Here is a 57,671-nt window from a genome sequence, read left to right on the forward strand (position 1 = left end):
ATTTTGAAATTTTGAACAATTTTTAGAATTTTATATTTAAAGAGGGTATTTGTTTTTTTATGAACATGTTTCAATATAGCCTAATTATATTTATATATAATAATGAATAAAAAATATTAATGTTTAATTTATTTTATATTCCAATCGAGGACTATAAGATTTTTTAGATGAACAGAAGAGAAAATATTCAAACTAACATCATGAAAAATATAGTTCACTGTTGAATATAAAATTTGTATTAAAACTTATGGGTTGAGTATATGGCAAAACAAGATAAAAAAGTTGCAAGACAACGTTTTGATGAGATTATGGGTGTTGCAAAAAGACACCACTTGGCAAAATTATTAAAAGACAATGAAGATGATGAGGATTTTGAAGTCTCAGATTTAAGATATGCAATGGAAGAATTGGGTCCAGCATTCATTAAATTAGGTCAATTGTTAGCTACAAGGCCGGATATGGTCGGTAATGAAATAGCTGATGACTTAAAATTGCTTAGGGATAACACCCCAGTAACTCCTTTTGATGAAATAAGACAAGTCATTGAAGGCGAACTCGGACAGCCATTAGAAGAAGTATATTCAGAATTTAATGAAGAGCCGCTCGGGTCAGCATCAATCGGCCAAGTTTATAAAGCAACACTAAAGGAAAACGGCATGGATGTTGCAGTTAAAGTTCAAAAACCTGGAATTCGTGAGGTTATCGAACCTGATGTAGTAGTATTGAATAAAGTGGCCGCAACCGTTGACAAACACATTTCAGGATCAAGGGTATATAACCTGCCTGCAATGGCCAAAGAATTCGAAAGGTCAATCTTTAAAGAATTGAACTACATGGAAGAAGTAAAAAACATTAATAAAATAACAAATAACTTCAAAGATGTAGAATATATTAAGATACCTGAAGTTTATCCGGAATATTGTTCTTCCAAACTCATAAATATGGAACTTATTGACGGATATGAATTGCCTGATTTATATGACACTGAAGTTGAAGGCATCAACAATGCAGAAATCGCACAATATGGATGCCAATCATATTTAAAACAAGTATTGATTGACGGATTTTTCCACGCAGACCCTCACCCAGGAAACCTATTCGTAACCCATGACAACAGGCTCTGCTACATTGACTTCGGAATGATGGGAGTAGTCAACGACACATTCCGCTCAAACTTCGCTCAATTAGTCTTGCTTCTGTTGGATGGAAATTCACACCATTTAATCAATCAATTGCTTTACATGAAACTCATCACTCCAGAACAGAACACTGAAGAGTTCAGGGAAGACGTTGATGACCTATTGAACTCCTACATTGGCGTTGACATGGATCAAATGGACGGTATATTCGATGATTTGATGAATGTAATGATTAACCACAATATTGTTCTTCCAAGAGAGTTTGTAATGATTGGAAGGGGATTAATACTTATTGAAGAAGCTGGAGACAAATTAGACCCACACTTCAATCTCACAGCCGAACTTGAAAAATTCGCTAAAGACATGATTAAAACAAAATTCGAACCAGGAAACCTTGTCGGAGGTGGATTTAACTATATCGTGGAAATCGAACATTTATTAAAAGATTTGCCTGACAGACTTAACAGCACCCTTGATAAGGTTGAAAGAGGCGAACTTGAATTAAATATGAACCATACCGGTTTGGATGATTTGAAAAATCAGTTATCCATATCCCTGATTGTAGCTGCATTGCTCATAGGTTCATCTATCGCAATCTTGGCAGATAAAGGTCCAAAAGTCTGGGACATTTCTGCAATCGGATTTATAGGATTCGTATTGAGTGCAGTTATCGGAGTATATCTGATTTATAAATATATGAGGGATTAAATATCCCATTTCCAATCTTTTAGGATATTAAAAGAAAACATTTCATGTTATACAGAGAATATATATTAGATTTATTATTAATTATTAAAAAACGGAGGAAAAAAAATGAAAATTAATAAAAGTTTATTTTTAGTTTTTATGGTTTTAATTTCATTGTGTCTCGTTAGTGCAGTAAGTGCTGTAGATAATGTATCAGATGTAATTGAAGTTTCAGATGCAAATGAAGTTCAAGCTATTGATAATGTTGATGAAAATATTGCTGTTGAAAATGATGCTGTCTTAGAAAGTGCTGTTGTTGAAAATGATGCTGTCTTAGAAAATGCTGGTGAGGCAGATGAGCCAACTTTGTCTGTTGATAACAGTGCTGCAGATTCTAGTTTAAGTTCTGGATCTACCTTTGGTGGTAAAGGAGGAAATGGCACTAAGTTTGATTTTTCAAACATTACATTTGATTTAGGTAACGGTACCAAAATTGATTTAGGAAGCTTATTGAACGGCACCACTATAAACATTAATGGTACAAGCTTCAATATAACTCAATTATTGAACAGTAACATGACCTTTGGTAACGGAACAAGTTTCAATTTAACCCAGATAATGAACATGACTGGTAATGGAACCGGTTCTTTTGACATATCTTCAATTTTAAGTATGCTTGGGGGAACAACTTCAAAAATTACTTTTAACGCCACTGATATAACTCAGGTTTATTCTGGAAATACTGTCTTTAAAATAAAAGTTCTTGATGGTGATAAACCCGTAGCGCAACAAACTGTCATATTTACAGTAGATAATAAAGATTATGTTGGAAGGACTGATGAAAACGGTGTTGCAACCCTTTCACTGAATTTAGCAGCGGGGACACATTACGTTTATACTGAATACAATAATGTGATTGGAAAAAATAAAATTGTCATCACAAAAGCAGCTTCCAAAATAACCGCTAATAAGAAAACTTTCAAATCCAAAACCAAAGTTAAAAAATATGCTATTACCTTAAAAAATAACAAAGGCAAAGCTATTAAAAATGTTAAAGTTACCTTAAAAATAAAAGGCAAAACTTTCACTGCTAAAACCAATTCTAACGGTAAAGCTATCTTTAAAATTACAAAATTAACTAAAAAAGGTAAACATTCTGCAAAAATCACATTTGCAGGGAACGGTTATTACAAAGCATCCAGTGCAAGTAAAACAATTACCATTAAATAATTAGTTAATTTTTGGGAGGATTATAAAACTCCCAACATCTTATTTTTTTTAGATTATTACTAGCGTATTTTTTGATATCTTGATATCCTTATTCAATTTTTAAAATTCTATTTTTTAAATTATGGATAATATAAATCAAAACATTTTTTATATTAAAAATTAAAAATTAAAGTATGAAAGGGATTTTTGAATTCATCGAGAAATATTTTTTTATAGTAATATTGGTGGCAGTGGCTATTTCTTTAGCTTATCCAAATTCATTTAAATGGGTTTTAAGTGAATATAATGGCATCAACGTTATCAATTTACTTTTAAGCATTGTTCTATTTACAATGGGGACCACATTGAAAGTGGATGACTTCATTAATGTGTTCAAAAATCCTAAGGAAATTACAGTTGGAATTTCAGCACAATATGTCATAATGCCCCTTATGGCATTTACTCTTGCAAGCGCATTTTCTCTTGATACTGCTTTGACAGCTGGACTTATTCTTGTTGGAACCGTTCCTGGAGGAACTGCATCTGATGTCATTACTTTTCTTGCAAAGGGAGATGTGGCATTGTCCGTTTCTTTGACTGCAGTTTCTACTGTGATTTCACCCATATTAACTCCGATAATCACGTTATTGTTAATAGGAAATCAAATTCAATTCAATCCGGTTGACATGTTCATTTCAATTATTGAAATAGTGATTGTCCCAATTATTTTGGGTTTAATCCTGAATTACAAATTCCCTAATTTTTGTGAAAAATTAAAAGTGTATCTGCCTACAGCATCTTCTATTGTAATTTGTTTAATCGTTGCAGGAGTTATTGGAGCTAATAAACAAGCTATTTTAACTTCATCCGGTATAATACTCATTGTCATTGTCCTACAATATTTCCTTGCAATGTTAATTGGATTTGGAATTGGCTACCTTGCAGGAATGGGCAGAAAACAGATAATTACAGTAGCTATCGAATTGGCATTTCAAAATTCAGGTTTGTCAACCAGCCTTGCAAAAACCCATTTTCCAAACTTATCTCAGGCAACAGTTCCGGGAGCGCTTTATTCTGTTTTGCAGAATTTTGCAGGTTCAATTCTTGCCTATGCATTCAGGAAATATCAATCTTCACGGTAAGGCTACATATATTCTTCACGTCAATGAAAATCAAAATGTTGACAACACTTTTATCAGTTGGCGAAAGAATGCGTTACTTTCCATAGATCTAAAATATATTCCTTAAAAATTAAGCATAATGGATTTTGCACGTATACTATACAAAATATTTACTACTTTTTGCTCTCAAATTATAATATAAAACTAAACATAATATAAATTTTTAATCAAACATATCCAACACATTCTGTCAATCTTATCTATTATTGGAAAACATAACCTCTTTTAACATAACGTTGGTTAAGTTATTGAGAAATGTAACTGTAATAACTAGTTATATATATTTAAAAAAGTAAACTATTATTAATTAAAATAATTGAGGTTATTATATGAAAGGAGATGTATATTACGGAAAAGGTATAAGAGAGTTAGAAGGGGAATATCCTGATTTATATGAGTTAGTTTCCGATATCAACAGTACTGTTTGGAATGCTAAAGTATTAGATTATAAAACTCAAAAATTAATTGCTATTGGAATTGCCGCTTCTCGTGCTGATGCAAGAGCTACCAAAAAACAAATCAGAAGCGCTATTGAAGTATTGGGCATTACAAAAGATGAAATCGTGGATGTTTTAAGAGTAGTTCTTTTAACTTCAGGTATGCCTGCATTTTCCAAATCACTTCAAATTTTAAATAGTGTTGTTGAAGCTATTGAAGAAGAAAGAGAAGATAAAGCTTAATTCTAAAGAGGACATATACTGCTCCTCTTTAACCCATTATCTGATAAATCATTTCACCTATGAAAAATAACATGAATAAGACCATTCCATAATTTAACAGTGCGGTTCTTATAGGATTTTCCAATGTTATTTCTGTTTTTTTACCATCTAATTTAGCTTTTTTAAATGTAATCAATCCGTAGAAACCTACCGCTATGAAAATGAATAATAATGTAATGTAGACCACTAGAATTGTTGCATCAGTTGGATTGAATCCTGATTGAAGGGATGTAGCTGCATTTGCAACCATTATACTCATGACAGATCCCATAAAGTTCACGATGGCATGTAAAATAATAGTGTAGGTTATTTTCCCGGTTTTTATGTATACATACGCGAAGAATCCTCCCATCAGGAATGCATAGAAGAATTGATTCAGATTTCCGTGGAAGAATGCGAATATTAGTGCGGAAAGGACTATGGATACTTTTGCACCGTATCTGATTGTTCTGTCAATCAACATCTTTCTGAAAATTATTTCTTCACAGATTGGAGCTATGATACTAATGACCAGTAAGTTGAACCATATGTCGGCGCTGTTGATTAATTGCTGGACGGGATTTGAAATATCGGTTTGAATCGCACCGCTAAGAAGCATTGTTACGGCCAATCCTATAATGTTTCCTATCCACATCAAGGTCAATGTAATTGAAATGTAAATGAAGAATGTTTTCAAATCAACACCATTTTTTTCTATTTCCACTTTCTTTAACTTCTTCATTAGCCAATAGAAAACTGGAAATGGAATTACGTAATTACAAAATGATGCCAATCCGCTTAATATATTTATGTCAGCCACATATTCCGGATGAGTTGCATTTAATATATTGATAAGGATTATTTGACATATTAATGCAATCGCTCCAAGTATCAAGTAATTGGTCCCTATTTTTGAGAAAAACTTTTTGTGTATGTTCAATTTTTCACCGGTATCATCTTTCTTTACATTTTTAATTTATTCTTATTAAAATATATATGTTAATATTTAGGATGGCCAAAATTTTTTTTAAAGTTTTTATATTATTAAAACCTAATTAATTATATATAAAAAAATTTTTATTAAGTGATGTAATGTTTGAAAATTATAGAAGTAAGTTTATTCCATTGATTTTACCAGTTTGTATAATTATTTTTTGGTATTTAATCACTGAAGGATTGGGTATTGTTAATCCATATATCCTGCCTGGGCCGATTACAGTTTGCAATTCTGCTTGGGAGTTAATATTAAATGGTAAGCTTCTTGCAAACACATTAGATACATTATATAAAGTATTTGGAGGTTTGATTTTAGCATCTGTTGTAGCAATTCCTTTAGGAATTCTGCTTGGAAGCTATAAAATTTTAGAAGATATTGCTACATTAGTTATAAGTATCCTAAGGCCAATTCCTCCTGTTGCATGGATTCCATTTTCTATTTTATGGTTTGGAATCGGTATGGTTCCGGCTGTATTTATTATTTTTATGGGTTGTGTATTCCCTATTTTAGTTTACACAATTGATGGAGTTAAAAGAACTGATAAAGTTTTAATTGAATCAGCTCAAACATTAGGTGCAAGTGATTGGAACGTTTTAAAAAGAGTAATATTGCCGTCTACAATTCCTTATATTGTGTCAGGTTTAAAAGTGGGTATTGGTATTGCTTTAATGTGTACAATTTCAGCCGAAATGGTTGGTTCAAGTAGTGGTTTAGGTTATATGATTTTAACAGCAACAAGTTTGTTTGATCCGGGAACCACTGTTGTTGGTATGTTGGATATTGGGTTAATTGGTATTATCTTTGATTATATATTTACTAAGGCTCAAGACAAGATATTCTGGTAGGTGTTAATATGGCAATTGAAGTGAAAAATATTAATAAATCCTTTATAAGTAAAAAAACTGACCAATTATCAGTATTGAAAGACATTAATCTGACTATTGATGATGGGGAGTTAGTTTGTCTTTTGGGTCCGTCAGGATGTGGAAAGACCACACTTTTAAGGTTGATTGCAGGTCTTGACCAGCCTACCTCCGGGGAAATCATTGCAAATGGGGAAAAGGTTACAAAACCGTCAGGAGACAGAGCAGTAATTTTCCAGCAATATTCACTATTTCCATGGTTAACAGTTCTTCAGAATGTAACCTTCGGTTTGGAGATGACCAATCAGGGTTCAAAGGAAGAAAACATTGAAACCGCAGAAAGATATCTCACAAGAGTAGGTTTAATTGACTTTAAAGATAGCTATCCTCATGAACTTTCAGGAGGTATGAAGCAAAGGGTCGCAATTATTAGATCTTTGCTTAATCATTCACCAATCCTACTTATGGATGAGCCATTTTCTGCATTGGATATGCAAAATAGACACAAGCTTCAAGAACAGCTAATTGGAGTTTGGAAAAGATTTGAAAATACAATTGTTTTTGTAACTCACGATGTCGATGAAGCAGTTTATCTGGCAGACAAGATTGTTATAATGGGGAAAAATCCTGGAAGGATAGATCAAATCATCGAAGTAGACATCGAAAGACCAAGAAAAAGAGATTCCAAAGAGTTCATTGCACTTCAGGAATCTATTGTCGATAAGTTAGATATGGGTGAATAGTTATATTTTAGCTATTAATGTCCCATAATTTCCATTTTTTATTCCTTCATATACATAATCTAAGGATTTTAGGATTGAAGTGCTTAAATCATTGCTTTTTGCAAGATATGCAGTAATTGCTGCAGATAAATTACAGCCTGTGCCATGAAGATTATCTGTTTTGATTAATTCTTGTTTGACGATAGAAATTTCGCCATCAATGTTAATGGTATTTATTCCATCCAAATGGCCGCCAGTAATAATGTTATTGCATTTAATCAATTCGGATGCTTTGATTGCATCTTCTTTATTTGTAATCTTTAAATCAGTTAATTTTTCAGCCTCAGAGATGTTTGGTGTTGTCAAAACCGCCTGCGGAAGCAAATATTTATTCATTGCTTTTGCCAAGTCTTCTTTGGTTAAGTCACCACCGGAAGTTGCAACCATAACCGGGTCAACCACAGCTTTTAGATTGTACTCATTAACTTTTTTAGCCACTAATTTAATAATTTCCGGTGAATAAAGCATTCCTGTTTTAATAAATTCAACTTCATAGGCATCCAAAACACTATCAATCTGTTCTTCAATGTATTTCGGTGAAACCGGGGATGTTGAAAAGAATCTATATGGATTTTGAGCGGTTAATGCGGTGACAATTCCTGTTCCATAAACTCCGATGGCTTGAAATGTTTTTAAATCAGCAAAAACGCCTGCGCCGCCTGATGGATCAACACCTGCAATTGACATTACAATCATCTAATCATCTCTTGTAACTTTCAAGCGTTCGCTTCCACGGAAAGACTCAACATTCACTTTCAATTCCTTTAAATATTGTCTTGTGTGAGTTTTTTCGCCGTGAATCATGATTTCACCTAAATCTTCTGTAGTGTTGACATCTAATGCCATGAAAAATGAATCATGAACTTGAGGATTTAATTTTTTCTTCTCGGCAACCTGGACATGTTCTTTATAGCTGAATCCTTCAAATCTTGTGCGGATGGCCATAGGCTTCATGATAATCATATTGGTTCCGCCGCCTTTTGATGGAACGATAATGAAATCTAGGTTTTTGGATGCGTCAATTAACATTTGAACATTGGTTTTACCGATTAGGGGAATGTCACTGGGAACAATTATTATTTTTTTGGTTTTCCCTTTGCAGAGTTTCATTGCTTGGGTTAAAGCCTTATTCAAATTTGAATTTTCATTTTCCAAAATTGTATTCACGTTTAGACTTTCAGCATAACTCAATACTTCCTTGTCACGGCTGATAATGAATATCTTATCCACATATTTTTTTAAGGTATCGGTTACATCCTGAAGCATTACCTTTAGGAGATTTTCCCGCTCTTCCTCTGTGAGAAATGGAGAAAGTCTAGTTTTAGCATTCTTGAATGTAGTAACAGGAATTATTGCATAAATATTATCCATTTAAATCACTTAATATGTTTTAGCAATTAAAGCCATGTATTTAGCATCATTATCGCTGGCTATGCATTTTCCTTCTGCGATTTCTTCTTGAATGCCTAATATATCATAGCCGGTTTTTTCTTCAATGTCTTTTCCAATTGCTTCGTCCCCACACCATCTAAAGCGAACAACATAACCCGCTTCGACAAGTTCTGAAATCTCGTTGATGTCTTCTGTGAATTTAACATGCTCTTCTTGGAATTTCCAAGCGGCTGCAGAGAGATTTTCACTAGATTTATTTAATAAATCAATAACATTGTCGGCTAATGAGTCATCAAGGGCAATTTCTATTTTTTCTCCTTCATCTCGCCTCATTGCTACAGTGATATTGTTTTCCAAATCTCTTGGTCCAAGTTCAAGCTTAACAGGAGTTCCTTTTAATTCCCAATCATTGAATTTTTTACCCGGTCTAATGTCTCTGTCATCGATATTGACTCTGAGACCTGCAGTTTCTAATTGTTCTTTGATTTCTGCACATTTTGCTAAAACTTCTTCTTTTCCTTTCTTAAATAAGATTGGAATTATGGTTACTTGATTCGGTGATACTTTTGGTGGTAATCGTAATCCTTTTTCATCTCCATGAATTCCAATGACAGATGCGATAACCCTATCAGATACTCCAGCGCAGGTTTGATAAACATATTTGTGCTCCCCGTCTTTATCCTCAAAGGTAATGTCAAAGGTTTTTGCAAATGTCTGGCCTAAATTGTGGATTGTTCCAATCTGTAAGGTTTTACCGTTCGGCATAATCACATCAAAGGCCATAGTGTAGTCTGCACCAGGGAACTTGTCCCATTCAGGTCTTTTAGAAATCAAATATGGAATTTGCAAATCATCAAAGAATTCTTTATAAATTCCAATAAAGTCTTGAATTTGTTCATCAGACTCTTCTTTTGTTGCATGAGCGGTATGCGCCTCTTTAAATGTGGTAATTTCCCTTACACGTATTAAAGGTCGGGTATGTTTAGTTTCATATCTGAATGTATTCACGATTTGATAAAGCTTGATTGGAAGGTCAATGTGGGTTCTTATCCATAATGAATACATCGGGTAGATTGCGGTTTCACTGGTTGGTCTTAAGGCCAAATGTTCATTTAAGTCTCTTGAACCTCCTTTGGTTACCCAGTACACTTCATCTTCAAATCCTTTAACATGTATTCCTTCTTTTGCAAGTTCGCTTTCAGGAACTAGCATTGGGAAAAGTACTTCATCATGGTCTTTATCTAATAATCTTTTAATAATGTTCATTGTGTGTTTTCTAATCTGAAAACCGTATGGCATCCAAACTGCCATTCCCTTAATAGGATACCTTGAATCTGTTATATCTGCATTCTCTAAAATATCATGAAACCATTCATCAAAATTTTCCACCATATCACCTAGTAATTTCTTTATAATATTAAATTATTTGTCCTTAATTACTATTAAATTTAATTAAGAAAGTTATTTATAATTATTTTGCACATATATATTAATGTATAATTTAATTTAGGAGATATTATGAGTAATAGGAAAATACAAATGCCTCGTGAAGTTTACATCGATCCGGGCATTATTAAACTTACCGGAGAGATTTGCAAATCATTGCATTTAGATAATAAGATTTTAATCGTTACCGGTTCACATACATATGATGTAGGTGCAAAACCTGTAATTGAAAGCCTTGAAAAGGAAGATATTGAATGTGATGTAATTAAAGTTGATAATGCATCTGCCGAATCAATATCTGAAGTTGAAGAATGCATCACTCCCGATACAACAGTTTTGGGTGTAGGTGGAGGAAAAGTTATTGACGTAGCTAAATTATCTTCATACAACAAAGGAGTCTATTTTGTTTCAATGCCAACAACTGCTTCACATGACGGTATCGTATCTCCTATGGCATCAATAAAAAATCCTAATACTTCAATATCAGTTAATGCACACTCTCCAATTGCAGTCATTGCAGATTCAGAGGTTATTGCACAATCTCCATTCCGATTACTAGCTGCAGGCTGTGCAGATTTGATTGCAAACTTCACAGCCATTAAAGATTGGGAATTGGCACATCGTTTGAAAAACGAATCATTTTCCGAGTCAGCGGCGGCATTGTCAATAATGTCCGCTCACTTGATTACCGACAACATTGCTAACATTAAACCTAATCTTGAACCTAGTGCGCGCATAGTTATGAAATCGTTGTTCAGCGGAGGAATGGCTATCAGCATTGCTGGCTCATCACGCCCTGCAAGCGGATCTGAGCATCTGTTCTCCCATGCACTTGATAAAATCCTTGACAAACCTGCATTACACGGCGAACAATGTGGTTTGGGTACAATAATGATGATGTACTTGCATGGTGGGGATTGGAAGGCAATAAAAAGTTCCCTAGAAGCTGTACAGGCCCCAACATCTGCTGCGGAAATTGGAATTGCTGATGAAGATATTATTGAAGCATTGATGATGGCTCATAACATCAGGCCTGAAAGATATACTATTTTAGGAGATAATGGAATTTCAAAAGAAGCAGCTTACGAATTAGCGTATAAAACCGAGGTGATTTAGATGATTACTTTAATAGGCATTGATCTAGCAAAAGAAGGCCAGGAATTTATTTTTTTAGGTCCCGCTAAGGAGTGTGAAGATTGTCGATTTAAATCATCATGTGTTGGAAACTTGGAATTGAATAGGAAATATGTCGTTACTGCAGTAAAGGAAAATGAACAGAACTGTTCAGTACATGCAGGGGGCAAGGTTATTCCTGTTGAAGTTGAAAGGGCTGAAATAGACGTACTGACAACTTCAAAAAATATTTTTGAAGGGTCAACATTTACATATAATGCTCCTGAATGTGATGAGGCATGTGATTTTCATGATTTATGTTTCCCGGACGGCCTTGTGGAAAACGATAAATGCATCGTTTTGGAAAATAACGGAAAACATAAGGAAAAATGTAAAAAAGGCTTAGACCTTAATAAATTAACATTAGGATTCGTGATTTAAATGAAAGATACTAGTAGTAATAGTTCTAGTAAAATGAATGCAGGATACAAAGCTGCCGAATATGTTAAAGATGGAATGGTTTTAGGACTAGGAACAGGTTCAACAACACATTTCTTCATTGAAAAAGTGGGAATGAGAATCCGTGATGAAGGAATAAATGTAATGGGAATTCCAACATCATTCCAGTCATTATTAAAAGCCAAAGAATGGAACATTCCAATAACTACCTTGGAAGAACATGACATTGACTTATCAGTTGATGGGGCAGATGAAGTAGACCTTGACTTTAATCTAATTAAAGGTGGAGGAGCAGCTCACACAAAGGAAAAAATCGTGGATTATGCCGCAGAAACATTCATTGTCATTGTTGATGAATCCAAAGTTGTTGAAGAATTAGGTAATTTCCCGGTTCCTGTTGAAGTGCTTCCAGATGCATCAAGAATGGTTATAAAGGAACTGGAAGATATGGGAGCAACCTGCGAGATTAGAATGGCCCAAAGAAAAGATGGTCCTGTCATAACTGACAATGGAAACTTTGTTATTGACGCCAAATTCGATAAAATTGAATCTCCATCACATTTGGAAATAGATTTAAACACAATTCCTGGTGTTGTTGAAAACGGAATCTTTTCACAAATGGTAGATAAGGTAATTATCGGTACTGATGAAGGTACAAAAGAATTATAGTGATAGAATGCCAATGTTTGATATTCCCGATGTTAGGGATTTGACTTATAAGATTGCTATTGTTTTCGGCATTATAATAGTAATCTATGGTGTTTTATGGTTATTGGTTAATCTTGGATTGATTCCAGCCATTGTTGCAGCGGTATTTCCACAGATAGTAATGATAATCATTGGATTATTTATCATCTATACGGCTGTCGACCGCAGAAACAAATATTACTGATTTTTTTTTAAAAAAAGAAAATTTAAGAAGAGAATTAATCTCTTCTATTTTTTAAATGTTAATTTCACAGTTGCACTGGATTTAATAAAGTATTTGTCCCCTGCAAAGCTTATTTTAGCTTTTGGTTTACCTTTTTTAGTTAATTTTTTAATTTTAAAGGTAGCTTTACCTTTTGAATTGGTAGTTGCTGTGAATTTTTTGTTTTTGATTTTGAGGGTTACTTTAGCATTGCTAATTGCTTTACCTGATTTGGTTTTTAGGGTAACTGCATATTTTTTAACTTTTTTGTTAGCTTTGAAAGTTTTCTTTTTAGCAGTTAATTTGGATGCTTCTTTGGTGATTTTCACAGTAGTAGTTTTACTTGCTGCATTGTAAGTATTATCACCCGCAAATTTAATTTCAGCTTTAAGAGATCCCGCTTTTGTTGCTTTAAGGGTAACTGTAGCAATACCTTGTGCATTTGTGTTTGCTTTGTAATCAACACCATTGAAGTTAACAACAATTTGTTTGCCAGCTATTGCTTTTCCACTAGCATCTTTAAGGGTAACTTGATATTTAAGTCCTTTAGCAATTGCTTGTACGTAAACTGTAGGGTTTGCTGCAGTTAATTCAGTGTTAACTTTTTTTGCAGTTATTGTACTATTAACTTTTGCAGGTTTATAATTATCATTTCCTGCGAAGCTAATTTCTGCAGGGTATGTTCCTTCAGGTAAATTGAGAGGTATAGTTGCAATACCATTTGCATCAGTTGTTGCAGTGTAGTTTCCATTATTGACTGTTACACTTATTGTTTTTCCAGCCATTGCTTTATTGTTTTGATCGATTAAGGTAATTGTTAGGATACCTTCCTCATTAACATCAAAAGTAATGTCCGGAGCGGAGATGGTAACAATCTCTTTATCGGAATATGTTCTCATTACTGCACTTGCATCATTGTATTGATTTTCAGATTTAACAAGAGTAAATGCAAATGTAGGTGGGAATGGCAATACATCACCTGTGAAATAATTTTTACCGATAGTTACATTATAGTATGAAGTACCTGCTGATCCACCAAGTAAAATTGCTACTCTGCTTTTGGTGAAAGTGTTGTTGAATATATATTCGTCATGTGATCCGTAACAGGTTATTGAACTGATTTTTGAGTTTAATATAGTGTTGTTGTAAACATAATGTCCGTATGAATGTAAAAGGTAAATTCCTTCTTTTGAGCCAGAAATAGTGTTATTGAAGATTTTTGCTCCAAATCCTGCAGGGAATCTTACATCAATTCCGTGGTTAACCGCATTGGTTACTGTATTGTTTGCAATTATGGAGTTTGGAGATGCAAAGTTCATAATACCTGTTGTGTATTGATTTTTGATAATGTTATTTGTGATTGTTGCATTTTGACAACCATATTTATAGTCTCCGTCAGGCCTTCCACCTAAGAAAATACCCCAGGAAGCACCAGTAATGCTACATCCGGTGATTGTTAACTTTTTACTTAATCCACCATAAATTCCAGTAGAATAATATGCACGATAATTATCGTTATCTCCTGCCTGACAAGGCATGGTGTATTTAGGATAATTAGCTACAATATTTAAGTTGCTGATAACTGCACCGGTTGTATTTAATACATATAGGACTGCGATATTTGGAATTGCATATCCTCCTTGTGTAGTTTTGTTTGTAACGATTTCAGGCACATAATCATAACTTACACTAGCTACGCCTTTTAAGGTGGCGTTGTTTCCAATCACTTTTATGTTTTTGTTGATGTATATGCAAATATTTTCAAATACAGCATTTTCTTCAAACAATAAAGTGTCTCCATTGTTCATGGAGTTAATTGTTTCTTGGATTTGTTCATTAGTCATTCCAGCGGTAATTGTCTTATTTGTTGAAGTAGGTCTTAAAAGGGTATCATAATCAACTACAATAGGTCCAAGAGCCGGAATTTCAGTGTATTCTGTATAAGTGTCGCCATAAAGACTGTCACTGTGTGTTCCCATCATTGTATCAACAGAAGCATAGTCACTTTTTGCTTCAGCAACATAGCATGTGAAAGTTGGAGGGAACGGTAACTGATCTAATTTCCAAGTGTTTGTTCCGATGGTAATGTTTGTATATGGGACATAATTGCCTCCTGAAGGTGCACTTCCAGCTAACAAAACACCAATTCTTGAATTTTGGAATGTATTATTTTCAATAAGTATGTTGTTTGCTCCACAACATGTAATTGAGCTTTCAGAACAATTGATTATTGTGTTTCCGGTTACAGTATGTTTTCCGGAGTGCAATAGATAAAGACCTTCTTTAGCTCCAACAATTTTGTTGTTAACAACGGTAACATTTGGCCCAATATTGTGTCTTACATCAATACCATGGTTTTTGGCATTTATTACAGTATTGTTTCTGATTATTGTATTTGGAGTTTGGAAGTTGAATATTCCAGTAATTCCTTGATTTTTAACAATATTTTTTTCAATTAGTCCTCCTGTGGATTGGAAGAAATAAATACCCCATGATGAACCATCAAATGTTGAATTGGTAATTTGAGTATTGGTTGATTTATAGTTATAAACTAAACAGTTGCTGTATTTAGTAGCGTCTCCCTTATCGGTTGCACTATTCTGACCAGCAATGATGGTTATGTCTTTTAAAACAAGATTATTTGTTCCTAGGATATATAATGTTGCAGGATTGGAAATTCCATATCCTCCGTCAGTAGTTTTATTGAGGATTATGTCCGGGATACGATTATCAGCGGACACAAGGTTGTTCAAACCATGTAATGTTGCACCATTACCGTTTATTGTAATGCTTTTGTTTACATATAAAATAATATCTGTATATTCTCCAGTTTGAAAAGTCAATGTATCCCCATCATTGAGGCCATTGATTTTGTTTTGGATATCATCATTAGTATCTGTTGTCTCAACTGTCACTTCACTAGCAGTTACGGCATCGGCATCTTCTACTTGTAGAATGTCACTATCTGTATTATCGTCATCAGAAATATCTTCTGCAGATACCATGCTTAAACTTAAGAAAACAATTAATACTAACGAGATAGCTAATATTAAACTCTTCTTATTCATATTTTACCTCTTTTAAATGATTTCATTCAATTACTTCAATTTATTATTATGAATAATTCAATCGATAAGTAATTAATTATATATTGATTTTCATATTATTTAAATTCAAATGTCTTTAATTCTTAATATAACATTGTTAAGCACATTTATTTAATGTAATTCTATTTATATCGTGTTGATTTCACAATATAACTTTGTTATAGTGGTTAGATTTATATATATTGGATATCAAAATATTAATCGTTAGTCAATTATATATACATGGATAATTTTTAATGGGATTATTCTTGTTCACTTTTTGATTATTAAAATAATAAATTAGGAAGTTTATAATATGTATAAAAAAGCGTTAAATCTTTTTTTCATATCTCTATTGTTTTTATTCTTAGTTTCATCTGTTAGTTCAGCTGATATTCAAGATGACAATATGACTATTCTTTCTGATGGAGATACTGCTATTCACATAACATCCGATTTGTCAAATGATGAAATTCAATCAAAATTTGATAATGCAAATGATGGGGACACTTTGGAGTTCACTGATGAGGAATACAATAATATCTCATTGGTTGTAGATAAGAAATTAAATATTATCTCTAAAATGAGTAGCACAGTTCATGCATCTGACGTAGTAAACGATAAAGCTAAGAGTATGGGCATAGATAAAACTTTCGGATTTTACTTTACATCAAAAGCAGCAGGAAGTGTCTTGTCAGGAATAACTATCATCGCTTCGGATAGCGATTATGGTGTTCTTGTTGATAACTCTAATAATATCAAAATTTCCGACAATAAGATTGCCGGCGGACAAAACGGCGTTTTTGTAAAAAATTCAGATAAAATTACATTATATGGCAATGATATTTCAAGAGCTAAACAGAACGGAATTAAACTTCAAGATGTTCAGAATAGCTTAATTGAAAAGAATGAGATTTCATATAATAAGAAATCCGGAATTGAAACAACAAACATGCATTATTGTAACATAACTAATAATTCAATCCATCACAATGATTTAAATGGAATCACGGTTAATGGAGTCTCTTCAAATAATTTAATTAATCACAATAATGCTTTTGAAAATACTAATGGCATTTATATTAATTCAACATCTGCTAATGATGTAGTTAAATCAAATTCATTAACCCACAGCCGTAAGGATCCTCGTTCCAGTATGGGAGGATTTGAAACAGGTAACGGTTTTTTATTAGGTAGCGGATTTAGAAGTAGTGGAAATTCAATTCTCAAGGTAGAACATAATTACCTGGCTCATAATGAGTTTTTCCAAGCAAAAAATTATTGGGAAAACGATGATTTTCCATTGGGTGAAAATTGGTATGATTCAACAGATCCAGAAAATACATTTGTTTGTCCAAGACTTATAGCTTCATTAATGAGAATGGATTCATTTGTAATCGGAAATACTATAGGATTTCAGATGAGGGATTCATCAGGCAATCCAGTAAATGAATTTGCAACATTTCAAGCTAGAGTCGATGTTGACGGAAATCAGTATACTGCAACATTTATTAATGGTAGGGCAATCATCGATGCTGAAGTGGATCCTAATGTCGACCATCAGCTTGCAGCCGAAATTGGGGGCAGATTTGTTAAATTTGATTTAAAAGCATCTGGCGATCAAGGCAATGCTAAGGATTCTCAAACTTCTTCAAGTGATGGGAAAAACGGTAATAATGCTGAGGGTAATGATGGCGCTTCTGAAGTCCAAGGGAATTCTAATTCTCAAGGAACATCCACTGGTGGAGATTCCTCAGGATCGCATGTAGTTAATTCAGATAAATCCGGTAACTATGGAAAAAACAGCTCAGATATTCCATCTCAAGATACCTCAGACAGGGGTAATGATGCATTATCCAATGGGGATTTGGATGCAGGAGATTCTGGAAGTGGGGATGCCTCCGAGGAAGGAAAAGCATATGAAATTGTTCCGCCTGTAACAACTTCCAAAGAACTTACCAATACCTCAGGTCTTGTTGTATTAAGTATTTTGTCCATAATGTTCTGTCTCATCTATGGATATTGGCGTAAAGAGGAATTCGAAGAATGAAATTTTCCTTTTCTTTTTTTCTTTTATTTATAGTATGAAATACTAATTAATATCAATGACAATTAAAACTCATTCTTTAAAAATTAATACTAATAAAAACTTTGAAATCATTGATATAACTTCAAAAATTAACGAATTGGTCGATATTGAAGAGGGAATAATCTCTATTTTTTCAAAACATTCCACTTCGGCCATCGTTGTCAATGAAAACGAGTCCGGCCTTTTAAAGGATCTGGAATTCACGTTAAACAATATAATCACTGATAAGTATAGCTATAATCATGATAGAATTGACAATAATGCAAAGTCACACTTGAAATCGTTCTTGCTTTCTTCAAGTGAGTGTTTGCCAATCAAAAACGGCAGATTGGACTTGGGCACATGGCAGTCAGTATTTTTCATAGAACTTGATGGGCCAAGGCATAACCGAACAATAAGTTTAACTATGATAGGAGAATAATATATTAATAACATGTGAATAAATGGAGATATGGTTATGGATGATGAAACTCTAAAAGTATATGGATATGTAATAAGTTCTTCCTATAGGGAAAAATCTGTAAGGTCTCTCAATGACAGTAATAAAATCCCTACTGATTTAGCAGAAGACATCGGAGTTCGTACAAATCACATTTCTAAGGTCTTGCGTGAACTTAAGGAATGTGGTGTTGCTGAATGTATCAATGAAGAAAAACGTAAAAATAGAGTATATAGATTAACACCTAAGGGTGAAGATGTAGCTAAACTTATTGATTAATGATAATTTTTCATGGTGGAGGCATTTAATTGAGGAGATGGACAATAATTTTAATAGCTATTATAATCTTTTTATTAATTCTGATATTCCTTTTCAATAATTATGATGCTTCACCACAAGTGAGTAATTACTCAGCTATGGAAACACAAATGAGAAAATTATGGTATTGAAAAAGAATTTAATTTAAAAATTCAATTTCAAATGCAATAACAGGATAGTCCAGTGTAAAGTTAGTAATTACTTCAGGTGAAACTTCACCAAAGAAACCTTTAATAGAACCTTTTTGAGCCACACCAGTAACATCAGCTACTCTACCTGCAATAAATGTCTTATTTTCGCTGTCAGCAATTTCCATTGTGTATCCAAGGTTTGCCAAAACACTTGTTACAACGGATTTTATCTCAGTGAAGTTAGCGGTTGAGTGGCAGATTACTCCTGCTAATTTTTTAGAAGCGACAGTCTTGTTTTCTTTAGTTTCATCTATGTATAAAACATCACCAATTTCGAATATTTTCTGAGGCAAGTCTTCATGTTTGTTGTCTTCTAAAAATTCCATTAAACTATTGATTAAACTAGTTCTGATCATGGTTCTGTCAATTGTAATTGGCCTTGCAACTTGAACATGAGGTTTTTCTTCTTGGTTCATGTTTTTGTAATGTGCCTCTTCACTTGTAAGCATTAAACTCATTACTTCTTGGAATCCTAATCCAATCATTACTTCACGGATAGTACTTTCCGCTTTAAACCAGTTATTTTCATAAGCAACAGTATTGATGTCAGGTAATTTAGCTACCACATCGTTGATATGGTATTGGACTGCGATATTTTCAACAACATCCACTTCATGCAAAATATCTACCCTATATGCAGGAATAATGGCTTTAACTTCATTGTCATCTAAAATTTCTGCATCAAAACGTGCCTTTAAGAGTAGATCATGAATATCCTGAGCAGTTAAATTAGTTCCGCCAATTAACTCGTTGGCGGTATCAACATGAACGTTCATTTCCTGTGGGGTTAAATCAGGGCTGACAATGGTTTTGTCTTCATATCTGACTTCCATGGATTTGATTTGGCCTCCGACTTCTGCAAATGATGAGCAAATAATATTCAATGCTTGATTAACTGCCCTTTCATCAGTACCTGTAACATCAACAATGATGTTTTTGGTATCTTCTTTGAGTTTGGTTAATTCTCCGTTAATGATTGGAGGCATGGATAAAACATTATCATCTTTATCAAGAATTAAAGGATACTTATCAAATTCTTCAATTAGATGAGCGTAATCCTTACCCTTTTCATGTTCAGTTAAGATTTGGTCTGGAGTCATTTTGCTATCTTTTTCCAATGGAACGAATGCATTTGCATCTTTTGGAGTGGCGATATATTTGAACGGTCCTTCAACAACATCTGCATTGTGAATACCGATAGCCACTTTTTTCCTGTCTCTTCCGATAACCCAGTGAAGGTTTTCCTGGAAATCCATGCAGTATTTGAGTTTATCGCCAGAAAAGTCAACATTATCGATTTTTGCAAATCCGATAAATGGTCTGATTGCAGCGACATCGCTGTCCACTGTTACATATTCTCCGGATTCTTCAACATTATAGTCAGGCAATCCGATTTCCTGACCGATAAATCCTTTAAAAGACCTAGCAACTCCTTCGACAGATAAATTGTCCGGACGGTTTGGGAAGAATTCCACTTTGATTTCCTCATCATCAAAGTCCTCAATGTCACTGGACATCATTGGCAATGTGTCTATTAATTCATCTTTCTCCATATCTATTCCTAAATCTTTTAAATCTTGATATTTGAATGTTATAACTGGCATCTAATAACTCCATTAGTTTATAATCCGTAAATTAACATGAAAAATAGAGATTCAACTACAAAGTGAAGTGCTCTATGTTCTATTTCGCCCATATTTCGTATGAAAATAGTATGTGAAATATCGACTACAAAGTGAATAAGGGCTGCTAGAATTCCAATAGTTGGATTTAAAAACACTATTGATAGTACTACAAAATGGAATCCGGCTTCCATTATTTCGTGCGCTAGCCATGTTTGCCATGTAGAATGAGTGGATTGTTGTATTAAACCACCTAACAAAATGTAAAAGTTATTTAAAACTTTCCACATTAATGTGGTGTGCAATACATCGCTTATAGCTAATACGACAGCAACATAAAACCATAATAATTCCATTTTTTTACACAGTCCTTTTATTTGATAATATTAATAATTTGATTTTGTTATATAATATAGTTATCTATTTACTTAATATTTTTAAATAATAAAATACATAATTAAAAATATTATTGTTATTTAATTATTTTAGGAGAAAATTTATGTCAAACCAAGAAATTCCTAAAGACTATGATTTCAAAAAAGAAAAAGAATGGGAGAAGAAATGGGAAGATGAAAACATCTACAAATACATTGGAGATGGTTCTCGTCCTAGATATATAATAGACACTCCCCCACCATACCCAACAGGAGCAATCCACTTAGGACATGTTTTAAATTGGGTTTATATGGATATGGACGCAAGATATAAAAGACAAAAAGGATATGATGTACTGTTCCCACAGGGATGGGACTGTCACGGTCTTCCAACTGAAGTGAAAGTTGAAGAAACTCACAATATCAATAAAAATGACGTTTCAAGAACACAATTCAGACAATATTGTGTTGATTTAACCACTAAAAACATTGCAAGCATGAAAAAAGACATGAAAGCAATGGGTTATTCACAGGACTGGTCTCGAGAGTTCGTTACAATGACTCCCGAGTACATGAAAAGGACCCAATATTCATTTTTAAAAATGTATGAAGATGGATTAATCTATCAGGGCATTCACCCTGTAAACTGGTGTCCTCGTTGTCAGACAGCAATTGCTTTTGCGGAAGTTGAATACAGTGATAATACTACATTTTTAAACTATGTTAACTTCCCTCCTGCAGTTGAGGACTCATATGAAGATATCGCATCCTCACAGGCATCAGGTAAACAGGCTGACGCTAAAACTGAAGGCATTCTTATTGCAACCACTCGTCCTGAATTGATGTCTGCTTGTGTAGCGGTTGTAATTCACCCAGAAGATGAAAGATACGCTCACCTTTTAGGAAAATATGTGGAAGTGCCTTTATCACATCAAAAAGTAAAGATTATTGCAGATGAAGAAGTAGACCCTGAATTCGGTACAGGTGCAGTAATGATTTGTACCTTTGGGGACAAAACTGACGTAAGCTGGGTTCAAAAATATGATTTGGAAATCATCAATGCGATTGATGAAACTGGTACATTGACCGCTGCTGCCGGAAGATATGAAGGAATGGACTTACAAACCTGTAAAAAGCAAACCATTGAAGATTTGGATGCTGAAGGATACTTATTAAAACAGGAAGAAGTTGATCAAAATGTCGGACAATGCTGGAGATGCAAAACTCCTATTGAGATTCTTGTCAAAAAGCAATGGTTCGTTGCAGTACGCGATTTGATTGATAAGACAAAAGTTGCTGCAGATGAAATGAAATGGGTTCCTGACCACATGAAATCCCGTATGATAAACTGGGCGGATTCCATGGAATGGGATTGGTGTATCTCAAGACAAAGGATATTTGCAACCCCAATACCTGTATGGTACTGTAAGGACTGTGGAAAAGTAATATTACCTGAACCTGAAGACTTGCCAATCGATCCTACTGTTGACAAGCCAAAACATGCATGTGAATGTGGTTGCGAAGAATTTATTCCAGAAGAGGATGTTCTTGATACCTGGATGGATTCATCAATTTCACCGTTATCCATTGCAGGCTGGCCTGATGAAGATTATGTTAATCATTTCCCATCAAGTCTCCGTCCTCAAGGACATGATATCATTCGTACATGGGCATTTTACACAACTTTAAGATGTATTGCATTGACTGGTCAAAAACCGTTTGATGACATTGTGATTAACGGTATGGTATTCGGTGAAGATGGAAATAAAATGAGTAAATCACGTCCTGAATTCGTTGTCGGTCCTGAAGAGGTCATTGAAAAATATGGTGCCGACCCATTAAGAACCTGGGCGGCCAACAGTGTGCCTGGATCCGATGTCGTATTTGACTGGAAAGATATCAAACATGGATACAGATTCCTCAGAAAATTCTGGAACGCATTCAGATTCATCAGCATGCAAATCTTTGATGAAGAAGTATCATATGATGAAGTTAAAGATAATTTAGGTCCTCTTGATTTATGGATATTATCAAAACTCAATAACTTGAATAAAACAGTAGACAAGGCATTTGCAGATTACAATTTTGCAGAAACAATAACATCTATCGAAAGATTCTTCTGGCATGATTTCTGTGACGAATATATTGAAGCCGTAAAATACAGATTATACACAGACGTTTCAGATGAATCAAGAAAAGCTGCAAAATACACTTTAAGAACCGTTGTTGAAACATCTTTAAAATTGATGGCTCCTATTGCACCGTTCTTCACAGAAGAGGTTTATCAATACTTCTCAGACGAGTCAATTCACACCACTTCATGGCCTGAAGTATATGATGAATTGATCAGTGAAGAAATGGAAAACAAAGGAGAAACTACTGTTGAATTGATTGATGAAGTAAGAAGATTCAAATCAGCATCTAAAATCCCATTAAATGCTGAACTTGCTGAAGTAAATGTATATACTTCAGATGAGTCATTAGTAGACATATTCAATGAATTCGATAACGATTTGAAAGGAACCTTAAAAATCAAGGACTTGGCAATTAGCTCAGGAAAACCTGAAGTTCATGAAAAAATCATTGAAGTGGAACCTGACATGTCTCAAATCGGACCTACCTTCAAAGGAGATGCAGGCAAAATCATCGGTTATTTAAAATCAACCGATATTGATGAAATCGGTTCTGTTCTAGAACAAAATCATGAATTGTCAATCGGAGAGATTGTAGTTCCTGAAGACATGTTGAACATCAAAAAGGAGATTGTTGGAGCATCCGGTAAGAAAGTGGATATCCTCCAATCTGAAAACTTAGACATGATTGTGGAAGTAATTAGATAATTACTTCTCAAATTTTCTTTTTTTTTAAAAAATAAGTGTGGATTATGAATCCACTTGAATTAATCCATTGTATTAATGTTTACTGCATTAGGTTTCATTACACCCTTTTTCTTATCGAGCCTTTCTTCTATGTAGAAACTAACGCTGGTATATTCCTTGAAATCTTCATTTCTTCCTTTAAAATCATATTTTACGAAGTAATAGGATTTACCGTCCTCTCCCTCTATAAATCCTGATTTTCCATGAGAGAATATGCTGCTTATAATTCCATATTTGAGGTCCTGATCTTTGTATTTGAAGCTGTTCCAAAACGGTTTAAGCTCTTTTTCGATTTTCCAGTATTCGGTGTTTTCGGTGTCAAGACCAGCTTCCTTAATTTTTTCGGTTAATCTGTCCTCAATATTCCATTCTTTGTTAAGTCTAATGCTGTATTCTAAATATCTGTGCTGTAAAGCTTCTTCCGGATATTCGTCTTCAACCAAATCGGCAATTAATGAATATACATTTACTTTGCTTTCACTTGGGGCCGGTGTTAATGCAGCATCGATTGCATAAGATAGGGCATTGTCAAAGTCTCCATTGAAATAATAACTGTTAGCTATTTCAGCTTTTATGTACCAATCGGGTTTTCTAGCCATAATCTCTTTAAGATATCCAATTGCTTCATCATATTCTCCAAGTTCATTAGCACATTTGGCCAATCTCCATTTAAACCAGATGTCCTCTGTCAACTCTTCTAATTCAAGTGCTTCTTTTGACATTTCATAACATCTGTCGATTTCATCGAGCTTTAGAAGAGCTTTAGTTACTTGACTGTAGTATTTTTCTTTAGGGGAGGGATATTTTCTTCCATTAAAATCACTTGCCTTTGCACTTAAATAGTTAGGATTTAGCATTTCTGCCCAGATAAGAACATCTTCAAAATCATTATTCTTATTTAAGTATTCAAGAAGTTTTATTACAGATAAGGTATAAGGACATGGATATTTGATTCCTTTTGATTGGTCTTCCTGTTTTTTAAGTTCTGTAATTAACTCAGTGGTTTCAAGTATTTCATCAATATCTTCGTTATTTTTAATGTATTTGTTGTATAATATCCAACTGAAAGTAGTTTTGTCAAATTCTGAGAAGTCTTCTTGGGAAGTTTCCCAATATTCACGGTAAATTTCTTCAGCTTCATCAATTTTGTTCTCTTTTTTGAATCTTTGCGCTAATTTCAATTTTTCTTTGGTTACAGCATCCATGAATAACACCTCATTTGTATATATATTGTTACTACCATCCTTATAAATAATTTTCAATTTTTTGTATTTAAAAAAATAGTGAGAGCATTTGAAAAATATTTTTCCAGTATCAAATTTTTCATAGGTAAATATTTAATGAAATTAAATTAAAAATAATAATGATAAAATGATTCTCAAGGTTAAAAATATTTCAGAAATCGGTGGAGTCGTTAAGGCACCTCCTTCAAAAAGTTATTCTCACAGAGCAGTTATTCTCGCTTCACTAGCCAAAGGAACATCCAAATTGTATGATATGTTATATTCGGAAGATACTCTATCATCAATTAGGGTATGTGAAGCTTTAGGTGCTGAAATAACTAGGAATGATGATTGTTTGGAGGTCATAGGTACCGGAGGAAAGCTTCATAATAGCTCAGCCGAACCTATTGATTTGGCCAATTCTGGAACAACCTTAAGGTTAATGACATCCGTTTCCGCCCTAAGCGACAATGAGGTCATATTGACTGGGGATGACTCACTGCAAACTCGTCCTATGGGATTGCTTATGGGGGCGTTATATTCTTTAGGAATTGAGACAGAGTCATTAAATGATAATGATAAGGCACCAATATTAATCAAGCCGGGTTATGTTGGTGGCGAGACCAATATTATGGGTAATGTTAGTTCACAGTTTATTTCATCAATTTTAGTGTCCGCACCGTTGTCTGAACATGGGGTTATATTGTATGTTCTGCCTGAATTCAAATCAAGACCTTATGTGAATATGACTTTGGATATTATGAGGAAATTCGGAGTTAAAACATTAAAGGGATACTACTTAAAACACGATAATTGTGATAAGGTGCATCAAAGTTGCAGAATTGATGAATTCATAGTCAGAAAACAGGATTATGTTGCTTGCGATTATACTGTTGAAGGAGATTACTCATCAGCATCATATTTATTGGCATTGATAGCCATTAATGGTGGAAAAGCTAAAATAAAGAATCTATTCAGAACCTCCAAGCAAGGCGATAAATATATATTAGATATCCTTCAGGCTATGGGAGCTACAATTATTCGTGGTGAAGATTATGTTGAAATTGCATCAGAAGGCAAGCTAAAAGCTATTGATGTTGATTTGTCAAATGCGCCGGATTTGCTTATCACAGTAGCTGTTCTTGCGGCAATGGCTGAAGGAACAACCAATATTACCGGTGTTGCTCATGCAAGAGTTAAAGAAACTGATAGGATTGATACAACTTGCAGGGAATTGGAAAAATTAGGTTGTAAATTAACTGAAAGAGAAGATGGTATGAGCATTACTGGAGGAGTTAGCTCTGGCAGAGTTGATTCTCATGGGGATCATCGTTTAGCAATGGCATTTAGTTTAATAGGCCTTAAGCATGACATTGAAATTACAAATGGGGAAGTCTTTGATGTATCTTTCCCTAATTTTATTGAAAGTATGGCGGCACTTGGATTTGAATTGGAGTTAAACAATGAATAAGGAAGAACGTGTAATAAAATTAATAGAAGAGTTAGAGAGTGTTTTTACTATTAGGACATTTTTGGACCATGACCCATATAAGGTATTGATTAGAACTATTCTTTCTCAAAGAACTCGTGATGAAAATACCGATCAAGCTACAAATAACCTATTTGATAAATATCCGGATATTTATGCGGTTGTTGATGCTCCAATTGATGATGTTAAAAAGTTAATCAAACCTGCTGGTTTTTATAATGTTAAGGCCGCCAGAATTCAAGAAGTTTCCCAAATATTAATTGATCAGTATGGCGGTGAAGTTCCGGACACTGTTGAAGAAATGATTAAACTTCCTGGCGTTGGCAGAAAAACAGCAAATTGTGTAATGGTTTTTGCTTTTGAGCTTCCTGCAATCCCGGTCGATACGCATGTTCACAGGATTTCCAACCGTTTAGGTTTGGTGGATACAAAAAATCCTGAAGAAACTGAGGTTGAATTGTGCAAAATCGCTCCTGAGGAATTGTGGATTAAATTGAATGATTTGATGGTCCAGTTCGGTCAAAACATCTGCAAACCAATCTCTCCTCAATGTGAAATGTGTCCGTGCACTGACATTTGTGATTATTGTGGGGAAAATATTTAATAATTTTTTAGTCATACCAAAACATTTATAAACTAAAACAATGTTATATAACAGTAGTTATTATAACAATCGTTATATTAACTTTTAAAATAACCCTTTAATATGCCTTAAAACATATATAAAATAATATAGGAGAATAAAAATATGGCAAATATTCCAAAATTAAAAAGAGGAGTTTTAGAAAGTATTACAGATGCTATCGGAAATACTCCAATTGTAAGATTAAATAATTTAACTAAAGATTTAGAAGCAGAAGTTGATGTAAAAGTCGAATCATTCAACCCAACTGGCAGTGTAAAAGACAGAGTTGCGGTTGCAATGATTGAAGATGCAGAAGAAAAAGGATTGCTCAAGCCAGGTTCAACAATCATTGAACCGACTAGTGGAAATACCGGTATTGGCCTTGCATTTGCAGCGGCAGCAAAAGGTTATAAATTAATTATAACCATGCCTGAAACCATGTCCATTGAAAGAAGGAAATTCGTAAGTGTTTTAGGTGCTGAAATTGTTTTAACTCCTGGTGCTGATGGAATGGGAGGAGCTATTGCAAAAGCAAATGAATTAAATGAAGAAACTCCAGATTCTATTATATTAGGTCAATTTGACAATCCTGCTAATGTTAAAATCCACGCTGAAACCACCGCTCAAGAAATTTTAAGAGACACTGAAGGAAAAGTTGATATTGTAATTGGTGGTGTAGGTACAGGCGGAACAATTACCGGAATCGGTAAAGTATTAAAAGAAGAAGTTCCTGGTGTCAAAATTGTCGCTGTCGAACCAAAAGATTCCCAAACTTTAGGAAAAGGTGAAAAAGGACCTCACAAAATCCAAGGTATTGGTGCAGGGTTTGTCCCATCAATTTATGACGATAGTGTAATTGATGAAATTATTCCTGTTGCAAACGAAGATGCGGGTAATACTTTACTTGCACTTGCTCGTGAAGAGGGTATATTTTCAGGTATTTCATCTGGAGCTGCAACTTGGGCGGCACTTGATTTAGCTAAAAAAGAAGAAAATAAAGGTAAAAGAATAATAGCTATTTTACCGGATAACGGTGAAAGATACCTCTCTGTTGATTGGTTATTTGAATAAGAATAACTATATATACCATATGTTATAATATTTTAATTGTAAACTTTAGAGGTATACCAGATGTTTAAAAATTTAAGGGATGAAATTAAAGCTATTAAGCAAAAAGATCCAGCGGCTCGCTCTACATTAGAGATTTTTTTATGTTACCCTGGATTTTATGCTTTATTATTCCATAGGGTAAGTCATTGGTTATGGAATCATTCTTTTAAGCTTTTAGCCCGTATGAATTCTAATTTGGCAAGATTTATTACAGGAATTGAAATTCACCCTGGTGCGACATTTGGTAAAAGAGTTTTCATTGATCATGGAATGGGTGTTGTTGTTGGAGAAACAGCCATAGTTGGTGATGATGTGCTGCTTTATCAAGGAGTAATCCTTGGCGGTACCAGCACTGAAAAAACTAAAAGACACCCAACACTTGAACGTGGAGTAATTGTTGGTGCTGGTGCTAAAGTAATGGGAAACATTACTATTGGAGAATATTCTAAAATCGGTACTGGAGCTGTAGTTTTAAAAGATGTTCCTCCACAATCAACTTGTGTTGGAGTTCCAGGCAGAATTGTTAGACGTAAAGGAGTGCGTCCTGAAACAGTTGATTTGGATCATGGAAAGCTTCCGGATCCTGTTGCTGATGCATTAAGAGTAATCGAAAAGCATCTTCAAGAAAACGATAAACGTTTCGAGATTTTATTTGAAAAACACGAAATTTGTTTAACTGAAGATATTAGAGATGAACAAGAAGAGTTAGAAGATTTATTTAAAAAGGATGGGGATTAATGTGAAACCACCTTGTGAAATCGTTGTATGGTATGTAATACCAGCTATCAGATCAGAATTAGCAAAAGAACTTTTGAATTTAGGTATGAGGCAGAAAGATGTTTCTGAACTCATGGACATTACTCAACCCGCCGTATCACAATATATAACTGATAAACGTGGTAGTGGAATTAAACTTGATGATAATGTCAGAAAAATGATTAAAGACTTTGCTCAAGAATTATCAGATGGAAGAGCTACAAAAGCTCAATTAATAGGAAGAACATGTGCTATATGCAAACATGTTGAAACTGCGGATGTTTTAGAACAACTTAATATTGATAAGTCTGAACTTGGGGAAGATTGTCAATCTTGTTTAGGTTCAGAAGCTAGTAATTGCTAAAATATTGGAATTTATAGTAAACTATATAAACTATTAATAACAATATTTTATTATCTTATTAATTTTAATGGCAAGTTTACCGAGTGGCTTAGGTGTGTGGCTGCAGACCATAATACGGGGGTTCAAATCCCTCACTTGCCTTTTATAATTACTTTTTTTCGAGGTTTATTCTTATGGAGATTTATTCAACTTTAACTCGTATGAAAGAGGATTTTAAAACAATTAACGAAAATCGTGTAAATTTATTTGTTTGTGGTCCTACTGTTTACGATGATGCTCATATTGGGCACGGAAGAACATACATTTCCTTTGATACAATAAAAAGATACTTGGAATACAAAGGATATGCAGTATTTTATATTCAAAATGTTACAGATATTGACGATAAAATAATTAACCGCTCAAAAGAAAGTGGAATTCCATCAGATATCCTAGCACGTAGATTCGAGAAGAGATATCGTGAAGACATGGAAAGATTAAATGTTAATGGCGTTAATCTATTTGCAAGAGCAACAGATCATATGCCTGAAATCATTGACCAAATCCAAAGATTAATCGATAAGGGATTTGCCTATGAAACTGAAGATGGAGTTTACTTTGAAATAGACACTTTTGAGGAATTTGGTAAATTATCTAATAGAAATGTGGAAGAGTTAGAATCCCATCGTGAAATAGCTGAAACTACAAAGAAAAACCAGCAAGATTTTGCGTTATGGAAAAAACGTGAAGGAGTAGATGAACCTACCTGGCCATCTCCATGGGGTGACGGAAGACCTGGATGGCACATTGAGGATACTGCAATCACTGAATTCTACTTTGGAGAACAATATGATGTCCATGGTGGAGGACTTGACTTGATTTTCCCACACCACGAAGCTGAAATTACTCAAATGGAAGCGGTAAGCGGAAAATCTCCAATGGTAAGATACTGGTTACATACAGGATTTTTAAATGTTAATGGAGAAAAGATGTCCAAATCACTTCATAACTTTATTACAATCCGTGAATTGCTTGAAAGCTATGAACCGGACACTTTCAGATTCTTTGTTTTATCCACTCATTACAGAAGTCCTATCGACTTTTCTAAAGATTCCCTTCATCAATCTGAAAGAAGTTTGGATAGAATCAGAAAATACTATGAACTTTTAGATGTAGAAGTCGGATATGAAGATTATGAATGTGATGTCTTAGCTCCTCATAAGGAAGAATTCTTTAATAGTATGGATGATGACTTTAACACTCCAAAAGCTATTGCAGCATTATTTGGATTAATCAATGATACTAAAAATGACTTAGATAATTTATCCAATGAAGATAAAATAGCTATTAAGGCATTCCTGGATGATGCAGCACATATTTTAGGCGTTAGCTTTGAAACTGAAGAAGTCAATGCAGGTTCTGATGACTTGCTTAATTTGATTTCTGAAGTTAGGTCTGAACTTAGAGCTAACAAACAATATGACTTATCCGATAAAATTAGATCAGACCTACAATCTTTAGGTTATGAGATTAATGATTAGGGAGATTTTTCTCCTCTTTTTTTAACTTTTTTCATAGTTTTTCAAAAGATATAACAACCTTTATATACTAAAAATAACATACGTTATAATCGAATGAGGTCATCTCATTTTCCTGTTTTTTGACTGTTATTTTTTAGGTATACCAAAACATTTATATATAAAAAATAACTATTGTTATATAGTAAATATAACACGTGATATAATTTACTGAAAATTTATTTAAAAAGGTGATATTTATGACAAATAAAGATTATGGATTAGCAACTTTAGGTGTACGCGCAGGACAAATTCCAGACCCCGCAACTGGGGCCCAGGCAGTTCCAATTTATCAAACAACTTCATATGTATTTAAAGACTCAGATGAAGCTGCAAGGAGATTCGCCCTTCAAGAGTTTGGACAAATTTACTCCAGACTTACAAACCCTACCAGTGATGTATTTGAAGCAAGAATTGCCGCTATCGAAGGCGGTAACTCAGGTCTTGCAACATCAAGTGGTCTTGCAGCAATTTCATATGCGATTTTAAATGTAACTGAACCTGGAGACAACATTGTTTCAGCAGACAACCTTTATGGTGGAACTTACCAATTATTTAATTATACTTTTAGAGACTTAGCAAGAGAAGTCAAATTTGTTGACTCACAAGATTTGCAAGCTTTTGAAGATGCAATTGATGAAAAAACAAAGGCAATATATGTAGAATCTATTGGAAATCCAAAATTAGATGTGCCTGATTTCGAAGCACTCGCAGAAATTGCACATTCTCATGACATACCATTAATAGTGGACAATACTGTTGGTGTAGGTCTTGTCAGACCATTAGAATATGGTGCAGATGTTATTGCAGCATCAGCTACTAAATATGTTGGAGGACATGGTACAGCTATTGGAGGATATATTGTAGATTCTGGTAAATTCAACTGGGGAAACGGCAAGTTTGCAAACTTCACAAAACCAGATCCAAGTTACCACGGATTGGTATTTTGGGATGCATTTGGAGATGTTCCTGAACTTGGAAACATTGCATTTACTGTAAGAGCAAGAGCAAGACTCTTAAGAGATATCGGGGCAACACAAGCACCGGTACACAGCTTCATTTTCTTACAAGGACTTGAAAGTTTAGATTTGCGTGTAAAAAGACACTCTGAAAATGCTTTAAAAGTAGCTAAATTTTTAGAATCACATCCTAAAGTTAAATGGGTAAACTATCCTGGTTTAGAATCCCACCCAACATATGAAATTAATAAAAAATACTTAAAAGATAACTTTGCCGGAATCTTAGGATTTGGTGTTGAAGGTGGAGAAGAAGCTGGTCGTAAGGTAATTGAAAAATTAGAATTATTCTCAATTCTTGCAAATATTGGTGATGCAAAAAGTCTCGCAATTCATCCAGCAAGTACTACACACCAGCAATTAAGCCCTGAAGAACAAGAGGCAACAGGAGTAACTCCTGATTTCATTAGACTTTCTATTGGTTTAGAAGATGTAAATGATTTAATTGATGACTTAGGCCAAGCACTTGATAGTCTTGACTAGGTTACCATTAATTCACTTTAAATTTATATAAAATAAGAATTTAATTAATATAAAAAAACAATTGGGAGATAGAGAATGTATTTAGATAACTCAGCAACTACACAAGTAAGTGAGGAAGTTTTTGAAGAGATGAAACCATATTTCACTGAAGAGTTTGGAAATCCTTCTACTCTTTATGGAATTGGTCGCGAATCAAAAAAAGCATTAGAATTAGCTCGTCAAAGAGTAGCAGATGCAATTAATGCTAAACCTGAAGAAATAATCTTCACCGGTGGGGGATCAGAATCCGATAATTTAGCTATTAAGGGGATTGCTTTTAAATTAGCTAAAAAAGGAAAACATATTATCACCACTGAAATTGAACACCCTGCTGTAAAAGAGACTTTATATTTCTTAGAATCTTTAGACTTTAAAGTAACCTACTTACCTGTCTATGAAGATGGTATTATTAAAATTGAAGATTTAAAAGAAGCAATAACTGATGAGACAATTTTAATTACTGTAATGCATGGTAACAATGAAATTGGAACCCTCCAGCCAATTGAAGAAATTGGTGAAATTGCTCGTGAAAAAGGCATTAAATTCCACACTGATGCTGTTCAAACCTTTGGTAAAGTTGAAGTAGATGTTGAGAAATTAAAAGTTGATTTGCTTTCTTTATCTTCTCACAAAATTAATGGACCAAAAGGTGTTGGAGCAATATATATTAGAAAAGGAACTCGTGTTGTTCCATTAATCCATGGTGGTGGACAAGAAAGAGGAATTAGAGCCGGTACTGAAAACGTTCCAGGAATTGTCGGATTTGGAAAAGCATGTGAGCTTGCAGTATCTCAATTAGATGAGCACTATGAAAAATTATCCGCAATACGTGATGAAATCATAGAAAAAGTTTTAGCTACAATTCCGGAAGCATATCTAAATGGTAACAAAGAACATAGATTGCCGAATCTTGCAAACTTTAGATTTAAAGCTATTGAAGGAGAATCATTAATTCTGCTTTTAGATGCAAAAGGTTATCAGGCTTCAACTGGTTCAGCATGTTCATCAAATAAACTAGAAGCATCACCGGTATTGACTGCACTTGGTTTAGACCCAGTTGATGTTCATGGATCACTTAGAATTTCTTTAGCTCCTGAAAGTGATACTTTTGACGTTGATGAATTTGTAAATACTCTTGCAGAAGCAGTTGCAAGATTAAGACAAATGTCTCCTTTATGGAATCAAGAATTAGATTATGATGGCGTAATGTGTAAAAAACACGGTGACGATTGTAGGATGTGTTAATTATGGATTATTCAGAAAAAGTAATGGATCACTTTGCAAACCCAAGAAACTGTAGAATGATGGAAGATGCAAACGGAGTTGGGACTGTTGGAAACCCAACCTGTGGGGATTTAATGACAATCTACATTAAAGTTAATGATGATGAAGTTATTGAGGACATCTCTTTCCAGACATTTGGTTGCGGAGCAGCTATTGCAACCAGCAGTATGATTACTGAAATTGCAGTTGGAAAAACTCTTGAAGAAGCATTAAAAATCTCAAGAAACGATGTTGCAGAAGAATTAGATGGTCTTCCACCAATTAAAATGCATTGTTCAAACCTTGCGGCTGATGGACTTCAAGCGGCAATTGAAAATTATTATGAAAGCAATCAATAATAATAAATACTTTGATAAATAAAATATCTTTAACTATATAAGGAGATGTTTTATATGGCAAAAATTTTAAAATGTGACGATTGTGGAAGTATTATCCAAGTCTTAGCTGAAGGCGATGAAAAAGTATGTTCTGACCACATGCTTGCATTCCCTGTTCAAACTGAAGGAGAAAAATCTCCTAAACACAAACCTGTAGTTGAAATCGATGGTGACAAAGTAACCGTAAAAGTCGGTGAAGCAGCTCACCCAATGGATGATGACCACTACATTCAATTCGTAATTGTTGAAGCAGGTGCTGAACAATACGCTAAATGCTTTAAACCTGGAGATGTTGCAGAAGCAACTTTCACTGTAAACTCAACTGATGATGTTAAAGCATTGGCATTCTGTAATTTACACGGACTTTGGTCCAGCGAATAAGTTTAAAAATTAATTTTTAAACTTTTTTTCTATTTTTTTTATAAAAAATTTTAATAATATCTTTTTATATAAGATATATTGTGTCTAGTTATATAAAATTAATAATTTTTGTTGTAGTTTTACTTTTAATATCCATAGCTATTGTTTTTGTTGATAGTTCCCTGGATAATATTAATGAATCCATGCCTGATATTAGTGAGGGCATTGTTCAAGGCGATAAAGATTACAATGAATCCGTTGAATTATTAAACAGCAGATATTTTGAGCAATCAAGAGAAAAAGCAATATCTGCCGGAGATAATTATAATAATAGTTTAAATAAACTTGAAAAGATTCAAGAAAAATATGATAAGGATTTAAATGAGGTTCACAAAGATTACATTGACACAACAATAAACGAAGTGAAGCTTAAATTAAAAGCTGTTGATGAGCTAAAAGAAGCAATATATTATTTGGAAATCTATTATAATTACACTGGATCAACTCATGGTACTGAAGCCAATGATTTGATGTATAGTTCATTAACATATCAAAATGAAAGAAACGAAATTGTTCAAGAGAATCCAGAATTATTTACTTAAATGAGGTTTAAAATGAAAACTAAATGTCCAAAATGTAATGGAATAGGTTCAGTTGTAGTGGACTATAAAGAATGTGAGGCCTGTGGAGGAACAGGTTTTGAAGATGATGTTTTTGATATAGGTAATCATTTTAAAGGAGTAAACAGTAAAGCACGTGATAAATTTGACCTTGGAGGGGAAGAAGATATTCCATGTGAAGCATGTAATGGAAAAGGACAGGTAGAAGTTTATGAGGAATGTCCTTACTGTCATGGAACAGGTCAGATAAATGTATGCAGAGACTGTGGTACATTACTCGATGAAAAATATGATTTATGTCATGAATGTGGCGAAAAAAGAAAGGCTGAGAAAGTTAAGTATGATGAATTTGAAGCTAAACGAAAACAAGCTCGCGACGTGTATGTTCTTGATTCCATTTGTAATATGAGAGATATAGATAAAGACAAATTATACAAAGGAAAAATTACAAGAATAGAAAGGTATGGTGCTTTCGTATCCTTAAATAATAGCGTTTGGGGTTTAATGAGAGGCGATGTCTCTGAATATAATGTCGGGGATGAAGTAATTGTATTTATAACTTCAATTAAATCAAGAGAAGGTAAAATCGATTTTGCACCAGCTTATGTTGAATCATATAATCTTAAAAGGCTAACTAAATCAATTCCACGAACACTTATATCTCAATTGGATGAGAATAAAGGTAAAATTGTCAGGATTGACGGTGAAGTTCAGCAAATCCAACAGACTTCCGGTCCAACAATATTTATAATTAGTGATGAATCCGGAACAGCCGAAATTGCCGCATTTGATAAAGCAGGTGAGAGATCTTATCCTGAAATAGAATTAAATGATGCGGTTCAAGTTATTGGTGAGGTAAATGAGCATGGCGGAAAAACACAAATTGAATCATCTTCTATGCTAAAACTTGATGAAGAAAGTACTCGCCAATTACATAAATTAATTGACGAAGCATTAAATAGGAAATCTCGACCACAGGAGGTTGATTTCTTAGTCAAAAGTGATGTTTTAAATAGACTCAGGCCTAAAATGTATGAAGCCGCCCAAAAAATTAGAAGGGCAATACTTGATGGAAGAACTGTCATACTTAGGCACCACAATGATGCTGATGGAATAGTCTCCGGTGTTGCAATGGAAAAGGCGATTGTTCCATTAATACGAGAAATAAATCCAAGCAATGATGCTGAATATTACTATTTTAAAAGATCACCAAGTAAAGCGCCATTTTATGAGCTTGAAGATGTTGTAAAAGATTTGTCATTTGCCCTAGAAGACCAGGAAAGGCATGGTCAAAAATTGCCTTTGATTGTATTGTTGGATAACGGTTCAACAGAAGAGGATATTGTAGCATTAATGCAAGCGAAAATCTATGATATTGAAGTTGTTGTAATCGATCACCATTCTCCAGGCGAATTGCTCACAAAAGATGAACATGATGGCGAGATTTATGGAGCAACAGTCGCTGTTGATGAATATGTAGATACACATGTTAATCCTTACTTAGTTGGTGGAGATTCACAACTAACTGCAGGCTGTCTTGCAACAGAAGTAGCACATATTATAAATCCTAGCGTTAAGGAATTAATTCAACATTTACCTGCAATTGCCGCATTGGGGGATCGTTCTGAATGTGGTGAAGTTTACCAATACTTAAAGTTAGCTGCTCAAAAAGGATTTAGTCAAGAACACATAGCAAAAGTAGCTGAATGCGTTGATTTTGAAGCTTATTTCCTAAGATTTATGAATGGTAGAGGGATAATGGATACAATTTTAGCAGTTGACAATGTTGATAAACACAGAAAAATGATTGATGCATTATATAAGGAATATCAAAAAAGGGTTAACACTCAACTTAGAGCAGCACTTCCAAATATCAAACAGATACAACTTGAAAATGGAATCTACTTTAATTTGCTTGATGTTGAAAAATTCGCCCATAAATTCACATTCCCCGCTCCTGGGAAAACCTGCGGATTCGTGCATGACCATATTATAAAACAATTAGGAGAAGATAAGCCGATTGTAACATTAGGCCATGGGCCTGATTTTGGCGTATTTAGAGCAACAGATGCAGTGAATGAACAGTATGGATTTAATGTAAATGAAATTGTAGATAAAATGATTGAGAAAGTTCCTCAAGCTGGAGTAGATGGAGGAGGCCATGAATGTGCAGGTTCCATCAAATACATTGAAGGGCTAGGTCAAGAAGTATTATTCAAAGTCGTTGAAGAAATTCAATCATTATCTAAAAAAGGATAAAAATGGATTTAGGGAATTATTGTAAAAAATGCGGTCATAGAATACTACCAAATGAACCTTATTGTAGTGGTTGCGGACATAAAACAGGTTATGATGGAAAAAATACAACCATTGTTTTAATCCCTCCAATACATGATGTAGGGTTCTTTAATTTTGAAATTGATTTTTCACCATACATTAATACTAAAAATAATTTTAAATATGAAATATGCTCTTGCGGATACATAAATGACATTAACAATGAGTATTGTTATATGTGCGGGGCTAAAAGAACACCAAGCAAATTCTCAAAAATCTTTAAAGGTGAAACCAAACCGAAATTTTCTGTTGATACAATCTTATGTGAATGCGGCGCAATCAACTCAAATGAAAATGTCTTCTGTGAAATGTGCGGTAGACAGTTAAAAGAAGATGAATTGGAATCAATGGATAATTATAGTAATTTTAATCTAGAGTTTAATGATTCAATATTTTGTTTTTGCGGAGAGGAAAACGAAAAATTCTCTCATTTCTGTAAAAACTGCGGATTGCCCTTAACTAATTACGGAAATTTGGGTAAAATGAAAATATTATGCACATGCTCCACATTAAATGACATCACCAGTGACTTTTGCGTTCAATGTGGCAATAATTTAAACAAGGAAGATACAAAGATTGTCTGTATTTGCGGCCATAAGAATTCAAAACATCATAAGTTTTGTGAGAATTGTAAAAGACCATTAAACCCTCAGAGAAATGTTAAAACAAGAATTGTATGTTCTTGTGGAGAAGTGTTATCATGGGACAGCGAGTTCTGCCATAATTGTGGCAAAAATGTTAAGAGAAGATTTATTCAACAAAATTCCATCAATAATGTAGTTAAAACTCTTAAAAATAGTTTTAGGTAGTGGTTATAATGAGATATTGTGATGTCTGTGGAACTTTTAATTTTAAAGAAAATAATTATTGTACTCATTGCGGCAATAAATTATTGTTAGAACACATCTGTCCGATTTGCGGCGAAAATAACACGGATTTTGCTACTCATTGTGTTAAATGTGGAAGCCAAATTAATCCAATAACTATTGAGGATTTTGAAACATTATTTTCTCAGTTTAATCAGGATTTGCTAGCAAATGCCAAGGTAAGTAACGAACAGTACAATCAGATTTTGTCCGATATATTTATAAGAGCAGCGTATGTTGACATTTGGGGAGATACTATCCGAAATAAAATTCTCAACTTTGCAAGCATTTTTACTGAGTGTAAACCTAAAGCAAGAGGATATGAAAGGGGATATATATTTTTAGGAAAGAATATTTATTATGATGACAGATTGGATGATTCAGTTCAGATTGCAACTATTATCCATGAATTAGGTCATTTTTTCTTATTTGAGATTATTGAAAGTTTATTATGTTATATTTTTAAAGTTGAAACATCCACTACACTTCAAAGTTTTGTTTGGTATTTTTTAACTCTTCCGGAGTTTAAAATAATGAACGAATACTGCTCACATACCGTAGAGGGAAGATTTATTCCTTATGGATATCAAAACTATGGATCTTTTAACGTTTTAGTTGAAAATATGGGAATTGATGATGAATCCGTTGACAGTATGATTAAATTGGGGAATTCTTTTGCAAATGAAATAATTGTTTATTTAGAAAAATATATTGATGAAGAATTAAGAGAGGAGATAAAAGTTCAGTATCGTATGGATTTAAGCTCTCCAACATATGAGTCAATTTTTAAAGAAACGGATAGTTGTTTCCCATTAGATTTTAAAAATAGTATTTTATTAAAAATGATGTATGATGTTTTAAAAGAAGTTTCAAGCAATAGTGAAGAGATAAAGGAATTGAAAAGCATCAAAGAAGGTATTGAATTAAGTTAATTCATTCTCCCTTTTCTTCTTTCTCTTTAATAGTTTCTAATACTTCTTTACCTGTATCAGTTAATCTGTATAATCTTCCTTTACGAGCTTCTTCATTAATGCATTCAACAATTTCTTTGCTTTTTAATTCACTTAGAACTTTTGAAATATGATTAGTTCTAATTCCACTGTCACTAGCGATTTTAGTTGGTATTTTAACATCGTCACCAATGGATTTTAAAGTTTTTTCTCGGTATTTGGAAATTTGAACGTATGAAGTTAATTTCAGAAGTTCATCGTTTTCTTTCACCATAATAAAATATATGTATGTTTAATATTAAATATTTTATAACATTGTATACTTACTTTAAACACTTCTTAGGCCCATTTAAATTTCATAAGTAACTACATATATAACGTGTGACAAAATTAATATTAAATTATAGTTTTAATTGATTAAAATGAAATGTAGTAAATGTGGGTTTGAAAACAAAGATAAAGCGAAATTCTGCACTAAATGTGGAAATTCATTAACAGAGCAGTCTGCTCCAGTTGCTTCACCCAAGCCAGATAACACAAAATATATAATAATAGCTTTAATTGCAGTTATAGTTATTTTAGCCGGAACAATTGGTTATTTTGCATTAAATGGCAATTCTGATTCGGTTGAAAGCAGCGATAATTCACAGGATAGTGCAGATTCTCAAGAAGTACAATCTGTTGATAGTTCTAATGATGATAAAGATGATTCTGATTCTGCAAAAACAACTAAAGTGTCCTCATCAAAAAGCAAGTCTAAAGAGTGGGAATTAATAGGAAGTTATTCAGGTTCAGGTTCTGGTTCTGAGACTATTAGTGTTCCTGAAGGAAAAATAATGGTAAAACTTTCTGCTTATCCAATTTTAAACTATGCTACAAACCATTTATATGTCACAGGTTCCAATGATGTGTCTGGTGGTGTAGATTGGGGTCCGAAAAGTGATGTTGAGACAAGATATGACTCATTTACATACACATCATCTTCTGAAGAAGAATTTACAATAGATTATTATGAGACTGTAAATTGGGAAGTTGATTTTTATAGATATCAATAAGTGATTGATTTATCACTTATCTTTTTTTTTTTTAAAAAGTTATTAATATATAAAATAATAAAATAATTACTATGTTTTTTGATTTAAATATAAAAGGAAGTAGCTTAGAAAATAATATTAAACTGGCTATGGAAGCTTCTAATTATGGATGGGAGCATATTAATTTTTCATATAATCAGAATGATTTTCAAAATGCCCTAAATTTGAAAGAAGATTTAAAAGAGAATTTGAAGGACACTATAAATTTTGATTATACATTAGAAATTGAATCAACAAACATTAATGAGATTAGAAAAAACGTTAACAAGTTTAGAAATAAAGCATTATGCATTTCTGTTGTTGGTGGGGATTTAAAAGTCAATAGATCTGTTTTAGAAAACATTAAAATAGATGTGTTGTCAAGACCCTATTTAAAAAGGTATGATTCTGGCCTAAATCATATTCTTGCAAAAGAAGCGGCAAATAATAATGTTGCTGTTGAATTATGTTTTAAAGATATTTTAAGGAGTTATTTGGCACCAAGAGCCAAGGTTATTTCTAATTTCAGAGATATTTACACATTATATAGGAAATTTGACTTTCCTTTGATTTTATCTTCAAGAGCAGAGTCTATTTTTGATATTAAAACTACACATGATTTCATTTCAGTTTTTAAACAAACCGGACTGACTGATGAAGAGATTGATAAATCTTTTAAAACCGCCGAAAATATTTTAGAATTTAATAAAAATAGGAGTAATTTAATTTTTAAAGGAGTTAGGAGGGTTGATGATGAAGCTTAAGGTTTTACCACCTACCCTTAGGAAAAATAACCGTTATTTAACTTTAGATATTAAAAGTGTTTCTCAACTTACTAAAGATGAGCTAGTAAATATTATTTGGGACAATTGTGTTCGATTTCAGGGTGAGTGCAACACTTCCAATTTTAATTTATGGGTTATGAAATTTTATGAAATTGGCAAAACTGACGATTTCATTCATTATAAGTCAATTGTGAGATGTCAAAGAGATTTTACCGAAGACGTTAGGTCAGCACTGGCTTTAGTCAATAAATATAATTCTAAGAATATTTCAATAACTACGATTGGGTTGTCCGGAACAATAAAATCATCAGAAAAATTTATTTAATTACTTTTTGTTAGAATAAAATAGAAAACTATATAAATAAATATTATTATATATATCAATTGAATTTATGGGAAAAGAATAAAAAATATTTTAACTCACTATGTATTTGTGGTTAAAATTAATATTTGCCTTTTCATGGAAGATTTGGTTTTATTTTTTTTAAGTTGTCGAAATATAAAACTATAACATTTATAAAAATATGAGGTATTAATATGCAACCTTTACAAAGCGCTGGATATGACAGGGCTATTACTGTATTTAGCCCAGATGGAAGACTTTTCCAAGTAGAATATGCAAGAGAAGCTGTTAAAAGAGGAACTACATCTATTGGTGTAAAAAGTTCAGAAGGTATTGTTTTAGCTGTTGACAAAAGAACTACTTCAAAACTAGTTGAAGCATCATCTATCGAAAAGATTTTCAAAATAGATGAACATATTGGAGCAGCTACTTCAGGTCTTGTAGCAGATGCAAGAGCATTAGTTGAAAGAGCAAGAGTTGAAGCACAAATTAACAAAATCACCTATAGTGAACCTATTCGTGTAACTAGCTTATCTAAAAAATTATGTGATATGTTACAGTTATATACCCAAAATGGTGGAGTAAGACCATTCGGTTCTGCTTTAATCATTGGAGGAATATATAATGGAAAATGTAAATTGTACGAAACTGACCCAAGTGGAGCTTTAATTGAATACAAAGCAACTGCAATTGGTTCAGGAAGATCTGCTGCAATGGAAATCTTTGAAGAGAAATATGAAGATGATTTAACATTAGATGGAGCTATTGAATTAGCTTTAACTGCTATTAATGATGCAACTGACCATGAAACTACTTCAAATAATGTAGAAATTGCAGTAATAAAACTTGAAGACGAAAAATACGAAAAACTTCCTCAAGACGAGGTACAGAAATACATTGATAAAGTAATTCCAAAAGAAGAGGAAGAAGAGAGTGAAGAAACCGAAGAATCTCAAGAAGATTCCAAAGAAGAATAATTATTTTCTAATTAATTAGTTAGGGGATGCTTTGATGGTAAATATTGATGAAGCTATAATCGCTAAATATGAATACTCAGGAGAACATTTTGAAATATTAGTTGACCCTGATTTAGCAGCTGATTACAGAAATCCGGATGGCCCAGATGTTGCCATCGAAGATCTTTTAGCTGTTGAAGAAATTTTTAAAGACTCTAAAAAGGGAGATAAAGCTTCAGATGAAGCTATGAACAAAATATTTGAAACTACTGATCCTATTGAAGTTTCCAAGATTATACTTGAAAAGGGAACTGTTCAGTTAACTGCTGACCAAAAAAGGAAAATGCAGGAGGATAAAAGAAAACTTGTTATAAATAAGATTGCTAAAGAAGCAGTCAACCCTCAAAATGGGCTCCCTCATCCAGTTCAAAGAATCGAAAATGCATGTGATGAGGCAAAAGTTAAGTTTGATCCGTTCACATCAGTAGACCAACAAGTTCAATCAGCCCTAAAAGCCATCAAACCACTTATTCCAATCCGATTTGAAAAAGTTAAAGTTGCTGTTAGACTTCCAGGTTCAGCAGCAGGAAGTGCTTATAATGTCATTCATGGATTTGGAGAAATTGTAAATGAGGAATGGCAACAGGATGGTTCATGGATTGCAATCATCGAAATGTCAGGGGGTCTTCAAAATTCATTTGCTTCTAAAATGGCTGAAATTTCAGGTGGAGAAGCAGAAACTAGAACTATAAAATAATTAAATAAATGTTTATGTTTATGGGATTATTATGATACACGTAGAAAATAAAGATTTAGTTATTCCAGGTCAAATATTGGCCGATGATGAATACTATTCAGGGAGAGGTACCTTTAAAGAGAATGGTAAAGTTTGTTCTTCTTTATTGGGTCGTGTTTCTTTAAGGAATAAAAAAATCAGAGTTATTCCTTTGAAAAGTAAATATGTTCCTAAAAAAGGAGATGTGGTAATTGGTAAAATTAAAGATGTCAGATTCTCAATGTGGGATGTTGACATTAATTCACCATATTCCGGAATTTTACCGGCTTTTGAAGTGTTTGGTCGTGAGAAAAAAGAACTCAACAGAGTATTTGATGTTGGGGATGTGCTATTTTTAAGAGTTGTCGAAGTTGATGAAATCAAAAAGGCAAAACTTGGTTTAAAAGGTAGAGGAATGGGCAAATTTAAAGGAGGAATTATTGTAGATATTGCTCCAACTAAAGTTCCTAGATTAATCGGTAAAAAAGGCTCTATGATCAACATGATTAAAGATAAAACCAAATGTAAAATTGTCGTTGGTCAAAATGGTCTTGTTTGGGTTAAAGGAAACGAGGATATGGAACAACTCACCCGTGAGATTATCCATTTGATTGAAGCTGAAGCTCATACTTCTGGTTTAACCAATAAGATTAAAAACAAATTATATTTAACTATTGATGGTGAATTGCCACCTGAAGAAATCGAAGAAGTTGAAGAAGAATTTGTCTTAGAAAAACCTAAACTTCAAAACTTTAAAGAAGAATTAGAGGAAGAAGAAAGACAAGAAGAGGAAAGACAAGAAGAAGAGAAAAAAGAGAAAAAAGAAAAACCAGACATTGGTGAAGTTATAGAAGAATTTAAAAGAAAAAATAAAAGCAAAGATGGTTCATTATCCTATGGTGATAACTCCAATAACTCTTTTATATTAAATAATAAATGATTCTTTCTTGATTATGAGGTTGATATGATGTCAGATTTAGTAAGAGATGATGGTAGGAAATTTGATGAATTACGTCCTATTAAAATTGAAGCAGGAGTTCTTGAACGTGCAGATGGTTCAGCTTACTTAGAAGTTGGTGGAAATAAAATATTAGTAGCTGTTTATGGTCCTAGAGAATCATACATTAGAAGATTACTTGAACCAAATACTGGTGTAATAAGATGCAGATATAATATGGCGCCATTTTCCGTAGATGACAGAAAAAGGCCAGGGCCTGATAGAAGATCATCTGAAATTTCTAAAATTACCGCTGATGCTTTAAGGCCAGCATTAATGTTGGAAAATTATCCTCGTTCAATGATTGATATTTATATTGAAGTAATAGAAGCTGAAGGTGGAACTCGTTGTGCTGGAATTACTGCCGCTTCTGTTGCGCTTGTTGATGCAGGTGTGCCTATGAAAGATATTGTTGTAGGTTGTGCTGCAGGTAAAGTTTATGATGAAATAGTTCTTGATTTATCTGAAAAAGAAGATAAAGAAGGACAAGCTGATGTTCCAATAGCTATGATGCCAAGAACTGGAGAAATCACATTGCTACAAAGTGACGGTAATTTAACTGAAGAAGAATTTGCAAAAGCAGTTGATTTAGCTATGGAAGGATGTCGTAAAGTAAACGAGATTCAAAAAGAAGCTTTAATGAGAAAATATTCTATAGAATAGTGGGTGGAAAATATGGAGATAGTACCAGAAATTACAAGAAAAAGTATTGTAAACCTTGTCAGTAATGATAAAAGAGAAGATGGCAGGGGACTTGATGAATATAGGGACATTTCTATTGAAACTAATGTTATTTCTAAAGCTGAAGGTTCTGCTCGTGTTAAACTCGGAGGAACTCAAGTTATTGTAGGTATTAAACCACAACTTGGAAGCCCATTCCCAGATACTCCAGATTTAGGAGTTTTAATGACTAATTGTGAAATGTTACCAATGGCTGATCCTACTTTTGAACCAGGACCACCTAGTGATGATTCAATTGAACTTGCACGTGTAGTTGACAGAGGTATTCGTGAAAGTGAATTAGTAGAATTGGATAAGTTATGTGTTGAAGAAGGAAAACACGTTTGGATGTTATTCATTGATTTGCATATTATTGATAACTGCGGAAACCTTTTCGATGCATGTGAATTAGCTGTTATGGCTGCTTTAAAATCTACTAAAATACCTGTTGCAAGTATTGTTGATGAAGAAGTTGTCATTAGTGAAGATGAAACCTTTGATTTACCAATTAATAATGAATTAGCTTTATGTACTTTTGTTAAAATTGGTGATAAAATGGTTATCGACCCAACATTATCTGAAGAAAGCGTAGCTAGTGCTCGTTTAAATGTTGGTGTTACAAAAGATGGTCACATTTGTTCCATGCAAAAAGGTGGAAAAGAACCATTAACTAAAGATGATATTCTTTTCGCTGTTAATTTAGCAGTAACAAAAACAAAAGAGTTAATAGAACATCTTTAAACGTCTTCCGGACGATTAAGATTTCTAAATTCTTTTTTTTCTATTTTTTCATTATCAATTAAAATAAATTTTGCATCTATTTTTTCTATTAATCCTTTAATATGCAATACATCTTCACTAACTAATTTTTCAATTTCCGGAACAATGTTTTTATTATAAATTGAATGTAGCGGCTCTGATGTTTTTAACTTGTCTTTTGGATCATGGTAAGGAACAATGGCTTGAAAATTCTCATCAAGTTCTTCAAAAATAGCGTTAATATAGTTCACAGAAACATACGGACTATCACAAGGTAAAATTAATGCATACTCACTATTGATTTTTCGAAGCCCGGTCATAATTCCAGGCATCGGACCTTTATTTTTAATTTCATCTTCAATAAAAAATAGTTTGAATGAGTAATCTTTTGGATTAATAAATTCACTATATTTGGCTATCCTAGATTCATCGTTTAAAACAAGAATAACTTCATTAATTTGATGGTTTAAAGTAGAAAGGATGTGTTTAATCATAGGTTTATCTTGAATAATCATAGAACCTTTATCCTGACCCATTCTACTACTCTTACCTCCACATAAAATAATGCAGGATTTAATATTTTCACTATTTTTCAAATGGTTACTCATATTAAATCTCTCCAGGGTTATTTTACATATACATCGGCGTCAGCATCAAATGGATTAGTACGAACAACTAATGCAATCATGTATGGGTAATGTTTGTATAAATATTTTAAATAGTAAACCCATTCATAGACTAATTTATCGTAAACTCTTTTCATATCTCCATTTAAATGGCCAAAATCAGTATCGGTAACTAAATTTAAATCTTTTCTATGCTCTAATTCTTCATCTAAGTGGAGAATAGCATTAATTAATTCAGTAAATTCTTCTTTTTCAAGTAAATTAGGATTGTTTATTAAATTAATAATAAATTCTCTTTTACTGGAAAGAAACATTCTTAAGTTTTCTAAAAACTCTTCGCGTTCCTCTGGAGGGATGTTGGCCTGAAAATCAAGTGAAGCTCCTTTTAACTCAGCTAACTTATTATCATAGTCGCTTTCATCCCAATCTTTGATGGATTTTAAATTTTCAGTACTTGCTTTATACTTATTTGCAGTACTCAATTGATTGATCAACTCGTTACCGACTTCTGAAAAGAAAGTACTCATAAGCATGTCTAATTTTTCAAGCATAGCTTCTTTTTCTTTTTTTTCAATAATTTCATCAAGTATGAATGCTACCAGTAAAATGTCAACCGGAATAAAACCTAAATGTGTCCAGATATATGAAATAATATGTTCTGCATCGCCTAATACAAGGTAATTAGACCCATAAATAATTATTATTAAAATAATCATTAATATTGAAAATTTAACTTTCCAACTTAATCTTTTGCTCATTTTATAATCTCCGCTTTCATCGTTTTTTTGCTGTAATTATAGCTATTGGGTTTTCGCTGATCATTAAAACTCCACGGTCAAGGACTCGTCCATTTGAAATGTTCACTTCCATAATTTTTGGATTATATCCCAAATCTTTAAGTTTGTTGATGGCCTCAACTTTAGTGTCAACTAAAATAGCTGTAATGATGATTCTTCCTTTCGGATTTAATTTTTCATTAACAATGTCTAAAATATTTTCTAATTGCCTGCCGCTGCCCCCTACAATGGCAATATCAATGTTATCAATATTTTTTAGAGCGTTCGCCCCATCATCATTAATTAATGTTACATTATCTCCAAGTCCAAATTTCTTAAGGTTATTGGATGTTACCTCAATCGCTTCGGGATTTGTATCAATGGAAATCACCTCACCTGCTCTTTGGCTGAATTCGCAAGTGATTCCGCCAGTTCCACATCCGCAGTCAACAACTTTATCGGTAGATGTGACTTCTGATTTATATAATATTATCGCCCTTATAGCTTCTTTACTTGGTCCTGGAACATCACAGGATTTAATAAAATCCTTATCTTCTAACATCTACTCCCACCTTTTAAATAAATTATTTTCAATTTTCAAAGAGTCTAATATCTTTCCAACAATAAAATTGATCTGGTCATCAACTGTATCATGAGTTGAGTAAAAACCGGGCATTGCAGGTAAAATTATAGCCCCTTCTTGTGATAATGTTAGCATATTCTGTAAATGAACACTTCTGAGTGGAGTTTCACGAGGCACAATAACAGTAGGCCTTTTTTCTTTCAAACTCACATCGGCAACTCGTGTTATTGTATTGGCACCATATCCATTTGCAATTGAAGATAATGTCTTCATGGAGCATGGCACAATAGCCAGTGCGTCTGCTTTAAATGATCCGCTATTTATTGAAGCGGTTAAATCATTGAAATCGTAATATGTGTCTGCCATATCAATGACCTCTTCAACGCTATATTCAGTTTCCGATTCAATAACAATTTTAGCAGCATCACTGATGACTAAACTATTTTCAATATCTAATTCTTTTAGAGCTTCAATGAGTCTTATTCCATATATTACTCCGCTTGCTCCTGTTATTCCAATTACTATCATGTTATTCTCCTAGAATAGTTTAATTTGGTCGTAATGTATGCCATGGAATTTTTCACGGTCAATTTCTGGCAAATCAACATAATTTTCTAATTTGAGTTTGTTAAATTTAGATTTCTCATCTTCTGGGACATAAACACTAATATCTGGTATGTTAAATCTTGCCTTACTCAACGCCCCTATAATATTTGATATTTCAGTCAATGGGAATAATTTTCCATCAACGGTCACTTGTGTTTTCATCTCATCAAAACGAGGATATTCTGCGATATTTATAAATATATAATCTTTATCAAGCCCATAATCTTCAGCTATTTCTTCTTCTGCTTTTCTAAGTTCTTCCGGTTTGATTTTATACATTTTTTCCGGGAATTTAAAGTTATCTAAACGGATTGTCTTAACCCTTTTTGGGACAATCCTGTTGTCCAATCTGTACATTATGTCATTTACATACTCATTGTCGCAATGTCTAAATATTGCGGTAATGTCTGAATCGTCGTATTTATACATTTCACGTTCATTGATTATTCCTTCAGTGAAAGTCTTTTTCAATGCTCTTCTAAACATTGAATTGACAATTCTTGTTGTGTGGTGTTGATACACACTTGGATACATGAAATACCTTGATACTAATGCTCCTTCTGCAGCTTGAACACCTTTAATATCAAGTATCAATCCATCATCTAAGCTTAAGTTTGAGATTAGTCTTTCATAATCAATTATTCCATAAGACACTCCGGTATTGTGTGAATCTCTTAATAGATAATCCATTCTATCAACATCAAGTTCCCCTGAAACAATCGGGCCTAAGTGGCCTTTTCCGGTTATAATGTCTACAATTTCATTTACATCGAATTTTTCTTCAAGCAAATCTTTCATTGATGTTTTAGTAATTACAAATTTTGAGAATTCTTCATGAGGGACGGATAATACTCCTTCGGATACATGTGAGAATGGGCCATGTCCAATATCATGCAGTAGTGCTGAAGCTCTTATTAATTCGATTTCATCATTACTTAAGTCCAATTCTTCAGCGAGTTTTGATCCTAGGTTCATGGTTCCAACGCAATGTTCAAATCGGGTATGTGTTGCTCCAGGATAGACTAAACTTATTAAACCTAGTTGTTTTATACGCCTTAAACGTTGGAATTGCGGCATGTCCATTATTTTTACTTCGAAGTTTTTTAAGATAATATCTCCATAGACGCTATCTCTGATAAATTTCTTTTTTTCACTCATTTTATCAGTCTTCCCCTAATTAAAATCAATTTCATCTATGCTGTTCGTCCAATTGTCTATTGTGTCCTCAATATCATTGGTTATATTGGAAAAAGTGCTATCAGTTGTATTGGTTGTATTAGTATCATTCTGAGGGATAACTGTCGGCACATAATAAATTTCTTGCGGTTCAAATGAATCATTTTCAATAGGTATTAATTTATATGAGTCATTATCTTCGTGTATTGTTAGTGTTGCGAATGCAGAACTAATACAAAATGCAATTATGGCTATAATAAAAAATACTATTAAATTTGCTTTAACTGAGCCTTTCATAATAACACTTTATTAATTTATACTATTATTATTTTTTTTAAAAGCTATTATTTAATAGTTTGCTAAAAATAAACTCTTTTCAATGTTTTTTTTATTTTTTGCAAAATGTTTATATATGATGACGATCAATCATAATATATCGGAAGTATACTTCCGACAGTATACTTCCGATTAATAAATTTAATAGAGTTTAGATAATATGGTTATGTTTAGTGCTGGTGACACTGCATGGATTCTTGTATGTACATTACTTGTGCTATTAATGAGTATTCCGGCAGTAGCATTTTTTTATGGAGGATTAAGTAAAAGAAAAAACGTTTTAAATACTATGTTTTTATCTTTCATTGCATTTTCAATAATCAGTATACTTTGGGTAATATTTGGTTATCAATTTGCATTTGGAAGTGATGTTAATGGATTAATAGGTTCACCAACCAATTTCTTCTTACAGGGAATTGGTCTGGATGATTTAAATGGAACAATTCCAACATTATTATTTGTAATGTTCCAATGTGCATTTGCAGGACTTACCTGTGCTATTCTGTCTGGTGCATTAGTTGGAAGAATGAAAACCAAAGCATGGGTAATTTTTGTCCCAATATGGGCATGCCTTGTATATGTTCCTGTAGCCCACTGGGTATGGGGCGGAGGATGGTTAATGCAGATGGGTGCACTTGACTTTGCAGGAGGTGCAGTAGTTCACATTAACTCAGGAATTTCCGCTCTGGCTGTAGCATTAGTTTTAGGTAAAAGGAAAAACGCTTCATTAATTCCACATAACTTAGGTTATGCAGTGCTCGGTGCTGCTCTACTATGGTTTGGATGGATGGGATTCAATGGAGGATCAGGTCTTGCCGCAGATGGACTTGCAGCAAATGCAATTATAGTGTCAAATGTGGCCGCAGCTATGGGTCTTATTGTTTGGACATTAATTGATGTGGTTAAAGTTGGAAACCCAACTGTTTTAGGCGCAATTTCCGGTGCTGTCGCAGGTTTAGTTGGAATCACTCCTGCTGCAGGATTTGTAGATGTATACGGCGCATTGATTATTGGTGCTGTAGCTCCGATAATATCCTACTATGCAATTAATTATTTAAAACCTAAACTTGGATACGACGATGCACTGGATGTATGGGGTATTCACGGTATGTCCGGTGTATGGGGAGCACTTGCAACAGGTATTTTTGCAGTTCCAGCCGTTGGAGGCGTAGCAGGATTAATTGCAGGAAACCCTAATCAGGTATTAATACAAATCATTAGTATTGTAGCTACAATTGTTTATTCATTTTTAGTAAGTTATGTAATAGCAAAAATACTCGATAAAACATTAAATGGTATTAGAGTTGAAGATCATGAAGAAATTGGAGGACTTGATTCCCACCTTCACAAAGAATCTGCTTATAACTTCAATTAAAGGAGGAATAGTTAATGAAACGTATTATTGCAATAGTCAGACCTGAAAAGTTTGATGATGTTAAAAATGAACTGGTCAAAGCGGGTTGTGAAGGAATGACCGTTTGCGAAGTCAAAGGAAGAGGAAGTCAAAGAGGAGTAAGAGAATCCTACAGAGGATCAAGTTATTGCATTGACTTAATTCCAAAGACACGTGTTGAGATTGTTGCTAAAGATGATGAACTGGAATTGTACATCGAGGCAATCAAAAAAGGAGCATATACCGGAAACATCGGTGACGGAAAAATATTCATACAACCTGTGGAAAATGTAATTAGGATACGTACTGGTGAAGACGGTGAAAAGGCCGTATAGATAATTACAATACTAATTTTCATTTGTCCCTATATTAGGAAAATAGTGCTTGGCATTATTTTCCTTTTTTTTTATTTTTAATATGATATTACAACACCATTAATATCAGAAATGTCTACCCAAGTTGAAATACCTTTTATTTGATATAATTCACCATTAATGAATTCATAAGAAATATTTTTGTTATCACTAACCAGGTGGATGTCATTGCCCTTAATCTGGTCAACTCTTTTTATAATTCCGCCATATTCTTCACTATCTGCCACAACGATATCTCCAACATGTATGTCGTGGGTTTTATTTACTAGTGCTGTTTGCCCATCTTTTAAAGTTGGAAGCATGGATGTTCCATCAACAGTCACGACAATAGGAATTTGATTTGGCCCAATGCTTGAATCAATATTAATATCAACATCTTCTAGACCATATTGATTGCAAATGTCCTCAATTCCATGCCTATAACTTGCAATATCACTGCCGGTATCATTCATAACCTCTAAAGTGTAGTCGCATATTTCATTGCTCAGGCCGGATTTGTCAATAGTGGAAAAGGAAGTAGTTTCAACGGTGACGTTTTCACCATCATTATAGATATCAATGGTATCATTGCCCAAAAACAAGATTCCAAAAAATATGATTAAAATAAGTATAACTATAGCTAAAACAATCTTTTTAGCCATTCAAATCACTCATCCATAATATTCAAATCCATATTTAGGAGAGCTTTCATTGTTTCAATGTCAATTTGCCCCGGTGCAGTCACGTCAGTTCCCGCTGCGAAAGTAATTGGTGAGTCAAATTTGGAAGCCATAATTCTGGTGTAACTTCCCAAATCACCCATAGAAATGGCAATTGTGTTTTCACAGTGTGAAAGGACTGCCAATATTGTTAAGGTATCTTCCAAATCCTGTGGCATGAATGCAACTTTAGCTATATCCCCTAATTCATGTTCCTTTTCAACAATGTAGAGGATTTCATTTAGGTCGGGTGTCTTTTCAAAATCATGGTAAGAGACAATTGTTTTAACGCCGGTGTCATGAATCTTATTAATGTATTCATCATTGCTTTGAAGTTCAATATCCACATAATCGGCCAAATCACAACATTCATATAATATATTGAATCTTTCTTCTTCTGTGCCTTTAAAAGAACCGCCTTCCGTGCTGATTCTATTTGTGGCAATTGTAGGGAAGTTGATCTCTTCGATTGTATTTCTGATTTCTGAAATATCCGGATTTTTAAGTGCATCTATTCTGAACTCCAATATGTCCGCACCTTTATCTATACAATCCTTTGCAACTTCAATAACCTCTTCGCATCTTTCTTGAAAGATAGGGATTGCGATTTTTGTTTGTGAATACATTACATTATAATATATTTATTACTATTATTAAGTTTTCTTAAAAACTTTATATAAATTAAAAAACATATTATATATCAATAAAATTTAAAAATTTTATTTATTTATTTAATCAATTATATAAGGTGTTAATTTGAAAATTACTGCTATAGGTGCAGATATATCAAAAAATGATGTATCTTGTAGCTCCGAGCTAGTAGAAGCTATTGAAAAAAACCTTCAAACTGTTAAAGACTTAGGTGCAAGAGATGTCGCATTAACAAATGTCACTGGAGATGATGTTGTAGTTAGTGCATTTGTGGAAGATGATTTGCTTGAGCCCGTTAATGAAGGTTTGGTCAACGTTTTAAAAATGAGTGCAGAAAATCTTGGAGATCTGTCCGGGATTTCCGATAATCCTGAAAATGCTGGGGAAGGAATATCCTATGCTGAAGCAAACATAAGGCCAGACAGGTATCCGGATGCTATTGTTTTAGGCTTCGATACATATGGGGGAGAACCATTTGTTGCAGATGTTGCAAACTCTGCGATTGAAGCGGCAAAAGGCATGAAAAATTGTACTGATGTATCGGATTTTATCGAGCCAAAGACAAGAAAAATTCCAGGTGTCGGTTATGTTTCACCTGAAACCGATGACCCTGTGGTTGTGGCAACTGTTGAAAACATAGAGTCTGTGGGTGTTATTGCAGGGGCCATGATAGGAGCTGCGCTTGGAAACAAAAACGTTTATTTGGTTAAAAGAGGGGCAACTTGCAATGTATTGCCGGGCAGTGTAATATTTTCAGCTACCGCTTTTATGAATGGAAATGTAATCGATTTGGCCGTTCCATTTGAAAATAAAACAAGAATATTAAGATAGGAGATAATTATGATTTTATTAAATGAAGATACAAAATGTATAGTTCAAGGAATCACCGGTAAACAAGGTTCATTCCATACAGAACAAATGTTAAAATACAATACTAATATTGTAGCAGGATTGACTCCGGGAAAAGGCGGTCAGGACTTTTTAGGAGTTCCAATTTTCAATTCCATGGAAGAAGCAACAGAAGAAGTTGATATCAACTCTTCAATAATATTTGTTCCAGCAAGATTTGCAAAGGATGCTGCATTTGAAGCAATCAGACATTTGGATTTGGTTGTTATCATTTCTGAACATATTCCTGTCCATGACAGCATGAAAATCATGGCATATGCAAAGGAAATGGGCACCACAATCATAGGTCCAAACACTCCTGGAGTCATCTCTCCGGGCGTCGGCAAATTAGGTATTATGCCAACCCACATCTTTGCTGAAGGAAATGTTGGAGTAATCTCAAGAAGCGGTACATTAACTTATGAGATTGCAAGTGAACTCACTAATGCTGGAATTGGCCAAAGTACAGCTGTTGGTATTGGTGGGGACCCTGTAACCGGAGACAATTATGTCGATATCTTAACAAGATTTGAAAAAGATGATCAAACCGATGCCGTTGTCTTAATCGGTGAAATCGGAGGAACTGCAGAAGAAAGGGCAGGTAAATTCATTGCAGAAGAAATGTCAAAACCTGTAGTATCATATATTGCAGGAAGAACAGCACCACCAGGCAAAAGAATGGGACATGCTGGAGCTATCATCCAAGGAAATTCCGGTACTGTTGAAAGTAAAACCAAAGCTTTGAATGAAGCTGGTGTTGAAGTAGCTAAAAAACCATCTGAAATTGTAGATTTACTTAAAAAGGTTATGTAATGTCAAATCAGGAAATTATTGATAAATTATTAAATGGCGAAATGAAACTTTATCAAGTTGATAAAGAAGTATCCGCCAAAGAAGCAACTGATATTAGAAGAGAATTTTTAGAACAGAAATATGATTTAGATTTAACCAATATCTCAAATTATACTTTGGATATGGAAAGGGCTTCTGCAAGAAATATAGAAAACTCAATTGGAGTATTGCAACTTCCAATGGGTATTGCAGGTCCATTAAAAATTAATGGAGAATATTGTAATCGTGAAGTTTTTGTTCCACTTGCAACTTCTGAAGGGGCATTAGTCGCATCAGTTAATAGAGGCGCATCAACAATAACCGCTTCCGGCGGCGTTAATGCAAGAGTAGTTTCAGATATTATGACTCGTGCACCCGCAATCAAATGTAATGGTGTTAACGAGGCATTAAAAATAAAACAATGGTTTATTGATAATTTCGATGAATTGAAAGAAATTGCGGAATCTACTACTTCTCATGGAAAATTAATTAAAATTGATCCTATCTTAATTGTTGGAAGCTATGTTTTCCCGAGATTCGTTTTCTCAACAGGGGACAGTATGGGAATGAATATGGTAACAATAGCTTCTGAAAAAATCTTAGATAAATTAGCTAATGAAACCACAGCAACCCACATTGCATTAAGTGGTAATGTCTGTGTTGATAAAAAACCGGCTGCTATTAACATTGTTGAAGGAAGAGGAAAAAGTGTTATAGCAGACATATTAGTGCCAAAAGATATTGTGGCCAAAAAGTTAAAAACCACAGCAGAAGCAATTGTTGAGGTGAACACTGCTAAAAACTTAATTGGTTCAGCAGCTAGCGGATCCCTTGCATTTAATGCTCACTATGCTAACATGGTTGCAGCAATATTTTTAGCAACAGGCCAGGATGCGGCACATGTTGTTGAAGGGTCTTTAGGCATTACAACTGCTGAAAATCGTGATGGGGATTTATACTTCTCAGTAAACTTGCCTGATTTGCCAATTGCAACCGTCGGTGGAGGAACCAGTTTGGAAGTTGCTCATGAGGGATTGGAAATCCTTGGTGTTGCAGGTTCTGGCAAGGCACGTGAATTTGCAGAAATTGTTGCATCAACCGTTTTAGCAGGGGAATTGTCATTGGTTGGAGCACTAGCAGCAGGACACCTTGCAAGAGCGCATCAGGAACTTGGAAGAGGATAATATGGATGATTTGCTTGATGCTTTATATCCTGAAATAACCCTTGAGACTGATGATATCATAATGTCAATATCCGTTAAGAAAGATTATTCTGAAATTGAAGATTTGGATAAAAGAAAAGAGGAATTCATTAATGATTTGAAAGCATTTATAGATGAATTCAGTGAAACTCCTGAATCTCGTGCTTTCATGGCTTATTTTGATTAGTATTGTAGTCAGTGAAAATTTACATTAAATTACTAATATTTTCATGAATTAAAATTAGTGGTGATGTTTTCCTGGATTAATATTTGAATAGCTGAACTCAATCGTTAATGTTAATATTAATTTTGCAAACCATAACTATAAATCTTAAAAATGCCAAATTTCTTAAAAAAGATAATTATTGGATGTATTGAAATGGGTGAACTATCTAAACTTCCGAATATTGGCAAAGTAGTTGAAGAACAATTAAATGAAGTTGGAATAAACACTGTCGATGACCTGATTGATATTGGCAGTAAAGAAGCATGGTTAAAAATTAAAGAAATTGATGACAGCGCATGCATAAATAGATTGATGGCACTTGAAGGAGCTATACAGAATATTCGTTGGCATGACTTATCTGAAGATGATAAAAATAATTTAAAAGAGTTTTATAATAACTTTAAATAAATATAAACTAACGTTGGTTTCATATGTTATGTTTCCAACAAGATATGAAAGTTAGTATTTTGAATCTATTTTTTCAAATACTTTTTTAACATTTACTTTTGTTTCAAAACAGCCTGTTTTTTCAAGCAAAACTCCTTGAGGGTAAAAATTAGAAAGAAGCATCATCATCTGATTCAAATCTTCATGACAGGCTACGCCGAGTATTGCCTTGAATTTGTTTTCCATAACTATTTTTTTAACGAAGCTTGATCCTGGAACGACATATATTTTATAACCCAATGGTTCGGCTTTCTTTTTGATAACTCCAATGGAACATAATCCGCATTCAGTACAATTCAATCCTTCTTTTTGAAGTGTTGCAGGACAGTCCTTATGTCTTAAACAGTGAGGCAAGAAAATCAATGTTTCCTCGGCAGGTATTTTCTTGTATTGCTCTTTGTTTAAGTCATTCCTTACTTTAATGGCAATATCGTCAATTAAATTATCATCCATATTTAAAAAACGGGCTATTGTTTTAAGAGGGGAATACAATAGGTCAACTATATACAACAGAAATCTAGGAAATTTTATCTGGTTCCTTTTAGCCATTATGAGGGCTAAAATCGAAAATATGATTATTAATATTATAATTATAATTATTAGAAAAACCACCAATTGTCCCAAAAACATATAGAAAGAATCGATAAACAACATAGTTCAACCTAAAATTTTTCAATAGTATAATTATCAAAGTCCTTATTCAATGCAACACCAGTAGGTGTTTTTGCTATTTCAAGTCCGGAGAGGCTGTCACATGAACATAAAACATTCTGTTCAGGATGTGTTCCAGGAGTAATATTGCAATTTAGGTTTACCCTATCTCCTATTGAGATTACTGTTTCTAAAAGCCTTGTTGACGGATGGTCTTTGTTTAAGATAACGAGTGGGGATGATTCTTCACGACTAAGATAAGCCTGTGAGCGAATAGCTCTTTTGTCCTTTTTGAAGTTGGATACAGCGATAATATCATCGGGTTCTAAAAATTGAACTATTTCCTCATTGTCTTGGGTTGCAATAAATAACATTTTGTTTTCATAAGCTACTTTTACAACTCCAACCATTCCGGTTTCGCCTTCAAGAAATAGTATTTCATCATCTTTAAAATCAATATTCATATTATC

Annotated in this window: 62 protein-coding genes and 1 tRNA gene; 44 read left to right on the forward strand and 19 right to left on the reverse strand. The window is 33.6% G+C overall.

Annotated features, from left to right (window positions below):
- Window positions 1-260: 260 nt before the first annotated feature.
- The 4 genes from IKS50_RS01205 to IKS50_RS01220 all read left to right on the forward strand — a co-directional run bounded on the left by IKS50_RS01205 (window position 261) and on the right by IKS50_RS01220 (window position 4,896).
- Window positions 261-1,847 (forward strand): AarF/ABC1/UbiB kinase family protein, encoded by a 1,587-nt coding sequence (locus IKS50_RS01205; protein WP_292844137.1) that lies wholly within the window; start codon window positions 261-263, stop codon window positions 1,845-1,847.
- 105 nt (window positions 1,848-1,952) lie between these two features.
- Window positions 1,953-3,056, forward strand: a complete 1,104-nt coding sequence (locus IKS50_RS01210) for a hypothetical protein (protein ID WP_292844139.1) — start codon at window positions 1,953-1,955, stop codon at window positions 3,054-3,056.
- 173 nt (window positions 3,057-3,229) lie between these two features.
- Window positions 3,230-4,177 (forward strand): bile acid:sodium symporter family protein, encoded by a 948-nt coding sequence (locus IKS50_RS01215; RefSeq protein WP_292844141.1) that lies wholly within the window; start codon window positions 3,230-3,232, stop codon window positions 4,175-4,177.
- 368 nt (window positions 4,178-4,545) lie between these two features.
- On the forward strand, window positions 4,546-4,896 hold the full coding sequence (locus IKS50_RS01220; protein WP_292844143.1) for a carboxymuconolactone decarboxylase family protein: 351 nt from the start codon (window positions 4,546-4,548) through the stop codon (window positions 4,894-4,896).
- A gap of 28 nt (window positions 4,897-4,924) precedes the next feature.
- Here the strand turns inward: IKS50_RS01220 and IKS50_RS01225 are convergent, their stop codons facing one another.
- Window positions 4,925-5,854: a CPBP family intramembrane glutamic endopeptidase gene (locus tag IKS50_RS01225; protein WP_292844145.1), complete on the reverse strand. Its 930-nt coding sequence runs from the start codon at window positions 5,852-5,854 to the stop codon at window positions 4,925-4,927.
- 152 nt (window positions 5,855-6,006) lie between these two features.
- Here IKS50_RS01225 and IKS50_RS01230 point away from each other — a divergent pair, with 152 nt between their 5' ends.
- Window positions 6,007-6,756 carry an ABC transporter permease gene (locus tag IKS50_RS01230; protein ID WP_292844147.1) on the forward strand — a complete coding sequence of 250 codons (750 nt, stop codon included), beginning with the start codon at window positions 6,007-6,009 and terminating at the stop codon, window positions 6,754-6,756.
- Window positions 6,757-6,764: 8 nt separating this feature from the next.
- Window positions 6,765-7,517 (forward strand): ABC transporter ATP-binding protein, encoded by a 753-nt coding sequence (locus tag IKS50_RS01235; RefSeq protein WP_292844149.1) that lies wholly within the window; start codon window positions 6,765-6,767, stop codon window positions 7,515-7,517.
- On the opposite strand, the gene thiD is transcribed toward IKS50_RS01235, so the two are convergent.
- The 3 genes from thiD to proS are packed head-to-tail and all read right to left on the reverse strand — an operon-like array spanning window position 7,518 to window position 10,340.
- Window positions 7,518-8,252, reverse strand: a complete 735-nt coding sequence (gene thiD / locus IKS50_RS01240; protein WP_292844151.1) for a bifunctional hydroxymethylpyrimidine kinase/phosphomethylpyrimidine kinase — start codon at window positions 8,250-8,252, stop codon at window positions 7,518-7,520.
- Complete coding sequence (cofC, locus tag IKS50_RS01245) at window positions 8,253-8,927, reverse strand: 2-phospho-L-lactate guanylyltransferase (RefSeq protein WP_292844153.1); 675 nt, start codon at window positions 8,925-8,927, stop codon at window positions 8,253-8,255.
- A gap of 9 nt (window positions 8,928-8,936) precedes the next feature.
- Entirely contained in the window at window positions 8,937-10,340 is a 1,404-nt protein-coding gene (gene proS, locus IKS50_RS01250) for a proline--tRNA ligase (RefSeq protein WP_292844155.1), read from the reverse strand.
- 126 nt (window positions 10,341-10,466) lie between these two features.
- Between proS and IKS50_RS01255 the strand changes: the two genes are divergently transcribed.
- The 4 genes from IKS50_RS01255 to IKS50_RS01270 are packed head-to-tail and all read left to right on the forward strand — an operon-like array spanning window position 10,467 to window position 12,858.
- Window positions 10,467-11,510 (forward strand): NAD(P)-dependent glycerol-1-phosphate dehydrogenase, encoded by a 1,044-nt coding sequence (locus tag IKS50_RS01255; protein ID WP_292844157.1) that lies wholly within the window; start codon window positions 10,467-10,469, stop codon window positions 11,508-11,510.
- Complete coding sequence (locus IKS50_RS01260) at window positions 11,511-11,948, forward strand: UPF0179 family protein (protein ID WP_292844159.1); 438 nt, start codon at window positions 11,511-11,513, stop codon at window positions 11,946-11,948.
- A complete protein-coding gene (rpiA, locus tag IKS50_RS01265; protein ID WP_292844161.1) occupies window positions 11,949-12,635 on the forward strand; it encodes a ribose-5-phosphate isomerase RpiA in 687 nt (228 codons plus the stop codon). It abuts the gene before it with no gap.
- Window positions 12,636-12,642: 7 nt separating this feature from the next.
- Complete coding sequence (locus IKS50_RS01270; protein WP_292844163.1) at window positions 12,643-12,858, forward strand: hypothetical protein; 216 nt, start codon at window positions 12,643-12,645, stop codon at window positions 12,856-12,858.
- A 44-nt stretch (window positions 12,859-12,902) separates the two neighbouring features.
- On the opposite strand, the gene IKS50_RS01275 is transcribed toward IKS50_RS01270, so the two are convergent.
- Entirely contained in the window at window positions 12,903-15,944 is a 3,042-nt protein-coding gene (locus IKS50_RS01275; protein ID WP_292844165.1) for a NosD domain-containing protein, read from the reverse strand.
- A 334-nt stretch (window positions 15,945-16,278) separates the two neighbouring features.
- Here IKS50_RS01275 and IKS50_RS01280 point away from each other — a divergent pair, with 334 nt between their 5' ends.
- The 3 genes from IKS50_RS01280 to IKS50_RS01290 are packed head-to-tail and all read left to right on the forward strand — an operon-like array spanning window position 16,279 to window position 18,769.
- Window positions 16,279-18,012 carry a nitrous oxide reductase family maturation protein NosD gene (locus IKS50_RS01280; protein ID WP_292844167.1) on the forward strand — a complete coding sequence of 578 codons (1,734 nt, stop codon included), beginning with the start codon at window positions 16,279-16,281 and terminating at the stop codon, window positions 18,010-18,012.
- 55 nt (window positions 18,013-18,067) lie between these two features.
- Window positions 18,068-18,472, forward strand: a complete 405-nt coding sequence (locus IKS50_RS01285) for a secondary thiamine-phosphate synthase enzyme YjbQ (protein ID WP_292844169.1) — start codon at window positions 18,068-18,070, stop codon at window positions 18,470-18,472.
- Between the two features lie 36 nt (window positions 18,473-18,508).
- Complete coding sequence (locus IKS50_RS01290; protein ID WP_292844171.1) at window positions 18,509-18,769, forward strand: winged helix-turn-helix domain-containing protein; 261 nt, start codon at window positions 18,509-18,511, stop codon at window positions 18,767-18,769.
- A 178-nt stretch (window positions 18,770-18,947) separates the two neighbouring features.
- On the opposite strand, the gene pheT is transcribed toward IKS50_RS01290, so the two are convergent.
- Entirely contained in the window at window positions 18,948-20,603 is a 1,656-nt protein-coding gene (gene pheT, locus IKS50_RS01295) for a phenylalanine--tRNA ligase subunit beta (RefSeq protein ID WP_292844173.1), read from the reverse strand.
- Between the two features lie 17 nt (window positions 20,604-20,620).
- Window positions 20,621-20,977, reverse strand: a complete 357-nt coding sequence (locus tag IKS50_RS01300; RefSeq protein WP_292844175.1) for a hypothetical protein — start codon at window positions 20,975-20,977, stop codon at window positions 20,621-20,623.
- A 143-nt stretch (window positions 20,978-21,120) separates the two neighbouring features.
- Here IKS50_RS01300 and IKS50_RS01305 point away from each other — a divergent pair, with 143 nt between their 5' ends.
- Entirely contained in the window at window positions 21,121-23,835 is a 2,715-nt protein-coding gene (locus IKS50_RS01305; RefSeq protein ID WP_292844177.1) for a valine--tRNA ligase, read from the forward strand.
- 59 nt (window positions 23,836-23,894) lie between these two features.
- Here the strand turns inward: IKS50_RS01305 and IKS50_RS01310 are convergent, their stop codons facing one another.
- On the reverse strand, window positions 23,895-25,079 hold the full coding sequence (locus IKS50_RS01310) for a M48 family metallopeptidase (RefSeq protein WP_292844179.1): 1,185 nt from the start codon (window positions 25,077-25,079) through the stop codon (window positions 23,895-23,897).
- A 166-nt stretch (window positions 25,080-25,245) separates the two neighbouring features.
- On the opposite strand from IKS50_RS01310, the gene aroA reads away from it, so the two are divergent.
- From aroA to IKS50_RS01385, 15 genes are all read left to right on the forward strand, one after another.
- The gene (gene aroA, locus IKS50_RS01315) at window positions 25,246-26,568 is read left to right on the forward strand and encodes a 3-phosphoshikimate 1-carboxyvinyltransferase (protein ID WP_292844181.1); all 1,323 of its coding nucleotides are present in this window, start codon (window positions 25,246-25,248) and stop codon (window positions 26,566-26,568) included.
- Window positions 26,561-27,190 carry an endonuclease III gene (gene nth, locus IKS50_RS01320; RefSeq protein ID WP_292844183.1) on the forward strand — a complete coding sequence of 210 codons (630 nt, stop codon included), beginning with the start codon at window positions 26,561-26,563 and terminating at the stop codon, window positions 27,188-27,190. The genes aroA and nth overlap by 8 nt, the downstream gene beginning before the upstream one ends.
- 144 nt (window positions 27,191-27,334) lie before the next feature.
- Window positions 27,335-28,282: a cysteine synthase A gene (gene cysK / locus IKS50_RS01325; RefSeq protein WP_292844185.1), complete on the forward strand. Its 948-nt coding sequence runs from the start codon at window positions 27,335-27,337 to the stop codon at window positions 28,280-28,282.
- A 60-nt stretch (window positions 28,283-28,342) separates the two neighbouring features.
- Window positions 28,343-29,059 carry a serine O-acetyltransferase gene (cysE, locus tag IKS50_RS01330; RefSeq protein WP_292844187.1) on the forward strand — a complete coding sequence of 239 codons (717 nt, stop codon included), beginning with the start codon at window positions 28,343-28,345 and terminating at the stop codon, window positions 29,057-29,059.
- A 1-nt stretch (window position 29,060) separates the two neighbouring features.
- Window positions 29,061-29,441, forward strand: coding sequence for a transcriptional regulator (locus IKS50_RS01335; protein ID WP_292844189.1), 381 nt, complete (start codon window positions 29,061-29,063; stop codon window positions 29,439-29,441).
- Window positions 29,442-29,510: 69 nt separating this feature from the next.
- Window positions 29,511-29,582 (forward strand) — tRNA-Cys (locus IKS50_RS01340).
- A 32-nt stretch (window positions 29,583-29,614) separates the two neighbouring features.
- Window positions 29,615-30,961, forward strand: coding sequence for a cysteine--tRNA ligase (gene cysS, locus IKS50_RS01345; protein WP_292844191.1), 1,347 nt, complete (start codon window positions 29,615-29,617; stop codon window positions 30,959-30,961).
- A gap of 236 nt (window positions 30,962-31,197) precedes the next feature.
- On the forward strand, window positions 31,198-32,496 hold the full coding sequence (locus IKS50_RS01350) for an O-acetylhomoserine aminocarboxypropyltransferase/cysteine synthase family protein (protein ID WP_292844192.1): 1,299 nt from the start codon (window positions 31,198-31,200) through the stop codon (window positions 32,494-32,496).
- 75 nt (window positions 32,497-32,571) lie between these two features.
- Window positions 32,572-33,780: a cysteine desulfurase NifS gene (nifS, locus tag IKS50_RS01355; protein WP_292844194.1), complete on the forward strand. Its 1,209-nt coding sequence runs from the start codon at window positions 32,572-32,574 to the stop codon at window positions 33,778-33,780.
- A gap of 2 nt (window positions 33,781-33,782) precedes the next feature.
- Window positions 33,783-34,157: a Fe-S cluster assembly scaffold protein NifU gene (gene nifU / locus IKS50_RS01360; RefSeq protein WP_292844196.1), complete on the forward strand. Its 375-nt coding sequence runs from the start codon at window positions 33,783-33,785 to the stop codon at window positions 34,155-34,157.
- Between the two features lie 54 nt (window positions 34,158-34,211).
- A complete protein-coding gene (locus IKS50_RS01365) occupies window positions 34,212-34,577 on the forward strand; it encodes a desulfoferrodoxin family protein (protein ID WP_292844198.1) in 366 nt (121 codons plus the stop codon).
- An 80-nt stretch (window positions 34,578-34,657) separates the two neighbouring features.
- Entirely contained in the window at window positions 34,658-35,158 is a 501-nt protein-coding gene (locus tag IKS50_RS01370; RefSeq protein ID WP_292844200.1) for a hypothetical protein, read from the forward strand.
- 12 nt (window positions 35,159-35,170) lie between these two features.
- Window positions 35,171-37,435 (forward strand): DHH family phosphoesterase, encoded by a 2,265-nt coding sequence (locus IKS50_RS01375; protein ID WP_292844202.1) that lies wholly within the window; start codon window positions 35,171-35,173, stop codon window positions 37,433-37,435.
- A 2-nt stretch (window positions 37,436-37,437) separates the two neighbouring features.
- Window positions 37,438-38,322 (forward strand): zinc-ribbon domain-containing protein, encoded by an 885-nt coding sequence (locus tag IKS50_RS01380; RefSeq protein ID WP_292844204.1) that lies wholly within the window; start codon window positions 37,438-37,440, stop codon window positions 38,320-38,322.
- An 8-nt stretch (window positions 38,323-38,330) separates the two neighbouring features.
- A complete protein-coding gene (locus tag IKS50_RS01385) occupies window positions 38,331-39,311 on the forward strand; it encodes a zinc ribbon domain-containing protein (RefSeq protein WP_292844206.1) in 981 nt (326 codons plus the stop codon).
- 1 nt (window position 39,312) lies between these two features.
- Here IKS50_RS01385 and IKS50_RS01390 read toward each other — a convergent pair whose 3' ends face one another.
- Window positions 39,313-39,603 carry a winged helix-turn-helix domain-containing protein gene (locus tag IKS50_RS01390; protein WP_292844208.1) on the reverse strand — a complete coding sequence of 97 codons (291 nt, stop codon included), beginning with the start codon at window positions 39,601-39,603 and terminating at the stop codon, window positions 39,313-39,315.
- A gap of 148 nt (window positions 39,604-39,751) precedes the next feature.
- On the opposite strand from IKS50_RS01390, the gene IKS50_RS01395 reads away from it, so the two are divergent.
- From IKS50_RS01395 to rrp42, 8 genes are all read left to right on the forward strand, one after another.
- The gene (locus IKS50_RS01395; RefSeq protein WP_292844210.1) at window positions 39,752-40,384 is read left to right on the forward strand and encodes a zinc ribbon domain-containing protein; all 633 of its coding nucleotides are present in this window, start codon (window positions 39,752-39,754) and stop codon (window positions 40,382-40,384) included.
- Window positions 40,385-40,455: 71 nt separating this feature from the next.
- Window positions 40,456-41,166 carry a ribonuclease P protein component 3 gene (gene rnp3, locus IKS50_RS01400; RefSeq protein ID WP_292844212.1) on the forward strand — a complete coding sequence of 237 codons (711 nt, stop codon included), beginning with the start codon at window positions 40,456-40,458 and terminating at the stop codon, window positions 41,164-41,166.
- Complete coding sequence (locus IKS50_RS01405; protein ID WP_292844448.1) at window positions 41,156-41,512, forward strand: Rpp14/Pop5 family protein; 357 nt, start codon at window positions 41,156-41,158, stop codon at window positions 41,510-41,512. Before rnp3 ends, IKS50_RS01405 begins: the two co-directional genes overlap by 11 nt.
- A gap of 212 nt (window positions 41,513-41,724) precedes the next feature.
- Window positions 41,725-42,507, forward strand: coding sequence for an archaeal proteasome endopeptidase complex subunit alpha (gene psmA / locus IKS50_RS01410; protein ID WP_292844214.1), 783 nt, complete (start codon window positions 41,725-41,727; stop codon window positions 42,505-42,507).
- Window positions 42,508-42,541: 34 nt separating this feature from the next.
- A complete protein-coding gene (locus tag IKS50_RS01415) occupies window positions 42,542-43,243 on the forward strand; it encodes a ribosome assembly factor SBDS (RefSeq protein WP_292844216.1) in 702 nt (233 codons plus the stop codon).
- A 31-nt stretch (window positions 43,244-43,274) separates the two neighbouring features.
- Window positions 43,275-44,201: an exosome complex RNA-binding protein Rrp4 gene (gene rrp4 / locus IKS50_RS01420; protein WP_292844218.1), complete on the forward strand. Its 927-nt coding sequence runs from the start codon at window positions 43,275-43,277 to the stop codon at window positions 44,199-44,201.
- A 24-nt stretch (window positions 44,202-44,225) separates the two neighbouring features.
- Window positions 44,226-44,921, forward strand: coding sequence for an exosome complex exonuclease Rrp41 (rrp41, locus tag IKS50_RS01425; protein WP_292844220.1), 696 nt, complete (start codon window positions 44,226-44,228; stop codon window positions 44,919-44,921).
- A gap of 12 nt (window positions 44,922-44,933) precedes the next feature.
- Window positions 44,934-45,719 carry an exosome complex protein Rrp42 gene (gene rrp42, locus IKS50_RS01430; RefSeq protein WP_292844222.1) on the forward strand — a complete coding sequence of 262 codons (786 nt, stop codon included), beginning with the start codon at window positions 44,934-44,936 and terminating at the stop codon, window positions 45,717-45,719.
- On the opposite strand, the gene IKS50_RS01435 is transcribed toward rrp42, so the two are convergent.
- Genes IKS50_RS01435 through IKS50_RS01460 form a run of 6 tightly spaced genes read right to left on the reverse strand, consistent with a single transcriptional unit; the run spans window position 45,716 to window position 49,801 of the window.
- Window positions 45,716-46,345 carry a molybdenum cofactor guanylyltransferase gene (locus tag IKS50_RS01435; protein ID WP_292844224.1) on the reverse strand — a complete coding sequence of 210 codons (630 nt, stop codon included), beginning with the start codon at window positions 46,343-46,345 and terminating at the stop codon, window positions 45,716-45,718. The two genes, rrp42 and IKS50_RS01435, sit on opposite strands and share 4 nt — an antisense overlap.
- Before the next feature lie 17 nt (window positions 46,346-46,362).
- Window positions 46,363-47,121, reverse strand: coding sequence for a hypothetical protein (locus tag IKS50_RS01440; protein ID WP_292844226.1), 759 nt, complete (start codon window positions 47,119-47,121; stop codon window positions 46,363-46,365).
- Between the two features lie 16 nt (window positions 47,122-47,137).
- Window positions 47,138-47,701 (reverse strand): precorrin-6Y C5,15-methyltransferase (decarboxylating) subunit CbiT, encoded by a 564-nt coding sequence (gene cbiT / locus IKS50_RS01445; protein ID WP_292844228.1) that lies wholly within the window; start codon window positions 47,699-47,701, stop codon window positions 47,138-47,140.
- On the reverse strand, window positions 47,702-48,250 hold the full coding sequence (locus IKS50_RS01450) for a UbiX family flavin prenyltransferase (RefSeq protein ID WP_292844230.1): 549 nt from the start codon (window positions 48,248-48,250) through the stop codon (window positions 47,702-47,704).
- Window positions 48,251-48,259: 9 nt separating this feature from the next.
- On the reverse strand, window positions 48,260-49,486 hold the full coding sequence (locus tag IKS50_RS01455) for an HD domain-containing protein (RefSeq protein ID WP_292844232.1): 1,227 nt from the start codon (window positions 49,484-49,486) through the stop codon (window positions 48,260-48,262).
- Window positions 49,487-49,501: 15 nt separating this feature from the next.
- Window positions 49,502-49,801 carry a hypothetical protein gene (locus IKS50_RS01460; RefSeq protein WP_292844234.1) on the reverse strand — a complete coding sequence of 100 codons (300 nt, stop codon included), beginning with the start codon at window positions 49,799-49,801 and terminating at the stop codon, window positions 49,502-49,504.
- Between the two features lie 199 nt (window positions 49,802-50,000).
- Here IKS50_RS01460 and IKS50_RS01465 point away from each other — a divergent pair, with 199 nt between their 5' ends.
- The gene (locus IKS50_RS01465; RefSeq protein WP_292844236.1) at window positions 50,001-51,215 is read left to right on the forward strand and encodes an ammonium transporter; all 1,215 of its coding nucleotides are present in this window, start codon (window positions 50,001-50,003) and stop codon (window positions 51,213-51,215) included.
- A gap of 14 nt (window positions 51,216-51,229) precedes the next feature.
- Complete coding sequence (locus IKS50_RS01470; RefSeq protein ID WP_292844238.1) at window positions 51,230-51,568, forward strand: P-II family nitrogen regulator; 339 nt, start codon at window positions 51,230-51,232, stop codon at window positions 51,566-51,568.
- A 77-nt stretch (window positions 51,569-51,645) separates the two neighbouring features.
- On the opposite strand, the gene IKS50_RS01475 is transcribed toward IKS50_RS01470, so the two are convergent.
- Together IKS50_RS01475 and aroD are read right to left on the reverse strand one after the other, a co-directional pair.
- Window positions 51,646-52,248, reverse strand: coding sequence for a S24 family peptidase (locus tag IKS50_RS01475; protein WP_292844240.1), 603 nt, complete (start codon window positions 52,246-52,248; stop codon window positions 51,646-51,648).
- A 5-nt stretch (window positions 52,249-52,253) separates the two neighbouring features.
- The gene (gene aroD, locus IKS50_RS01480; protein ID WP_292844242.1) at window positions 52,254-52,931 is read right to left on the reverse strand and encodes a type I 3-dehydroquinate dehydratase; all 678 of its coding nucleotides are present in this window, start codon (window positions 52,929-52,931) and stop codon (window positions 52,254-52,256) included.
- 130 nt (window positions 52,932-53,061) lie between these two features.
- On the opposite strand from aroD, the gene IKS50_RS01485 reads away from it, so the two are divergent.
- The 5 genes from IKS50_RS01485 to IKS50_RS01505 all read left to right on the forward strand — a co-directional run bounded on the left by IKS50_RS01485 (window position 53,062) and on the right by IKS50_RS01505 (window position 56,511).
- On the forward strand, window positions 53,062-53,787 hold the full coding sequence (locus IKS50_RS01485; RefSeq protein ID WP_292844244.1) for a hypothetical protein: 726 nt from the start codon (window positions 53,062-53,064) through the stop codon (window positions 53,785-53,787).
- A 9-nt stretch (window positions 53,788-53,796) separates the two neighbouring features.
- Window positions 53,797-54,657 carry a succinate--CoA ligase subunit alpha gene (sucD, locus tag IKS50_RS01490; protein WP_292844246.1) on the forward strand — a complete coding sequence of 287 codons (861 nt, stop codon included), beginning with the start codon at window positions 53,797-53,799 and terminating at the stop codon, window positions 54,655-54,657.
- Complete coding sequence (gene hmgA, locus IKS50_RS01495; protein WP_292844248.1) at window positions 54,657-55,859, forward strand: hydroxymethylglutaryl-CoA reductase (NADPH); 1,203 nt, start codon at window positions 54,657-54,659, stop codon at window positions 55,857-55,859. Before sucD ends, hmgA begins: the two co-directional genes overlap by 1 nt.
- Window position 55,860: 1 nt before the next feature.
- Window positions 55,861-56,064, forward strand: coding sequence for a hypothetical protein (locus tag IKS50_RS01500; RefSeq protein ID WP_292844250.1), 204 nt, complete (start codon window positions 55,861-55,863; stop codon window positions 56,062-56,064).
- Between the two features lie 150 nt (window positions 56,065-56,214).
- A complete protein-coding gene (locus IKS50_RS01505) occupies window positions 56,215-56,511 on the forward strand; it encodes a TfoX/Sxy family protein (RefSeq protein WP_292844252.1) in 297 nt (98 codons plus the stop codon).
- A 51-nt stretch (window positions 56,512-56,562) separates the two neighbouring features.
- Here the strand turns inward: IKS50_RS01505 and IKS50_RS01510 are convergent, their stop codons facing one another.
- Together IKS50_RS01510 and IKS50_RS01515 are read right to left on the reverse strand one after the other, a co-directional pair.
- Window positions 56,563-57,003 (reverse strand): DUF116 domain-containing protein, encoded by a 441-nt coding sequence (locus IKS50_RS01510; protein WP_292844254.1) that lies wholly within the window; start codon window positions 57,001-57,003, stop codon window positions 56,563-56,565.
- Between the two features lie 209 nt (window positions 57,004-57,212).
- Window positions 57,213-57,665, reverse strand: coding sequence for a hypothetical protein (locus IKS50_RS01515; RefSeq protein WP_292844256.1), 453 nt, complete (start codon window positions 57,663-57,665; stop codon window positions 57,213-57,215).
- Window positions 57,666-57,671 lie beyond the last annotated feature (6 nt).

Source organism: Methanobrevibacter sp. (genome assembly GCF_017539065.1).
Lineage (GTDB): Archaea > Methanobacteriota > Methanobacteria > Methanobacteriales > Methanobacteriaceae > Methanocatella.

Coding starts and splice junctions, on each gene's coding strand:
- IKS50_RS01205 (WP_292844137.1), top strand. CDS start 261: ATGGCAAAACAAGATAAAAAAGTTGCAAGACAACGTTTTGATGAGATT.
- IKS50_RS01210 (WP_292844139.1), top strand. CDS start 1,953: ATGAAAATTAATAAAAGTTTATTTTTAGTTTTTATGGTTTTAATTTCA.
- IKS50_RS01215 (WP_292844141.1), top strand. CDS start 3,230: ATGAAAGGGATTTTTGAATTCATCGAGAAATATTTTTTTATAGTAATA.
- IKS50_RS01220 (WP_292844143.1), top strand. CDS start 4,546: ATGAAAGGAGATGTATATTACGGAAAAGGTATAAGAGAGTTAGAAGGG.
- IKS50_RS01230 (WP_292844147.1), top strand. CDS start 6,007: ATGTTTGAAAATTATAGAAGTAAGTTTATTCCATTGATTTTACCAGTT.
- IKS50_RS01235 (WP_292844149.1), top strand. CDS start 6,765: ATGGCAATTGAAGTGAAAAATATTAATAAATCCTTTATAAGTAAAAAA.
- thiD (WP_292844151.1), bottom strand. CDS start 8,252: ATGATTGTAATGTCAATTGCAGGTGTTGATCCATCAGGCGGCGCAGGC.
- cofC (WP_292844153.1), bottom strand. CDS start 8,927: ATGGATAATATTTATGCAATAATTCCTGTTACTACATTCAAGAATGCT.
- proS (WP_292844155.1), bottom strand. CDS start 10,340: ATGGTGGAAAATTTTGATGAATGGTTTCATGATATTTTAGAGAATGCA.
- IKS50_RS01255 (WP_292844157.1), top strand. CDS start 10,467: ATGAGTAATAGGAAAATACAAATGCCTCGTGAAGTTTACATCGATCCG.
- IKS50_RS01260 (WP_292844159.1), top strand. CDS start 11,511: ATGATTACTTTAATAGGCATTGATCTAGCAAAAGAAGGCCAGGAATTT.
- rpiA (WP_292844161.1), top strand. CDS start 11,949: ATGAAAGATACTAGTAGTAATAGTTCTAGTAAAATGAATGCAGGATAC.
- IKS50_RS01270 (WP_292844163.1), top strand. CDS start 12,643: ATGCCAATGTTTGATATTCCCGATGTTAGGGATTTGACTTATAAGATT.
- IKS50_RS01275 (WP_292844165.1), bottom strand. CDS start 15,944: ATGAATAAGAAGAGTTTAATATTAGCTATCTCGTTAGTATTAATTGTT.
- IKS50_RS01280 (WP_292844167.1), top strand. CDS start 16,279: ATGTATAAAAAAGCGTTAAATCTTTTTTTCATATCTCTATTGTTTTTA.
- IKS50_RS01285 (WP_292844169.1), top strand. CDS start 18,068: ATGACAATTAAAACTCATTCTTTAAAAATTAATACTAATAAAAACTTT.
- IKS50_RS01290 (WP_292844171.1), top strand. CDS start 18,509: ATGGATGATGAAACTCTAAAAGTATATGGATATGTAATAAGTTCTTCC.
- pheT (WP_292844173.1), bottom strand. CDS start 20,603: ATGCCAGTTATAACATTCAAATATCAAGATTTAAAAGATTTAGGAATA.
- IKS50_RS01300 (WP_292844175.1), bottom strand. CDS start 20,977: ATGGAATTATTATGGTTTTATGTTGCTGTCGTATTAGCTATAAGCGAT.
- IKS50_RS01305 (WP_292844177.1), top strand. CDS start 21,121: ATGTCAAACCAAGAAATTCCTAAAGACTATGATTTCAAAAAAGAAAAA.
- IKS50_RS01310 (WP_292844179.1), bottom strand. CDS start 25,079: ATGGATGCTGTAACCAAAGAAAAATTGAAATTAGCGCAAAGATTCAAA.
- aroA (WP_292844181.1), top strand. CDS start 25,246: ATGATTCTCAAGGTTAAAAATATTTCAGAAATCGGTGGAGTCGTTAAG.
- nth (WP_292844183.1), top strand. CDS start 26,561: ATGAATAAGGAAGAACGTGTAATAAAATTAATAGAAGAGTTAGAGAGT.
- cysK (WP_292844185.1), top strand. CDS start 27,335: ATGGCAAATATTCCAAAATTAAAAAGAGGAGTTTTAGAAAGTATTACA.
- cysE (WP_292844187.1), top strand. CDS start 28,343: ATGTTTAAAAATTTAAGGGATGAAATTAAAGCTATTAAGCAAAAAGAT.
- cysS (WP_292844191.1), top strand. CDS start 29,615: ATGGAGATTTATTCAACTTTAACTCGTATGAAAGAGGATTTTAAAACA.
- IKS50_RS01350 (WP_292844192.1), top strand. CDS start 31,198: ATGACAAATAAAGATTATGGATTAGCAACTTTAGGTGTACGCGCAGGA.
- nifS (WP_292844194.1), top strand. CDS start 32,572: ATGTATTTAGATAACTCAGCAACTACACAAGTAAGTGAGGAAGTTTTT.
- nifU (WP_292844196.1), top strand. CDS start 33,783: ATGGATTATTCAGAAAAAGTAATGGATCACTTTGCAAACCCAAGAAAC.
- IKS50_RS01365 (WP_292844198.1), top strand. CDS start 34,212: ATGGCAAAAATTTTAAAATGTGACGATTGTGGAAGTATTATCCAAGTC.
- IKS50_RS01375 (WP_292844202.1), top strand. CDS start 35,171: ATGAAAACTAAATGTCCAAAATGTAATGGAATAGGTTCAGTTGTAGTG.
- IKS50_RS01380 (WP_292844204.1), top strand. CDS start 37,438: ATGGATTTAGGGAATTATTGTAAAAAATGCGGTCATAGAATACTACCA.
- IKS50_RS01385 (WP_292844206.1), top strand. CDS start 38,331: ATGAGATATTGTGATGTCTGTGGAACTTTTAATTTTAAAGAAAATAAT.
- IKS50_RS01390 (WP_292844208.1), bottom strand. CDS start 39,603: ATGGTGAAAGAAAACGATGAACTTCTGAAATTAACTTCATACGTTCAA.
- IKS50_RS01395 (WP_292844210.1), top strand. CDS start 39,752: ATGAAATGTAGTAAATGTGGGTTTGAAAACAAAGATAAAGCGAAATTC.
- rnp3 (WP_292844212.1), top strand. CDS start 40,456: ATGTTTTTTGATTTAAATATAAAAGGAAGTAGCTTAGAAAATAATATT.
- IKS50_RS01405 (WP_292844448.1), top strand. CDS start 41,156: ATGAAGCTTAAGGTTTTACCACCTACCCTTAGGAAAAATAACCGTTAT.
- psmA (WP_292844214.1), top strand. CDS start 41,725: ATGCAACCTTTACAAAGCGCTGGATATGACAGGGCTATTACTGTATTT.
- IKS50_RS01415 (WP_292844216.1), top strand. CDS start 42,542: ATGGTAAATATTGATGAAGCTATAATCGCTAAATATGAATACTCAGGA.
- rrp4 (WP_292844218.1), top strand. CDS start 43,275: ATGATACACGTAGAAAATAAAGATTTAGTTATTCCAGGTCAAATATTG.
- rrp41 (WP_292844220.1), top strand. CDS start 44,226: ATGATGTCAGATTTAGTAAGAGATGATGGTAGGAAATTTGATGAATTA.
- rrp42 (WP_292844222.1), top strand. CDS start 44,934: ATGGAGATAGTACCAGAAATTACAAGAAAAAGTATTGTAAACCTTGTC.
- IKS50_RS01435 (WP_292844224.1), bottom strand. CDS start 46,345: ATGAGTAACCATTTGAAAAATAGTGAAAATATTAAATCCTGCATTATT.
- IKS50_RS01440 (WP_292844226.1), bottom strand. CDS start 47,121: ATGAGCAAAAGATTAAGTTGGAAAGTTAAATTTTCAATATTAATGATT.
- cbiT (WP_292844228.1), bottom strand. CDS start 47,701: ATGTTAGAAGATAAGGATTTTATTAAATCCTGTGATGTTCCAGGACCA.
- IKS50_RS01450 (WP_292844230.1), bottom strand. CDS start 48,250: ATGATAGTAATTGGAATAACAGGAGCAAGCGGAGTAATATATGGAATA.
- IKS50_RS01455 (WP_292844232.1), bottom strand. CDS start 49,486: ATGAGTGAAAAAAAGAAATTTATCAGAGATAGCGTCTATGGAGATATT.
- IKS50_RS01460 (WP_292844234.1), bottom strand. CDS start 49,801: ATGAAAGGCTCAGTTAAAGCAAATTTAATAGTATTTTTTATTATAGCC.
- IKS50_RS01465 (WP_292844236.1), top strand. CDS start 50,001: ATGGTTATGTTTAGTGCTGGTGACACTGCATGGATTCTTGTATGTACA.
- IKS50_RS01470 (WP_292844238.1), top strand. CDS start 51,230: ATGAAACGTATTATTGCAATAGTCAGACCTGAAAAGTTTGATGATGTT.
- IKS50_RS01475 (WP_292844240.1), bottom strand. CDS start 52,248: ATGGCTAAAAAGATTGTTTTAGCTATAGTTATACTTATTTTAATCATA.
- aroD (WP_292844242.1), bottom strand. CDS start 52,931: ATGTATTCACAAACAAAAATCGCAATCCCTATCTTTCAAGAAAGATGC.
- sucD (WP_292844246.1), top strand. CDS start 53,797: ATGATTTTATTAAATGAAGATACAAAATGTATAGTTCAAGGAATCACC.
- hmgA (WP_292844248.1), top strand. CDS start 54,657: ATGTCAAATCAGGAAATTATTGATAAATTATTAAATGGCGAAATGAAA.
- IKS50_RS01500 (WP_292844250.1), top strand. CDS start 55,861: ATGGATGATTTGCTTGATGCTTTATATCCTGAAATAACCCTTGAGACT.
- IKS50_RS01505 (WP_292844252.1), top strand. CDS start 56,215: ATGCCAAATTTCTTAAAAAAGATAATTATTGGATGTATTGAAATGGGT.
- IKS50_RS01510 (WP_292844254.1), bottom strand. CDS start 57,003: ATGGATGATAATTTAATTGACGATATTGCCATTAAAGTAAGGAATGAC.
- IKS50_RS01515 (WP_292844256.1), bottom strand. CDS start 57,665: ATGAATATTGATTTTAAAGATGATGAAATACTATTTCTTGAAGGCGAA.